The 57671-nt window shown below is 44.4% G+C and carries 56 protein-coding genes, 1 pseudogene and 1 riboswitch (1 of these 58 running past the window's edge); of the genes and pseudogenes, 33 read left to right on the plus strand and 24 right to left on the minus strand.

The features are described 5' to 3' along the window. Positions 1-191 precede the first annotated feature (191 nt). Positions 192-833, minus strand: coding sequence for a TetR/AcrR family transcriptional regulator (locus tag ACVBIL_RS13615; RefSeq protein ID WP_447167511.1), 642 nt, complete (start codon positions 831-833; stop codon positions 192-194). A 180-nt stretch (positions 834-1013) separates the two neighbouring features. On the opposite strand from ACVBIL_RS13615, the gene waaA reads away from it, so the two are divergent. Beyond that, positions 1014-2285, plus strand: coding sequence for a lipid IV(A) 3-deoxy-D-manno-octulosonic acid transferase (gene waaA / locus ACVBIL_RS13620; RefSeq protein ID WP_447167512.1), 1272 nt, complete (start codon positions 1014-1016; stop codon positions 2283-2285). A gap of 125 nt (positions 2286-2410) precedes the next feature. Here waaA and ACVBIL_RS13625 read toward each other — a convergent pair whose 3' ends face one another. Continuing rightward, positions 2411-3142 carry a 3-deoxy-D-manno-octulosonic acid kinase gene (locus ACVBIL_RS13625; protein ID WP_447167513.1) on the minus strand — a complete coding sequence of 244 codons (732 nt, stop codon included), beginning with the start codon at positions 3140-3142 and terminating at the stop codon, positions 2411-2413. Positions 3143-3227: 85 nt separating this feature from the next. Between ACVBIL_RS13625 and ACVBIL_RS13630 the strand changes: the two genes are divergently transcribed. From ACVBIL_RS13630 to ACVBIL_RS13645, 4 genes are all read left to right on the plus strand, one after another. Further along, positions 3228-4307 carry a glycosyltransferase family 9 protein gene (locus ACVBIL_RS13630; protein ID WP_447167514.1) on the plus strand — a complete coding sequence of 360 codons (1080 nt, stop codon included), beginning with the start codon at positions 3228-3230 and terminating at the stop codon, positions 4305-4307. Between the two features lie 63 nt (positions 4308-4370). Beyond that, positions 4371-5480 carry a glycosyltransferase family 9 protein gene (locus tag ACVBIL_RS13635; RefSeq protein WP_447167515.1) on the plus strand — a complete coding sequence of 370 codons (1110 nt, stop codon included), beginning with the start codon at positions 4371-4373 and terminating at the stop codon, positions 5478-5480. Next, a complete protein-coding gene (locus ACVBIL_RS13640; RefSeq protein ID WP_447167516.1) occupies positions 5481-6584 on the plus strand; it encodes a glycosyltransferase in 1104 nt (367 codons plus the stop codon). A gap of 40 nt (positions 6585-6624) precedes the next feature. Next, positions 6625-7674: a hypothetical protein gene (locus ACVBIL_RS13645; protein ID WP_447167517.1), complete on the plus strand. Its 1050-nt coding sequence runs from the start codon at positions 6625-6627 to the stop codon at positions 7672-7674. Positions 7675-7729: 55 nt separating this feature from the next. Here the strand turns inward: ACVBIL_RS13645 and ACVBIL_RS13650 are convergent, their stop codons facing one another. The 4 genes from ACVBIL_RS13650 to ACVBIL_RS13665 all read right to left on the minus strand — a co-directional run bounded on the left by ACVBIL_RS13650 (position 7730) and on the right by ACVBIL_RS13665 (position 11434). Continuing rightward, positions 7730-8695, minus strand: coding sequence for a WavE lipopolysaccharide synthesis family protein (locus ACVBIL_RS13650; protein WP_447167518.1), 966 nt, complete (start codon positions 8693-8695; stop codon positions 7730-7732). Positions 8696-8769: 74 nt separating this feature from the next. Then, entirely contained in the window at positions 8770-9483 is a 714-nt protein-coding gene (locus tag ACVBIL_RS13655; protein ID WP_447167519.1) for a glycosyltransferase family 2 protein, read from the minus strand. Beyond that, a complete protein-coding gene (locus ACVBIL_RS13660; protein WP_447167520.1) occupies positions 9483-11063 on the minus strand; it encodes a capsular biosynthesis protein in 1581 nt (526 codons plus the stop codon). The genes ACVBIL_RS13655 and ACVBIL_RS13660 overlap by 1 nt, the downstream gene beginning before the upstream one ends. Then, a complete protein-coding gene (locus ACVBIL_RS13665; RefSeq protein ID WP_447167521.1) occupies positions 11054-11434 on the minus strand; it encodes an HAD-IIIC family phosphatase in 381 nt (126 codons plus the stop codon). Before ACVBIL_RS13665 ends, ACVBIL_RS13660 begins: the two co-directional genes overlap by 10 nt. 159 nt (positions 11435-11593) lie before the next feature. Here ACVBIL_RS13665 and ACVBIL_RS13670 point away from each other — a divergent pair, with 159 nt between their 5' ends. The 7 genes and pseudogenes from ACVBIL_RS13670 to ACVBIL_RS13700 all read left to right on the plus strand — a co-directional run bounded on the left by ACVBIL_RS13670 (position 11594) and on the right by ACVBIL_RS13700 (position 16705). Then, a complete protein-coding gene (locus ACVBIL_RS13670) occupies positions 11594-11755 on the plus strand; it encodes a DUF2986 domain-containing protein (RefSeq protein ID WP_447167522.1) in 162 nt (53 codons plus the stop codon). 151 nt (positions 11756-11906) lie between these two features. Continuing rightward, positions 11907-13130, plus strand: a complete 1224-nt coding sequence (gene gltS, locus ACVBIL_RS13675; RefSeq protein WP_447167523.1) for a sodium/glutamate symporter — start codon at positions 11907-11909, stop codon at positions 13128-13130. Between the two features lie 415 nt (positions 13131-13545). Further along, a complete protein-coding gene (locus ACVBIL_RS13680) occupies positions 13546-13830 on the plus strand; it encodes a BufA1 family periplasmic bufferin-type metallophore (RefSeq protein ID WP_447167524.1) in 285 nt (94 codons plus the stop codon). Further along, positions 13830-14696: pseudogene (locus tag ACVBIL_RS13685) on the plus strand (DUF692 domain-containing protein). The gene ACVBIL_RS13680 and the pseudogene ACVBIL_RS13685 overlap by 1 nt, the downstream one beginning before the upstream one ends. Beyond that, complete coding sequence (locus tag ACVBIL_RS13690) at positions 14687-15505, plus strand: HvfC/BufC family peptide modification chaperone (protein WP_447167525.1); 819 nt, start codon at positions 14687-14689, stop codon at positions 15503-15505. Before ACVBIL_RS13685 ends, ACVBIL_RS13690 begins: the two are co-directional and overlap by 10 nt. After that, positions 15498-15977 (plus strand): RNA polymerase sigma factor, encoded by a 480-nt coding sequence (locus tag ACVBIL_RS13695; protein WP_447167526.1) that lies wholly within the window; start codon positions 15498-15500, stop codon positions 15975-15977. The genes ACVBIL_RS13690 and ACVBIL_RS13695 overlap by 8 nt, the downstream gene beginning before the upstream one ends. 2 nt (positions 15978-15979) lie before the next feature. Beyond that, positions 15980-16705 carry a hypothetical protein gene (locus ACVBIL_RS13700; RefSeq protein ID WP_447167527.1) on the plus strand — a complete coding sequence of 242 codons (726 nt, stop codon included), beginning with the start codon at positions 15980-15982 and terminating at the stop codon, positions 16703-16705. A 64-nt stretch (positions 16706-16769) separates the two neighbouring features. On the opposite strand, the gene ACVBIL_RS13705 is transcribed toward ACVBIL_RS13700, so the two are convergent. From ACVBIL_RS13705 to moeA, 3 genes are all read right to left on the minus strand, one after another. Further along, a complete protein-coding gene (locus ACVBIL_RS13705) occupies positions 16770-17609 on the minus strand; it encodes a DUF333 domain-containing protein (protein ID WP_447167528.1) in 840 nt (279 codons plus the stop codon). Between the two features lie 208 nt (positions 17610-17817). Further along, a complete protein-coding gene (gene moeB / locus ACVBIL_RS13710) occupies positions 17818-18588 on the minus strand; it encodes a molybdopterin-synthase adenylyltransferase MoeB (protein WP_447167529.1) in 771 nt (256 codons plus the stop codon). A gap of 67 nt (positions 18589-18655) precedes the next feature. Continuing rightward, on the minus strand, positions 18656-19900 hold the full coding sequence (gene moeA / locus ACVBIL_RS13715) for a molybdopterin molybdotransferase MoeA (protein ID WP_447167530.1): 1245 nt from the start codon (positions 19898-19900) through the stop codon (positions 18656-18658). Positions 19901-20250: 350 nt separating this feature from the next. Here moeA and ftnA point away from each other — a divergent pair, with 350 nt between their 5' ends. After that, entirely contained in the window at positions 20251-20778 is a 528-nt protein-coding gene (gene ftnA / locus ACVBIL_RS13720; protein WP_447167531.1) for a non-heme ferritin, read from the plus strand. Between the two features lie 167 nt (positions 20779-20945). On the opposite strand, the gene ACVBIL_RS13725 is transcribed toward ftnA, so the two are convergent. After that, the gene (locus ACVBIL_RS13725; protein WP_447167532.1) at positions 20946-24176 is read right to left on the minus strand and encodes an EAL domain-containing protein; all 3231 of its coding nucleotides are present in this window, start codon (positions 24174-24176) and stop codon (positions 20946-20948) included. A 336-nt stretch (positions 24177-24512) separates the two neighbouring features. Beyond that, entirely contained in the window at positions 24513-25151 is a 639-nt protein-coding gene (ribB, locus tag ACVBIL_RS13730; protein ID WP_447167533.1) for a 3,4-dihydroxy-2-butanone-4-phosphate synthase, read from the minus strand. Positions 25152-25314: 163 nt separating this feature from the next. Continuing rightward, positions 25315-25582, minus strand: a riboswitch (FMN riboswitch). 174 nt (positions 25583-25756) lie between these two features. Between ribB and ACVBIL_RS13735 the strand changes: the two genes are divergently transcribed. Together ACVBIL_RS13735 and ACVBIL_RS13740 are read left to right on the plus strand one after the other, a co-directional pair. After that, on the plus strand, positions 25757-27931 hold the full coding sequence (locus ACVBIL_RS13735; protein WP_447167534.1) for a S9 family peptidase: 2175 nt from the start codon (positions 25757-25759) through the stop codon (positions 27929-27931). Further along, a complete protein-coding gene (locus ACVBIL_RS13740; protein ID WP_447167535.1) occupies positions 27931-28239 on the plus strand; it encodes a GIY-YIG nuclease family protein in 309 nt (102 codons plus the stop codon). Before ACVBIL_RS13735 ends, ACVBIL_RS13740 begins: the two co-directional genes overlap by 1 nt. Before the next feature lie 72 nt (positions 28240-28311). Here ACVBIL_RS13740 and lepB read toward each other — a convergent pair whose 3' ends face one another. Both lepB and ACVBIL_RS13750 read right to left on the minus strand, forming a co-directional pair. Further along, positions 28312-28971 carry a signal peptidase I gene (lepB, locus tag ACVBIL_RS13745; RefSeq protein WP_447167536.1) on the minus strand — a complete coding sequence of 220 codons (660 nt, stop codon included), beginning with the start codon at positions 28969-28971 and terminating at the stop codon, positions 28312-28314. A 158-nt stretch (positions 28972-29129) separates the two neighbouring features. After that, complete coding sequence (locus ACVBIL_RS13750) at positions 29130-29885, minus strand: hypothetical protein (RefSeq protein WP_447167537.1); 756 nt, start codon at positions 29883-29885, stop codon at positions 29130-29132. A 323-nt stretch (positions 29886-30208) separates the two neighbouring features. Between ACVBIL_RS13750 and ACVBIL_RS13755 the strand changes: the two genes are divergently transcribed. Next, entirely contained in the window at positions 30209-30358 is a 150-nt protein-coding gene (locus ACVBIL_RS13755) for a hypothetical protein (RefSeq protein WP_447167538.1), read from the plus strand. Positions 30359-30405: 47 nt separating this feature from the next. Next, positions 30406-31209 carry a class I SAM-dependent methyltransferase gene (locus tag ACVBIL_RS13760; RefSeq protein ID WP_447167539.1) on the plus strand — a complete coding sequence of 268 codons (804 nt, stop codon included), beginning with the start codon at positions 30406-30408 and terminating at the stop codon, positions 31207-31209. Positions 31210-31316: 107 nt separating this feature from the next. On the opposite strand, the gene ACVBIL_RS13765 is transcribed toward ACVBIL_RS13760, so the two are convergent. The 7 genes from ACVBIL_RS13765 to hslR all read right to left on the minus strand — a co-directional run bounded on the left by ACVBIL_RS13765 (position 31317) and on the right by hslR (position 38379). Further along, positions 31317-33173 (minus strand): M14 family metallopeptidase, encoded by a 1857-nt coding sequence (locus tag ACVBIL_RS13765; protein WP_447167540.1) that lies wholly within the window; start codon positions 33171-33173, stop codon positions 31317-31319. 212 nt (positions 33174-33385) lie between these two features. Continuing rightward, complete coding sequence (locus ACVBIL_RS13770) at positions 33386-34108, minus strand: helix-turn-helix domain-containing protein (protein WP_447167541.1); 723 nt, start codon at positions 34106-34108, stop codon at positions 33386-33388. Positions 34109-34311: 203 nt separating this feature from the next. Further along, a complete protein-coding gene (locus tag ACVBIL_RS13775; protein WP_447167542.1) occupies positions 34312-34521 on the minus strand; it encodes a helix-turn-helix transcriptional regulator in 210 nt (69 codons plus the stop codon). Then, positions 34518-34940 carry a hypothetical protein gene (locus ACVBIL_RS13780; protein ID WP_447167543.1) on the minus strand — a complete coding sequence of 141 codons (423 nt, stop codon included), beginning with the start codon at positions 34938-34940 and terminating at the stop codon, positions 34518-34520. Before ACVBIL_RS13780 ends, ACVBIL_RS13775 begins: the two co-directional genes overlap by 4 nt. Before the next feature lie 334 nt (positions 34941-35274). Next, a complete protein-coding gene (locus ACVBIL_RS13785; protein WP_447167569.1) occupies positions 35275-36816 on the minus strand; it encodes a phosphoenolpyruvate carboxykinase in 1542 nt (513 codons plus the stop codon). Positions 36817-37080: 264 nt separating this feature from the next. Beyond that, entirely contained in the window at positions 37081-37941 is an 861-nt protein-coding gene (hslO, locus tag ACVBIL_RS13790; protein WP_447167570.1) for an Hsp33 family molecular chaperone HslO, read from the minus strand. A gap of 39 nt (positions 37942-37980) precedes the next feature. Then, complete coding sequence (gene hslR, locus ACVBIL_RS13795; RefSeq protein WP_447167544.1) at positions 37981-38379, minus strand: ribosome-associated heat shock protein Hsp15; 399 nt, start codon at positions 38377-38379, stop codon at positions 37981-37983. 273 nt (positions 38380-38652) lie between these two features. Between hslR and gspC the strand changes: the two genes are divergently transcribed. From gspC to ACVBIL_RS13855, 12 genes are all read left to right on the plus strand, one after another. Next, positions 38653-39570, plus strand: coding sequence for a type II secretion system protein GspC (gene gspC / locus ACVBIL_RS13800; RefSeq protein WP_447167545.1), 918 nt, complete (start codon positions 38653-38655; stop codon positions 39568-39570). An 80-nt stretch (positions 39571-39650) separates the two neighbouring features. Continuing rightward, on the plus strand, positions 39651-41795 hold the full coding sequence (gene gspD, locus ACVBIL_RS13805) for a type II secretion system secretin GspD (protein ID WP_447167546.1): 2145 nt from the start codon (positions 39651-39653) through the stop codon (positions 41793-41795). Beyond that, a complete protein-coding gene (gspE, locus tag ACVBIL_RS13810; RefSeq protein ID WP_447167547.1) occupies positions 41788-43359 on the plus strand; it encodes a type II secretion system ATPase GspE in 1572 nt (523 codons plus the stop codon). Before gspD ends, gspE begins: the two co-directional genes overlap by 8 nt. 3 nt (positions 43360-43362) lie before the next feature. Then, entirely contained in the window at positions 43363-44586 is a 1224-nt protein-coding gene (gene gspF / locus ACVBIL_RS13815) for a type II secretion system inner membrane protein GspF (RefSeq protein ID WP_447167548.1), read from the plus strand. A 67-nt stretch (positions 44587-44653) separates the two neighbouring features. Further along, on the plus strand, positions 44654-45088 hold the full coding sequence (gene gspG, locus ACVBIL_RS13820) for a type II secretion system major pseudopilin GspG (protein ID WP_447167549.1): 435 nt from the start codon (positions 44654-44656) through the stop codon (positions 45086-45088). Position 45089: 1 nt separating this feature from the next. Beyond that, a complete protein-coding gene (gspH, locus tag ACVBIL_RS13825) occupies positions 45090-45683 on the plus strand; it encodes a type II secretion system minor pseudopilin GspH (RefSeq protein WP_447167550.1) in 594 nt (197 codons plus the stop codon). Continuing rightward, the gene (gspI, locus tag ACVBIL_RS13830; RefSeq protein WP_447167551.1) at positions 45680-46057 is read left to right on the plus strand and encodes a type II secretion system minor pseudopilin GspI; all 378 of its coding nucleotides are present in this window, start codon (positions 45680-45682) and stop codon (positions 46055-46057) included. The genes gspH and gspI overlap by 4 nt, the downstream gene beginning before the upstream one ends. Further along, positions 46038-46757 (plus strand): type II secretion system minor pseudopilin GspJ, encoded by a 720-nt coding sequence (gene gspJ / locus ACVBIL_RS13835; protein ID WP_447167552.1) that lies wholly within the window; start codon positions 46038-46040, stop codon positions 46755-46757. The genes gspI and gspJ overlap by 20 nt, the downstream gene beginning before the upstream one ends. Before the next feature lie 2 nt (positions 46758-46759). Further along, a complete protein-coding gene (gene gspK / locus ACVBIL_RS13840) occupies positions 46760-47740 on the plus strand; it encodes a type II secretion system minor pseudopilin GspK (protein ID WP_447167553.1) in 981 nt (326 codons plus the stop codon). Between the two features lie 44 nt (positions 47741-47784). Then, positions 47785-48978 (plus strand): type II secretion system protein GspL, encoded by a 1194-nt coding sequence (gene gspL, locus ACVBIL_RS13845; protein WP_447167554.1) that lies wholly within the window; start codon positions 47785-47787, stop codon positions 48976-48978. Position 48979: 1 nt separating this feature from the next. After that, positions 48980-49456, plus strand: coding sequence for a type II secretion system protein M (locus ACVBIL_RS13850; protein WP_447167555.1), 477 nt, complete (start codon positions 48980-48982; stop codon positions 49454-49456). 9 nt (positions 49457-49465) lie between these two features. Further along, a complete protein-coding gene (locus tag ACVBIL_RS13855) occupies positions 49466-50224 on the plus strand; it encodes a type II secretion system protein N (RefSeq protein WP_447167556.1) in 759 nt (252 codons plus the stop codon). 128 nt (positions 50225-50352) lie between these two features. Here ACVBIL_RS13855 and yrfG read toward each other — a convergent pair whose 3' ends face one another. Next, the gene (yrfG, locus tag ACVBIL_RS13860) at positions 50353-51021 is read right to left on the minus strand and encodes a GMP/IMP nucleotidase (RefSeq protein ID WP_447167557.1); all 669 of its coding nucleotides are present in this window, start codon (positions 51019-51021) and stop codon (positions 50353-50355) included. 98 nt (positions 51022-51119) lie between these two features. Here yrfG and nudE point away from each other — a divergent pair, with 98 nt between their 5' ends. From nudE to ACVBIL_RS13880, 4 genes are read left to right on the plus strand one after another with little or no spacing between them, the layout of a single operon-like run. After that, on the plus strand, positions 51120-51674 hold the full coding sequence (nudE, locus tag ACVBIL_RS13865; protein ID WP_447167558.1) for an ADP compounds hydrolase NudE: 555 nt from the start codon (positions 51120-51122) through the stop codon (positions 51672-51674). A gap of 43 nt (positions 51675-51717) precedes the next feature. Further along, positions 51718-52527 carry a 3'(2'),5'-bisphosphate nucleotidase CysQ gene (gene cysQ / locus ACVBIL_RS13870; RefSeq protein ID WP_447167559.1) on the plus strand — a complete coding sequence of 270 codons (810 nt, stop codon included), beginning with the start codon at positions 51718-51720 and terminating at the stop codon, positions 52525-52527. Next, positions 52520-52987 carry a GNAT family N-acetyltransferase gene (locus ACVBIL_RS13875; protein WP_447167560.1) on the plus strand — a complete coding sequence of 156 codons (468 nt, stop codon included), beginning with the start codon at positions 52520-52522 and terminating at the stop codon, positions 52985-52987. Before cysQ ends, ACVBIL_RS13875 begins: the two co-directional genes overlap by 8 nt. Then, a complete protein-coding gene (locus ACVBIL_RS13880) occupies positions 52987-54666 on the plus strand; it encodes an MFS transporter (protein ID WP_447167561.1) in 1680 nt (559 codons plus the stop codon). The genes ACVBIL_RS13875 and ACVBIL_RS13880 overlap by 1 nt, the downstream gene beginning before the upstream one ends. A 24-nt stretch (positions 54667-54690) precedes the next feature. Here ACVBIL_RS13880 and mnmH read toward each other — a convergent pair whose 3' ends face one another. The 3 genes from mnmH to ACVBIL_RS13895 all read right to left on the minus strand — a co-directional run. Continuing rightward, positions 54691-55788 (minus strand): tRNA 2-selenouridine(34) synthase MnmH, encoded by a 1098-nt coding sequence (mnmH, locus tag ACVBIL_RS13885; protein ID WP_447167562.1) that lies wholly within the window; start codon positions 55786-55788, stop codon positions 54691-54693. Continuing rightward, positions 55788-56828, minus strand: a complete 1041-nt coding sequence (gene selD / locus ACVBIL_RS13890; RefSeq protein ID WP_447167563.1) for a selenide, water dikinase SelD — start codon at positions 56826-56828, stop codon at positions 55788-55790. The genes mnmH and selD overlap by 1 nt, the downstream gene beginning before the upstream one ends. 187 nt (positions 56829-57015) lie before the next feature. Continuing rightward, positions 57016-57671, minus strand: the 3' portion of a protein-coding gene (locus ACVBIL_RS13895; RefSeq protein ID WP_447167564.1) for an acyl-CoA desaturase. The gene runs 451 nt beyond the window's last position; the window shows 656 of its 1107 coding nt (coding positions 452-1107); its start codon lies off the right edge, out of view; the stop codon is at positions 57016-57018.

The following is a 57671-nucleotide window of genomic DNA, read 5'->3' on the forward strand; positions in this document are numbered from 1 at the left end:
GATCAGACAAACATCAGTCCCTGATACCCATTCAACCTTTTATCCAAATATCAAGCTCATGTAAGCGGAGAAGAGCCGATAAACTAATGGTTTACTCGTTGGTAATAAGTTGTTCTGAAACGTGGGGGGGGGATTGCCGTAATCGATGTTATTTTTGCGCATAGAGATCTATGCGCATGAAGCTATGTAGGCTAGATCATTTGCGAGCGGTAATGCTCTTCTAGCCTCACAAACGTGGCTTGTGAGCTCGGTGTCGCGTATGACTTAAACAGCATAATCACTCGCAGTAACCCCTCATATAGCGACTCTTTAGTGATCGAGCCGATATTGGATTGTGTCTGAGTCAGTTTGTAGCCAATCCAAAAGCTGACTATCATTTTGATGGTATCTGCTAGTGGCTTTATATCTTCTTGATTGACCGCAAGAAAGCCATCTTGGTTTAGTTTTTCTAGTACACCTGTAGAGCGTGCCAATACGTCTTGCTGCGCTTTAAGATAACGATTTTTTAAGGTTTCATCACGGCTGAGAATATCGGCAAGGTTGGCATACATAAAGCGAAACTGCCACAGGGTGTAAAACATCGCATCGAAATAACCGACTAACAGGTCGACATCGACTTCTTTGTCTACATAAGGCTGAAATCCAGACTCTAAGTGTTGCTCGTAAAGGCTGAATATTGAGCGAATGATGTCTTCTTTATTGCGAAAGTGATAATAAAGATTACCTGGACTGATATTAAGGTGGGCGGCGATATGATTGGTTGTGATTGCTCTTTCGCCATGTTCATTAAATAGCGCTAAACTGGCTTGTACGATTTTGTCACGGGTCTTCATATTCATCCTAATGAGTCATATCCAGTATAATGATTAAGTCGGCACTTATTAGGCTGTGTAAGGCCCTTTCCTTGTGCACTATCTTGGTTGAATCACACGAGTGTAATTACGTTAAGATGCGACTATCATGTTAGCATTAGCTTAATTCTTCAAGTAAAACTCACGAAAGTACCAAATTTCATGAATCGCAGCCTTTATTCGATAGTTCTGTACCTAATTAGCCCCTTATTGTTGGTTTACCTTACGGTACGCGCCTTTAAAAGTAAGGATTATCGCGGTCGTTGGAATGAGCGATTTGGCCTTAAAGCGTTAAAGCAAACTGACCTCTTGGTGCACTCAGTATCAATGGGGGAGACCTTAGCGGCGATTCCGCTTATTAAACAGATCCAGCTACAGCATCCCGAACTCAATATTACCATTACTACAACTAGTCCAACGGGCTCAGCCGAGGTGATTCGGGCCTTTGGTGATAATGTGCAGCACTGCTATTTACCATTTGATCTGGCTTGGTGTGCCAAGCATTTTGTAAAGCAAGTCGCACCTAAATACTGCATCATCATGGAAACAGAGCTATGGCCAAACTTGATCCATTATTTCAAGTTATCGGGCGCTAAAGTATTGTTGGCAAATGCGCGATTGTCGCAAAAGTCGGCCGACTCTTACCTTAAGTATCACAAGCTAACCGCGCCTATGTTAAAGCAGCTTGATGCTATTGCGGCGCAGTCACAGCAAGCGGCTGAACGCTTTATTGCCTTAGGTGTAGCAGGTGACAAAGTAACAGTGTGTGGCAGCTTGAAGTTTGATATCAGTATTGATGAGCAGCGTATCGATACTGCTAAATCACTGCGTGAGCAATGGCAGGCGACCAATAAGCCCGTGTGGGTGGCGGGCTCTGTGCATCCAGGAGAGTTTGATGCGTTAATTCAAGCCCATCAGCAATTGTTAGCTCGCTATCCTCATGCACTCATGGTGATGGTGCCTCGTCATCCTGAGCAGTTTGATGCCGCTGCGCAAGCGGTTAAGTCAGCAGGCTTGAGTCTTGCTCGGCGCAGTACTCGTGACCCCGTATTAGGTGATACGCAAGTATTGCTGGGTGACACCATGGGCGAGTTACTGACCTTTTATGGCGCCGCCGATCAAGCCTTTGTGGGTGGCTCGATTATTGTGCATGGCGGTCATAATCCGCTGGAACCGGCTGCTCTGGGCTTACCTGTGATGATGGGGCCGCATTACCGTGACTTTAATGAAATTACAGAGTTGCTTGAATCAGCGGGGGCACTTCAAATTGTAGATTCGGCAGAGATGTTAGCCGGGCGTTTAATTAATTTGTTCGATGATAAGCAAGCCTACACTCAAGCGAGTGAAGCGGCAAAAGACGTGGTGGCGCAAAATCGAGGCTCACTACAAAAGCAGATGGCATTGGTTGAGTCGTTTATTAGCCGTAGAGGCTAGCCTCTGGCCATCTTTGAGTCAGTTGTGCGATAGAGAGTAAAAAGGTCTGCAATGCAGACCTTTTTGATTTGGAGCCCTAAACCATCTTCTTTAGAGGGTGGATCATTTACTTAGTTAGCTAAATATTACTGATTGAGTTTAGCTTGATAAGCCTGATGCAGTTGCAGCCAATCTTCTTCGGTAAATGCGAGCGTTGCTAGTTTGCTTAGTTCTTTTCTAAAAGAACGTAGTAAGCGACTCATATTTGCTTGCTGCCATTGAGCATTTGGCTTTCTAAGTTCGCCGCGGTCAAAATCGATTAGGTAAAACTTGTCATCGCAAATAAGAATATTCTTTGCATTAAGATCGGCATGGTAAACACCGTGATGATGAAACTCTGCAATCGCTTCACCGAGAGTTTGCCACTGCTCAGTGGTCATAGTGGTTGTACTCAGTCTCGCGACTAAGTCTTCAGCACCTTCCACTCGCTCTATGATTAAATCTGCACGATAGAATAGACCTGAGCGCTCGACGTTTGCCGCTATTGGCTTAGGCACTGCAAAGCCTTGCTGGTACAGGGTTTCTAATAGGGCGAGTTCTGCTACCGCGCGAGTTTTTTCTAAACCGGTAAATAGATATTGGTCACGGCTGATTTTTTCTATCAAACCACCACGATAGTAGTGGCGAAGCACCCACTGATTTTGTTCGCTAGCAATGCAACTCGCGTCGACGAACCAAGTGGTATAGCGGCCTTTTGATGAGCCGGTTACTGCAGATTTTTCGCGCCAAAAATCGGCACCAAACCAAGTTGGTTCGATATCTTGTGGCGTATTGTGGCAATAAGCGATGCTGCCTTTGGCGGTTTTTTTAAACTTCATAGATAGAATTGTAAGCTAAAGCGTGGAACCTGCAGGCATTCTACATTAAGATCGGTAGATTGCGCCAAATAACCTTCGAGCACTAATGAGCTTATCTACTTCAAGTGACAATCAGAACGCTAAATCAAACAGCATAGATTTAAGCAATGCAGAGTCTTTATGCCTATTAAGGTTGTCAGCAATTGGTGATGTTTGCCATGCGGTGGCAATGGTGCAGGGTATTCAGCGTCGCTATCCACAACTAAAAATTACTTGGATCTTGGGTAAGATTGAATATCAACTGCTTAAGCATCTCGAAGGGGTGGAGTTTGTGATTTTTGATAAATCACAGGGCTGGCGCAGCTATTTTAATCTTAAGCATGCGTTAAAAGGTCGCAAGTTTGATGTGTTACTGCATATGCAGATCGCCCTGCGCGCGACGATTGCCTCATTAGCTATCTCTGCTAAAACTCGTATTGGCTTCGATCGCTTTAGAGCCAAAGAAGGCCAGTGGCTAGTGACAAACCACCATATTGAACCTCAGGCAACACCGCACGTTTTAGATGGTTTCATGGGCTTTGCCAAAGCCATAGGCGTTACCGACATCGCTCCGCGTTGGAATATCCCAGTACCAGCAGCAGATACCGGATTTGCTCAAGCGCTTATTCCTGACGGAAGTAAAGTTATGGTTATTTGCGCGGCGGCGAGTAAGGCTGAGCGTAATTGGTTACCTGAACGCTATGCTGCTGTCGCTGACTATGCCGCCGAAAAAGGTTACCGAGTCATGCTATGCGGTGGACCTACGCCACTGGAGCGTGAGCTTGCTGAAAATATACAAGCAGCGGCAAAATCGACACTAGAAAACCAAGTGGGTAAAACCTCTTTATTGCAATTATTGGCGATACTCAAGCAAGCAAGTGTAGTATTGGCGCCGGATACCGGCCCAGCGCACATGGCGGTGACCCAAGGTACACCAGTGATTGGGCTATATGCCCATTCAAATCCTGGTCGCACAGGGCCTTATACTTGTTTAGACTCGGTGGTGAGTGTTTATGACCAAGTCATCACCGAGCAGAAGCAAGGTGAGATCCCTTGGGGTACTCGAGCTAAAGGCGAGCATTTGATGGCATTGATCGAGGTTAATAGTGTTGTCACAGCATTTGAACGGATCCGTACACGTCTATAAGAGTGTTGGAACTATTGTTTTCCGTTACAATAAATAACGATTGTACGAATTTTTATTTATTGAATGATTACGCCGTTACGGCTGAATTATAAGAGAGTTGATGATATGCCATCTGCGCCAGTTTTTCTTTTTATTCCTGTATCTTCCAAAGAAGGTATTGGCGAATATATGCGATCAATGATAATTGCTAATGGTGTTAAAAAAAAATGGCCGGATGCGGTTATTCATTTTGCCTTAAGTAAACATGCCCCGTACGCGCAGGCATGCCCGTTCCGGACTTATATTTTGGAAGACTCCCCAACAAAACAAGTAAAAGCGATTAATAATATTGTTTCAGAGCTAAAACCTGACGTTGTTATTTTTGATGCTTCTGGCCGTAAGGCACAGCTTAAGCATGCGAATAAATCAGGTGCAAAAGTGATTTTCATTAGTCAGCACCAGAAAAAGCGTAGCCGCGGTCTTAAAATTGGTCGAAGCTTGGTTACTCATAGCCATTGGGTGGTACAACCTGAATTTGCTATCGCACCATTATCGGTATTTGAACGATTTAAATTATGGCTTATTAACCGGCCTCATCCGTTGGTAACGGGCCCTATTTTTACCAACCCTGATGAAAGCCAAAGAGATTTGTTGTTAGCTGAATATGATTTAGTTGGTGAACCTTTTGTATTATTTAGCGCAGGGTCTGGTGGGCATAAGTATAGCCAAGGTTACGCTGCAGATTTATTCCTAGATGTTGCTCTTTATGTGAGAGATAACCACAAGCTAAAGTCTGTAATTGTATTTGGAGATAACTATCCCAAGGAATTACCTGAGATAGAAGGTGTAGTGTGTATCCAGTCACTTGCTAATGCCGACTTTATTAATTTGGTTAGTAGTGCCAAAGCTGCGGTATTAAGTGGTGGCGGTACTTTATTGCAGGCAGTTGCAATGCATGTACCGACGCTTGGCATCGCTGTAGCAAAAGATCAACCTCCACGAGTAAAAGCCTGTTTAGATCGTGACGTTATCCTCTCATCGAATCTAGATTTCTCGGAAATGTGTAAGGGCGTTAATAAATTATTAGCTCCAGCAGAGCTTGTGCGACTAATCAATAAAACGAAAGAAATTGACAGTGTGAATGGCTTAAAAGTCAGTATTGCCGATATTTCTCGTTTGTTAGAGGAGAAATAAATGATTAATAAACGGGTTGCTATTGTTATTGACAGCCTAGCAGGTGGTGGCGCAGAAAAAGTCATGCTTACGCTAGCTAATGAGTTGATAAAGCAGGGCCATGAGCCACATCTTTTAGTGCTATTTGATCACTGTGAACACCACATTGAAAGTGGTATTCCTGTTCATTTTTGTTTTGATAAGAAAGAAGATAAGCACCTTGGTAGTTTTTGGAATACCAAGCGTGATGCTCGACGATTAGATTCTTGGATAGAGACTTTAGAGCAAAATGTTGGCAAGTTTGAATTGTTCATTTCAAATTTGGATAAGACCAATTTACTGTTATCGCAATCAAAAGTCAGTCCTTTGTATTTCGTTGTTCACTCGTCAATTGAGGAGCCTTTAAAACGAACGAAAAAGCTAGGACCTATTGCTTATTTTAAAATGTTGCGAGCTAAAATGGCGCTCAACGGTAAACATTTAATTACCGTTTCTGAGGGGATTAAGCAGGAAATTGAGCGTGTTGGACGTATAGTGCCAGCATCTATTACTACTATTTATAATCCTTTTGAAATAGAAAAGATTAAGCAACAATCGTTGGAGGAAGTGACGGGGCTGCCTTCGGGAGATTTTCTGATCCATGTTGGTAGATTTGCTAAGCCGAAGCGACATGATGTGCTTTTTAAAGCGATTAAGCAGATGGAGCATGATTTACCGATAGTTTTACTTTGCAATAATGCTAAGAAAGCTAGAAAGATTGCTAAGAAACATGGTGTGCTGGATCGGATTATTTTACCTGGGTTTCAGCAAAACCCTTATCCATGGATAAAAGCGGCAAAATTAATGGTGCTCAGCTCTGATTATGAGGGGTTGCCTACGGTATTAATAGAGTCTCTTGTATGTAACACTCCTGTGGTGAGTACTGACTGCGAGCATGGACCTAAAGAGATCTTGACTGGTGATTTAGCGCAGTTCCTAGTTCCACGAAGAGACCCACAACGTTTAGCGTTAAAAATCGATGAAGCTTTGAGTCGTTATCCTGAAATAAAGCAAATTGATTTATTAGAAAAGGTTGATGCTCATCAAGTCTGTTTGTCTTATTTAGATTTAATTCGTCAGAAGTGATGGTTGATATCTGGAAGTATCGTATTAGAAGGGTGTTTTAATGGATGTATTTGCGCCTAAGATTTTGTTTCTGCCCGTATCTTCAGCTGAAGGCTGTGGAGAGTACATGCGCTCTCTCATTATTGCTGATGCAGTTATGGAAAAGTGGCCTAACGCAATTATACAATTTGCTATTAGCCAAGAGGCTTCCTATGCGACGGAATGTCCTTATTTTACCCATATTTTAAAATATACACCTACAAAGCTAGTTAAAGAAGTTAATGCACTAATAAGTGAATTAAAGCCTAGTGTGGTTATTTTTGATGCATCAGGGCGCCAAGTTCAAATGAAGCATGCAAAGTCAATCGGTGCAAAAGTAATCTTTATTAGCCAGCATAAGCGTAAAAGAGCACGCGGAATGAAAATTAGCCGAGCAAGGGTAACTGACAGTCATTGGGTTGCACAACCTGAGTTTGTCATTGGCCCTATAAGCTGGTTAGACAAAAAGAAGCTTAAGTTCATAGGATGCTCTGAACCTATTGTTATAGGCAGTATTTTTACTGCTCCGGATCCTGTAAGAAAGGTCGCACTTTTAGAGGGCTATAACTTAGAAGAACAAGGCTATATTTTGTTTAATGCGGGCTCTGGTGGGCACCAAGCAGAGACCGGGCTGGCCGCAGATATTTTTTGGGATGAAGCTGAAAAGGTTGCGACAAATACAGGTTTGAAGTGTGTAATGGTTTTTGGGCCTAACTACCCAAAAGCATTACCTAAATCAGATGCTGTTGTTGCCATAAAGACTTTAGACAATAGAGATTTCATTTGTTTACTTGATGGGGCTAAAGTTGCGGTATTAGGTGGCGGTGATACCTTGCTTCAAGCTGTGAGTTTGAACAAACCGACTATAGCCATTGCTGTTTCAAAGGATCAGCCAAAGCGTATTCAAGCATGTGAACAGCTTGATTTTGTTTTTTCTAGTTCACTTGATGACAAAATAGCAATGTTAACAACCGGTATGCTTGAATCTCTCAAGCATACCGCCCAATGTCCATATGGTGAATCCAATGGCTTGGATATAGTGATAAAAGAATTATCACGCTTGCTTGCTTAGTTGTTTTATACGTGGTCAGCAGCACTGAGCACATTAATGTGCTCTCCAAACTCCACTACTTTTTTAGCTGATACTTAAGATAGCTGAACGGTAACTTGAACATCCTTTTCCACCCTATCGCTTTGAATACATCAAACCGTGAAACTGCAGCGCTTGGGTCGCAATATTTCTTATAGAGTAATAGCCAATCTAAATGGCATATTTCATTAGGGCGTTTACTCTTTGGGATAAAGCGCTTTATCAGTCCAAGCCCAATTTGTTCTGGTTCTAATACCACTAAATTAGAGGCAATAAAGCGCTCCCAATAACCAAGCAATTCTGGAGCGGTTTGATGGCGGTGCTCTAGATAGGGAACAGAACTATCGAGTTTCATTAACCAAGCGTTACAATAAACTTGCTCCGCATGAGGGCTTATTTTAGGGGCGCCGCGATATTGTGGTTGTCCTGCTTGCGCTGGGTCAAACTCTAAATCGGGAAAAAGAGGGATATCCCAGATTTTTAGTAAGTCTTCAGTTAAGCCGAAATGAAAGAAATCACTCGGGAGCATTACAATCTTCTGTCCATCCGCATAACGACGAAAATAACTGGTGTTAGTGACAACTCGTTGCGTAAATAATTTGCTAGCGTCACTGCGAGCAGGAAAAGTTTGTAGGGCCGCGACAAAGTCATTGCTGGTCAAAAAGTTATCAGAACGAATCTTTACCGCGTAAGCTGTTTTTACCTGTTTTAATCCTTCTGCACTTGAGACTATCTGGCGATTAAAATTGAGCTTTCCTGGTTCACCTTTGGCATTGTATGAGGTAATTGTTGCGCCAGGATCTTTATTTAACAGCAGAATGTCAGGGGTTAAACCTTGGCATTCTTGTTCTTCCCAGGTTGATAAAATAATCGTTGAGCCAGGTAGATACTTCCTTATACTCTCTATGCACTTATGAGTAATTCCTGACTCTTGGCTGCGGCCTTGGTAGGCTTGAACTGGTCCCTGAATAACAACGCTAATATCTTTAAAATCTATACTCATACTTTTTGGCTTCATGGCACTCAATCGTGGATACTCAAATCGCGAAATGAACGGTGTTTTGCGATAGCTTGTTATTATATGAAGTCCAAATACTCTTGAGGTACTCCACAAAATACCACTTCATTACGCTCAATCAAGTGATAACGAATATCTTTTCCTTCACCAATTAGATAGTTATATAGGGGAGCGATATAAAGCTCTTGCTTTTGCCATTCGTAGGCTGGTTTAGCAGCTTCTATCTGAAATACTCGCTTAAAGTCCCTAGCATGATCAAAGTGATAAAGCCCAGTGCTGCAGAGGTCTGAGATCGGATTTTTCTCTGCGGTTTCTATTACTTGGTTGCAGTTAGGAGCCTTAGGTTTCGCGTAAGACCAATTACTTCCTTCTCCTTTAAAGACTTCAAGGTAGCCGTCACTCTCGTTAGTTGCATCAGGGAAAATAAAGTTAGGTCTGAATGTATCAATGTTGAATATAGTGATGGGAAGGTCGTCATTACAATCTTTAATACCGAGATAAACAGTTTCAGCTTGGCCTCGAGTATCAGCCTCTAAGGTAACAATCTGGTAGTTTTTTATCCCTAATACTTGGCAGCGAGACTCGACAAAACCTGGTGTGTTGTAGTCACTACGAACAATAAAAAGAAACTCTGTGGTTTCAAAGTAGGCTTTAAAACTTAAAACCGCATGATCGAATAATGGGATACCGTGTGCTGGAAGCATATATTTAGGCTCTGTGTAACCAGCCTTAAAAAAACGCGAACTTAAACCCGCCATTGGGATTACAATCATTAGATAGTTCCTGTGTTTAATTTTATTTTGTCAAATAAGCGGTAGGCATTGCCGATAAAACCGAGTTGGCGTTCAGGCGTATCGCTGTGCAGAGGTAACATAGACAAAAATAGTTGGATTTGCATGGCATACAGTTCATTTTCCGTAATAGAAAACTCTTCGTGTATCAGTTTGATAAAATCAGCAATGATCTGCTCTTGTCTTGAATCTGACGCGATAGAAAAGCTTAAGTTTTGCTGTTCTAGCGTGCCCTTAAAGTAACCCGCAATAATAGAGTCATAGAGACCAATTACTGAGTGCGCTAATTTGGCAATGTCATAGACTGTGTTGCCATAAGTAGTGACTTTATCTTGCGCATCAATCCCTCTAGGATCGATAACCTTGATGTTGCACGTTCTGAAATCATACAAAATATTGCTAAAGCAAAAGTCGCCGTGAAGAATGTTCATTCTTCGCGTATCAGCGGGCAAAAAATCAAGGCTAAGTTTTGCTAGCCTAGCCAAACTAGGCTGCAATTTACCGTTAACGGTTAAAGGTAGATTAATATCCACTGCTGCATTAGCTGCGTAGTTAGATAAACGTTGCTGAGTTTTGTTAGCAAAAAGCGCATTTAGGGTGGGCTCATCTTTGTCACAATATTCTCCAGCATGCTTAAGAAACTGACAGCAGCTTTTTAAAATTTTACGCCAAGAAAAAGCGGGTAATTGACTAAAAACATATAGTTCATTTAATGCTGTAAGGTGTAAGTATTCAATACTGTAACTAAAGCTCTCTTTAGCTTCTAATGTAGAAAGAAGCTGCGGCGTATAACAACGCAGAGGGCCTGGGATAGTTTGATACCAATTAGCTTCAGCAGATAGTTTATTTTTCTTAAAACTGGTTTTTGTGACAACTTGTCCAGAAATAGACATTTCATTAAAGGCACGTTGAGTTGTCATACGAGATTTTGATTGGTAATAGGTATGGATATGTCCAAAGTCATACCAATTTTGATAAATATGCGGCGCCATCCCCTTATCTTGGATGTAAGCATTTAGGCCCTGAATAAAATCCCAATCTTGTTTGATGATATGACGTACAAGTGCTTTTGGTGTAGAAAAACTAAAAAAGCCATTTGAGATCAATTCACTACTCGGTTGTTGTTCGTGTGAGAAACTACTCAATTTTGCTGTGTTGGGGTTATATTCAGCCCAATCATAGTTGTCTTCAACTTGGCTTAATCCTAGTTGATCAACCTCTGGACCTATGTGATCGAAAAGCGTATCACCATGCAGGATAAAGAGTGATTCATTATGCTCAAATTCAAGCAGGTTTAAGGCGTAGACGATTGATTCACCAAGACTCAAGTGAGTAGGTAAATATAAGAGTTCAATACATCTTTGCGCTAATGTATCAAGATCATATTGGCTGGGTGTAAACCCTTCAGGCAAAGTCAAAATAACTCTTTCACCATGAGGGATTAATGCTAGTTGGTGATGGAACAATCGTTTATTACCTACAGGTAAAAAACTTGGAGGAATAGGGCCGAACTCCGATTGCAGTTCTGTTGCGATTAATGCCGCAGAGGTGATTAGATACATGCTTTGTCTTCAGTGATAAGTTGTTCAATTTCTTCTTGGCTTAGTTTTGCAAACTCTGATGGTCTAATCGCTCTATCGTCGATATAAAATCCTTGATGACCACACCAAGGTTTGCCAACTAAAATTTCATCGTAGGGCACATTGTGTCTATCTAGCCATGCCGTAATAATCGGCAAAGTGTGAATATTGATTTTACCTACATTACCCTCAAAAGTTCGCATATTCCGTGCTGTAGATATGACGATTTCGAAGCCTTTATCTTGATATTCCTTGAGTCTATTGATCACTTCTTGTCGAGGAGTAACTTCGGCATAATTATTAGTATCAGTCATAGTAAGCGTGCCATCTAAATCTACGATAAGTCTTTTCATGGAAGGAGCTGTAGGTCAGTAATTGGTTACTGATATTTTACACTTTCTATATTGTTAAGTCATTTTGAATGGTAGTTTATAAAATGTATTTTGTTTTCATATTGAAAGTCTGTTTTGGTTTATAATTAATCTTAAATAACTTATTGAATATAGCTTGATATGAACCGCACAAAAAAAATCACTTTAAAACACATGAGCAAGCTGAAGAAAGCCAATGCGAAATTGCAAAATAGCAGCAAGCCTAAGTATATTTCTAAGGCAGAAAGAGCAAAACTTGAAGCGTTAGAGGCCGAAAAAACCGAACAAATAGACAACGAATAGGTTCTTTAATGCGCAATGAGTCGCTTTTCATGATCCAGATGCCATAATTCCGACATGGCTAATATTATTTACCCTAATGAATATGCCAGAATAGCCGGCTAATTTTGGTTTTGTAGGTTTTTTACTACAAAACCTAACGGATAGGAGTTTCATGAATACAGTATATTCAATCGGAGAATTAGAATCGTTCTTGATCGCCATTTTGGTATTGTTTATCGGCCACTCAGTTAATCGCCACATTCGTTTTTTCAAAAAGTACAACATCCCAGAGCCTATTATTGGTGGCCTGGTTGTCGCAGCTGTTATCACAGTGCTTCATTTTCAGAATATTACGCTAGCATTTTCACTGCCGATGCAAAACACGCTGATGCTGATGTTCTTCAGCACTGTGGGTCTGGCTGCAAGTTACAGATTACTGGTGCGTGGTGGTAAAAAAGTCTTTATCTTTCTTGGCATAGCCTCTATTTACATCATCTTGCAAAATGCTGTCGGCGTGAGTTTAGCAACGGCACTAGGCTTAGAGCCATTGATGGGCTTAGTTGCTGGCTCGATCACGCTTTCTGGCGGGCATGGTACGGGAGCCGCTTGGTCGCAGACCTTTGCCGAGCAGTACAATATGAATACCTTAGAGTTCGCTATGGCAGCGGCCACGTTCGGCTTAGTGATGGGCGGTATTATTGGTGGTCCAGTTGCACAAAGGCTAATCGATAAGCATAAGCTTGAGTCTTCATACGGCATTGGTGGTAACCATCATAAAGACCATCCTGACTTGGTGACTTATGATCAGTTAGAAGTCGATAATGTCACCGCTAAGAGTGTATTAGAAACCCTATTTATTATCATGCTTTGTGTTGCAGGTGCTAAGTGGGTAGGGCACTTGGTCGCTAGTTTCGAAATTAGCTGGCTAAAAATGCCGGACTTTGTTTATGCGTTATTTCTTGGGGTGGTCATCACCAATATAACCGAGTTAACTCGCGGTTATAAGATGAATAATGAGTGCGTCGATATCTTAGGCACCGTCGCGCTATCACTGTTTCTTGCTATGGCACTGATGAGCTTAAAGCTGTGGGAAATTTTTGACTTAGCAATTCCATTATTAATTATCTTGATAGTGCAAACCGTGGTGTTAGCGCTCTTTGCATACTTTGTTACCTTCAAAGTGATGGGCTCAAACTATGATGCTGCCGTGATGGCTGGCGGACACTGTGGTTTTGGTATGGGAGCAACGCCAACGGCTGTGATGAATATGGGCGCATTGGTTTCTCGTAATGGTCCTTCACCTCAAGCCTTTATGGTAGTACCGATTGTCGGCGCTTTCTTTATCGATATCGTTAACTTGGTAGTATTGCAGGGCTATATCAAGTTCATCTTGTAGTACATTTAGTTTTACATTTAAAAATGCAGTAGTTAGCGTAATGCCGGTAAGTTAGGCCCAAACCTGATTCAAAACAAAAAACTAAGAACCCAGCACAAGCTGGGTTCTTTGCGTTAAAAGCTATAAACCACGAAACGCTCACTTCATGGTCCATTCTTATCTTTCGAAGTCATCAAATTTTCTCTGATTAACTTCCTTAAGTGATCGACGCTAACGCAGTTAGCGTGCTTTTTTATTGGCCGAAAGTGTCCATTCACACTTTAGCCCTATCCGTAAAAAATGGTGCTGCGAAAGTGGAACCTGTCAGCGTTAAATTTCCCATCGACTAGAATTAATTTTGACATTGATGCAATCAATAACTATTTCGATTCGTTATAGCTAATGAACATCTTATCAATCAAAAGGAACTATCGATATGAAATCTACCAAAACAGCCGTAGGCGTAACTGTTGCAGGTATTCTTGCAGCGAGTCTCTCTATTGGTGCTCAAGCGGTACCGGATCAGCCTAAAGAGTGGGAGAAGTGTGCCGGTATTGCCAAAGCCGGGGCAAATGATTGTGGTGCCTTAGATGGTAGCCATGGCTGCGCAGGCCAAGCTAAAGAAGATAACATGGCAACCGAGTGGGTTTATGTCCCTGCTGGGACTTGCGATAAAATCACCGGTGGTAAAGTAAAAGCGGTCAAGCCGGCCAAAAGCTAGTGATTTCATCAAGCATCACGGGCGCAGGCATTGGCCTGCGGATCCCCCATGTACAATCCCTATTGGCTGACACTAAGATAGAGCTACCTTGGCTCGAGGTGTTGGTGGATAACTGGTTGGTCGCAGGCGGTCTCAATCAATACCTGCTACATGAGGTTAGCGAACGTTTCCCGTTAGTGTTGCATAGCGTAGGCTTATCCTTAGGTGGCGCGAATCCGCTTAATTTCGACTATCTACAGCAAATCAAACATCTCAAGCAGCAAACCGGTGCGCATTGGTATTCGGAGCATGCCAGCTTTTCAGGCAATGAAGACTTTAAGGTTGCAGATCTGTTGCCACTCCCCTACACCCAAGAAGCTGTGATGCACATTAGCCAGCGGATCTAACAAACCCAAGATTTTCTGGGTGAAAGGATCTTGCTAGAAAATGTGTCTACTTACATGAGTTGTCGTCATAACGAATTAAGTGAGGGGGAGTTTATCGCTGCTATTGCAGAGGAAGCAGATTGTTATCTGTTACTCGATATTAATAATGCCTTTGTGACCAGTACTAATCTCAATCAGTCAATGCAGTCATTTATGGACGCAATGCCTGTTGAGCGAGTCAAGCAGATCCATCTTGCAGGTTTTCATGATAAGGGCGATTACCTGTTAGATGCCCATAACCATCCTGTCGCTCCGAGTGTGTGGGCGGCGTTCAGAGCATACATTCAGCAACACGGGCCTATCCCCAGCATGATTGAGTGGGATAGCGAGATCCCTAGCTTGCAACGTTTGCTGCAAGATCAGCGCATTGCGGCCGAGATATTGCGAACTGCGCCAATTGTTGGTGCAAGTGATGCTGTGGGTGACGAACGATGCGCTTAGCAGATTGGCAATCGGCTTTTATAAAGGCACTCGCGCCTCAAGGTGATGCAGCCGAACTGACTGCGTTAGTGAATCAAGATGAACAAGCAAGGCTCAGCATCTATCATAACAATGCTTTTCAAGCGTTATTGGCAGCGTTGCAGTCGGTGTTTCCCGTATGCCAAACCGTGGTGGGGGAAGCCTGTTTTACACAATTGGTTAAAAGTTACTGCCAGTGTTATCCACTTAACGATTTGAACTTAAATCACTATGGCTGTCACTTCTCAACTTGGTTAGCTAAGGAGACAGCAAACTATGAAGCTTTTATTGATCTTAGTTATTTATCTGAGTTGGCGCAGTTAGAGTGGCTATTGAATCAAAGCTACTATGCAATGGATAGAGGCGATTTTTTACGGCGTCCACATCATGATTTAACCGCTTTAGGCTCACTCAACGAGGCCCTGCAGTTACAAGTTATTTTGTTATTGAGTCCTGACGTAGCGTTACTTTCTTGTCATTATCCGGTGCAACAAGTGTGGAGTAAGTACCAAGTACCAAACGAGCGCTCAGTACCTGAATCTGTTCAGGTCGCTTCTAATGAGCAGCCTACTCCTTATCATTTGGTTATTTATCGCCAGCATTATAAAGCTCAATATCGCTGCGTAGAACAAGCCGAGATGGCGTTATTACAAGCGATTAGTTCTGAGCACACTTTAGCTGAGATAACCGATTCAGCGGTAGATCTTAGCTTGTTAGCGGCTTTGATCGAGCGGCAGTGGGTTTGCGGCTTTAAGTTGTCAGCAGTCGAAGGGAGTGGTGCTGATGGATAGGGAGCTTCTGCAAAGTCTCTATCGATATTGCTATTGTTTAACGGCAAATAGTACTTTAGCTGAAGATTTGCTGCAAACGGCCATGGAAAGTTGGTTAAAAAGTACGACCAAGCCCGAGTATTTAAGCGCTTATTTAAGAACCATTATTCGCAATCAGTTTATTGATGATTGCCGTAGGTTAAAGCGAATTGATTTTGAACCCCTAGAAGATAATGCACCGGCATTACTCGATGAATCTTGTTTAGAAGAGCTTCAAGTCCAGCATAACTTGATCGAATATTTGTTTAAACAACTTAATGCTGCAGAAAGGGAAGTGCTCTACCTATGGGCCATTGAGGGGTATAGCACTGCTGAAATAGCCAAAGATTTAGGCCAGCCTCGTGGCACCATATTATCTCGTTTACATCGGATTAAATTGAAATCAGCCGATATTGCACAGGATAATTCGCTCAAAACCATAGGGGGGCAATAAAGATGACCAACAAAACAGATGCCGCCGAGACTCGCTTTAAAGCTTTATGCAAGGAGTATATTGAAAGCCAAACGCTAAGCGAACAAGCTCTTGCTAACATAGAGTGTATGTTGACGGGTGTTGGAACCGATACCACGCGAGAGTCTTATGGCGAGCAGGAAAGGGCTACTTCAAGTGCTTGCGAAAGCAAAAACCAAAGCCAACAAGGTAAACCTTTCGTTAAAATGATACTCGCGATTGCCGCGAGCGCATTGCTGCTAGCACTGGGGTTGCAGTTGTCTCCCTATATTCATTGGCAACAAAGTGAAGGGAGCCTTGACTCACCGATTGCAGTTAACAGCATAAGCTGGAAGATTGCCGATGAAGTGGCTAAAAACCATATCAAAATGAAACCTCTTGAGGTAGAAACAGGCCAGCTACCAGAATTGAGAGGTTACTTTACTGAGCTGGATTTTATTATCGTCAACTCCAGTCGCTTTGCAGCGAGTCATCAGATGTTAGGTGGTCGCTATTGCTCTATTTTGGGGGAGGCTGCCGCTCAGCTAAGATTTACCAATAAAGGGCAAGCCTTCACCCTGTATGAGGTGCTGTATGATCCGTTGCGCCACGGTGATATTCCAAGATTAGAGGCTGGCGAACAGCCAATAGAAGTCTTGGTTAGGGGGGTCGCTGTGTCGATATGGTTGGAGAAAGGCTTATTGATGGCTACCGCTCATTCTGCCGACTAAATCAGCCATAATACATGACGGATTTAGTCGGGATCAGTATTGGTATTAAGAGAGCAATATTACCCTAGTCTATCGTTTTATGGTCTCGATGATAAAGAGCCCATTGTTCGACTTTTTCGCCACTTGGCAAAGTGCAGAACCCTGTTGCTAAATCCAGTTTCCCCTCGAGTGATAAACAGTATTCTGCCGCAGGATTAGGGGCGTCTAAGATCCCTGCTTCACTTTTAGATTGTTTTTGGTGCTTGCTGAACAATGACCATTGTTCAATTTTCTCACCGTTAGGTAGAGAACAGACCCCTGACATTGGGTCAACCTCCCCATTTAGTGATAAACAGTATTCTGTTGCAGGGTTGGGGATGTATGTCGTTTCAACAGCTTGCTCATGATTTTGACGATACAGTTGCCACTGTTCAATTTGTTTACCGCTGGGTAAGGTGCACATGCCGGTGGCTATGTTGAGCTTACCTTGTTGCGATATACAAAACTCTGATGCAGGGTTGGGGGCACTGCTAGAGTCTGCCGCTTGTTCGTTGTCGCGACGAAATAAGGTCCACTGCTCGACTTCTTCACCGTTAGCTAAGGTGCAGATGCTAGTTGCTAAATCTACTTTGCCACCTTGTGCTGTACAGTTTTCGCTAGCCGGGTTGGCTAGCTGCGGTTTAGTTTTAGTTAGGCTTTGCTTGGTTGAATCACGATAAAGGGTCCATTCTTCCACGCGCTTGCCATCGGGTAGATTACAGTAGCCAACTTGTCCGTTGTCGTTATTTTCTATGACGATATAGCCACCGAGTGAAATACAAAACATAGATGCTGGATTGGCGAGTGTAGTTGCATCTTTTTGGCTAAGTTCTGGCTCCGGTTCTTTTGGATTACAAGCGCTTAATAGCATAGCTGTTGTAATCATTAAACTCATTATTAGGGGCTTTTTCATATCTAATCATTCTCCACAGAGTTTATACGTAGAATAACTATACTCTTCATTCACTAAGCGTAAAGGAGCATTTCAATGATAAGAATAGTAAAGGTTTACTGAAATGAGAGTGAATATAAGCAGATAAATAAACAAAGAAACTGTTTAGTCTTTAAACAGCTTCTTTGACTTGTAGCAGGAACTAGCTGCAGACTCTGCAGTTACTTTGTTTCGGCAGTTTCATTTCACGAAACTCCATCGTCATGGCATCGATCATCAAAATGCGACCCGCTAATGTCTGCCCCATATTGGCGATGACCTTGATCGCTTCGACAGCTTGTAAACAGCCAATCATGCCGACTACGGGCGCTAGGATCCCTGACTCGACACAGCTGAGCTGCTGCTCACCGAATAGCTGGCTAAAGCAGTGGTAGCATGGGGTATCGGCATGGTAATCAAATACGGTAACCATGCCTTCCATGCGAATAGCGGCGGCCGAGATAAGGGGGACTTTATGGGTAAAGCAGCTTTGGTTTAGCTGTTCACGCACCGCCACATTATCGGTACAATCCATCACAATAGAATGTTGTGCAACCAAGGCGTCAATTTCATGGTCATCTAGCACTGCATTTATCGTGTCTATCTGAATATGTGGATTAAGTGCCAGTAAACTTTGCTTGGCTGAGTCCACTTTAGCTTGGCCAACATTGTTATCTTGATGCAGGACTTGTCTTTGTAGGTTCGAGATCTCAACGGTATCGAAATCCACTAAGGTCATCGAGCCTGCGCCAGCTACCGCCAAATACTGACTGGCAGCACAGCCTAAGCCGCCAGCACCTATGATAAGTACTTTTGCTTGCTTGAGCTTTTCTTGACCGTCAAAGTCCATCGACTTTATCGATATTTGGCGGCTATAACGTAAAATCTCGGCATCAGACAGTATTTCGTCTGTTGCAGGTTGTTCGGTAGACATTAATGCGATCTCTTAAGCTGAGCTTTTATTGGCTAAGTGAAATTTACTGCGTTTTAGTGTGCTAGGTTTAGCAAAGCACGCTATTAAAAGGTTCTACAGTGACTTGCGTACCGTCACTTAGGCCATCACAATCTTGCTCTAAAATAATAAAGCAGTTTGCTAGGGTCATAGATGTCAGCATGCCTGAGCCTTGGCCGCCCGTTAAAGCCACTTCGGCTTCGCCTTGTGCGTTATAGCTTAAGATTGCGCGCTGATATTCCACTCGACCGGGTGCTTTACGGATCTCGCCTGTTAACTTAGCCTGTAGAGTGACAGGCTTAACTTGAGGTAAGCCTTGCATCTTAGTCAGTAACGGCCAAACCAATTTGTAGAAGGTTACCATTGAAGACACTGGGTTACCGGGTAAACCACAGAAAACCGCATTACCTAAGTGGCCAAAAGCAAATGGTTTTCCTGGCTTAATCGCTAGCTTCCAGAAGGTGATTTGACCTTCTTCATCTAGAACTTGTTTGGTGTAGTCGGCATCACCCACTGACACGCCGCCTGAAGTCAGTACCATATCAGCGCGGTTTGATGCGCTTTTAAAGGCTTGTCGAATCGCTTCTTTGTCATCTTCAATAACGCCTAAATCGATCCACTCGATATTACCGCGGCTAAGTAGGCCTTGGATGCTATAACGGTTAGAGTCGTAGATTTGGCCTGGGCCCAATTCGCTACCAACAGGGCGAAGTTCATCACCTGTAGAGAAAAATGCGACTTTAACGATACGCTTAACGCGTAGCTGGCTTGCACCTATGGTGGCTAATACACCCATCTCTGCTGCGCCGATTAAGGTGCCTGCAGTCAGTACTTTAGTACCGCTTGTGAGTTCTTCTCCACGGTAACGTACGTTGGCTCCCTTTTCTTTAGGGGCTGCAATGGTAATTTGTTCGCCATTGGCTGTTACCTTTTCTTGCATCTGCACCGTATCGTATCCACTTGGCACTGGTGCGCCCGTCATGATTCGAATACAACCGCCTTGAATGCACTCGCCTGTAAAGGGGTGACCCGCGAAAGATTGGCCAATTAATTTAAGCGGCTTATCGGCACTTAGATCGGCAAAATTGAAGGCGTAGCCGTCCATTGCCGAGTTATCGAAAGGAGGAAGATCTATGTGTGAGGCAAGATCTTCAGCCAGCACTCGACCTAATGACTGTGGCAATGTCACGACTTCTGAGTCTGTGATGGGTTTTACTTGTTCTAGTAATTTAACGATAGCCTGATCGGGATGCATTAGGCTAGGTTGCGAACATGGATCTGCATGAGTTTGCATCTATCTATCCTTGAGACGTGAATCGGAACGTTAAGTAAAAACGAATATAGTGCATTATGCCACGGTGAATGTAGATGGCTATGATCTGCGCGGCAGTTTTTAAACACAGTCAAAATAGAATCACAATTAATAATAATAATTGTGATTTTATTGCTTTGAGTTGAAATTGAAGGCTTAGGCCTGATTTAACTCGGTTTTTTGTTAAAAACAATCGCAAGTAAGGTAGCTTAAAACCCTGTAAATGAAAACCATTATTATTTAATTAACAAACACTTAAGTAAATTTTATTGCAATTAGTTGTTAGCTTGATAACAATGAGCGCCATAAATCGAAAGCCCTAAGGAATTGATATGTTGGCCCAGAAGATGATTGACCAGTTAAATGACCAGATCAATATGGAGTTCTTCTCCTCAAACCTTTACTTGCAGATGAGTGCATGGTGTGAAGATAAAGGCTTTGAAGGAGCGGCTAAATTTATGCGTGTTCATGCAAATGAAGAGATGGGGCACATGCACCGTTTATTCACTTATGTGAGCGAAACTGGTGGTATGCCATTGCTAGGCACTATCGAAGCGCCACAGGCTGAGTTTCCGTCGCTGCTTGCTTTGTTTGAATATACTTATGAGCATGAGCAATTGATCACTAAAAAGATCAACGAACTCGCTCACGCAGCATTTACTAACCAAGATTACTCTACGTTTAACTTCCTGCAGTGGTATGTGTCAGAGCAGCATGAAGAAGAGAAATTATTTAAGTCTATCGTCGATAAGATCCGCTTAATCGGTGAAGACGGTAAGGCGCTATTCTTTGTTGATAAAGACTTGGCACAAATGGCTGTTGAAGAATCAGCAAGTGTAATGACTAGCACAGCTGTGTGAGTCATAGTTAAAAAACAAATAAAAAGAGCAGCTTAGCTGCTCTTTTTTGTATGCGTAACAATATTTCAGACTTCAGTGTTGAATCGCTTACACAAAATCGCCAACATTCCTGTATCCATCCTTCTTGACCTCGCTAGCCTGTTAGCTAAAAAAGCGCCCGGGGTGGATCACTTGCTTATACTGATTGGGGCCAGTTCGGTGTTGAGACTCAGATACTGGAAAGGCCTAGCTTGCTGTAAAAAAACAACCAAGTCGGCTTTCGTCAGCGGTTTAGACATCAAGTACCCTTGAGCGTAGTCACAGCCTAAATCGCGTAAAAAATGCCACTGCTCGACAGTTTCAATTCCTTCTGCCACCAGTGGCAATTCCAAACTTTGTGCCATCATCACTATCGCGGTAATCAACTTTGCATCAGATTGATTGCTCAACACGTTATCAATAAAGCTTTTATCTATTTTAATAACAGAAATAGGGCATTGTGTCAGATAACTAAGGGCGGAATAGCCTGTGCCAAAATCGTCGAGGTAGATATCAACACCAAGCTGCCTTATCGATTCTAAGATTTGCAAACAATGCGGTTTGTCCTCAATTAACATGCTCTCAGTGATCTCAATATGGACGTTCTTAGCTGAGATAGCATGTTCTGCTAGCGCCTGCTTGAGTAGGTCATACAAACTCAACTCTTTTGAGTTGATGCATTGGCGGGCAGAGACATTGATGGCCATATTGATGTGTAAGCCCTGAGCATGCAGCTGGGCAAGATCGGAAAGTGCTTGGTGTATGATCCATTCACCCAAAGGTTCAATCAATCCGGTTTCTTCGGCAATCGGAATAAACGTGCTGGGAGAAATAATGCCGTAATCGGGATCTTGCCAGCGGATCAAGGCTTCTACGCTGGTTGTTTTTCCGCTGCACATGTCAATAACGGGTTGGTACTCCAAGAAGAACTCGTTAAGCTTTACCGCTTTACGTAGCCTCTGCTCCAAATGCATCCGCGCTAACATTTCAACATTCATCTCAGGAGAAAAATATTGAAAATGCGCACGGCCATCACGCTTGGCTTGATACATAGCCGTTTCAGCATTACGTAGAAGCATCTCTATATCTTGGCCATCTTCTGGATAAAAGGCGACGCCGAAGCTGGATGAGATATTGGTTTCTTTGCCATCTAATATAAAGGGTTTAGATAACGCATCACTAAGCTTTTGAGCCTGTACTTCAGTGCTGCTGGTGCTGCTTGTTTGCGGCGCGATAATCACAAATTCATCACCACCGATACGGGCTATGGTGTCATCAGGTCCCAGCACAGATTCGAGACGTGTTGCTGACTGCTTGAGGATTTTATTACCGGCAGTATGCCCATGAAGCTCATTGATAAACTTGAAGCGGTCGAGACCAATAAAGAAGAGGGCGACCTGATTGTTTTCCTGCTGAGCACTATCAATCGCTTGTTGTAGGCGTAATGAGAATAGATGCCTATTTGGCAATTTAGTCAAAGAGTCGTAATTCGTTTTATACCAAAGGTCCTGCTCATATTGCTTATTGTTACTGATATCTAAAAATAGGCCAATATGTTGAATGGTTTCATTCTGGCTATTCTTTACCGCAGTGATTTTAAGGTATTCAGGGTAGATTTTGCCATCTTTGCGCTTGTTCCAGATCTCACCTTCCCAGCTATTTCTATCTGATAAAGCGTGCCACAAGCCTGAGTAAAAATGGCTATTGTGATGAGCTGAGCTTAATACGCTAGGATTTTTGCCTTTTACATCGTCAAGGGTATAGCCAGTGATCTTGGTGAATGCAGGGTTTACCAGCTCAATAAGATTATTCGCGTCGGTAACAATGATGCCTTCTGCTGAATGTCTGAATACGGCAGAGGCTTGGTGTAGTGCCCGTTTTGACTTCATTCGTTCGGAAACCATCTGGTTTACCGCGACTGAAATTTGCGCTAACTCATCATGGCCCTTTACGGTCAAATCAAGCTCTAGGCTAGGGTCTTTTGCGAGCTGCTCGACATCATTCACTATGCCGGTGACTGAGTCGATAAGGTTATTGGCGATACTTCTACTCAGTAAATACACGAGGTAGAAGAAGAGTAGACCTGCAAAAAAGCTAATATAGAGCAAAGAGAGGATCTGCTGTTTCTCTATTTCGTTTTGGCGAGCAATTTTTTCAGTGAGTTGGGTATTAATCTGGTGAAGGCTATCAATGCCTGCAGTGGTAGCAGTCCACCAATCTTCACTGCTAATCAGTGGAGCTTGGTGTTGTAGCAAGTACAAGCTGTCGTGTAAGGCAATATCTTGAGTAAGCAGCTCAAGTGTTGTAGTGGTTGGGTGTTGAGTTGACTCGGTCTGGCTAACATATTCTTGATATCGCTGTGCCGTTAGCTCCAATGATTGGATCAGCTCTTGTTGCTTTGGCGTCAGATTATTATTACTTATGATCTGCTCAAACGTGGCTTTTAGGGCAAGGTGATTTTGTTTGAAGCTGGAAAGATAAGCAGGATCTAACGTCGTGAGGTAGCCATTAAAGTTATAGTTAAGGCCATCATACCCGACAAGATCACTAATAAAGCCTGCTTGTTCTACCAAGTCTATCTGTTGTTGTAGCTGCTTGCGATAATTGGAGATGAGCTGCTGTTCTTGACTGTTGATTAGCTCATTAAACTTAATGCGGTTATCTGGCGTCATGGTCGAGAAAGCATTGGTAATGGCGTTATCGAGTTGATTTCTTACCTGGGCTATCGCTTTAAATGCTGCGGGGTCGATATATGGCGCAGAAAGGAGTTTATTGATTAGGCCGCGCTCTTGGCCTGAGAGCTCTTGGATCTTGAGCATACTAATCAAATCAGACTGCACCAGTACTTGATAAGAGTTGTCACTCTTAAAGCGTAACTGAGAGATGATGTTGATGAGCTTTTGAGTGAGTTTTGAATAGAAATCGAAGGATTCGGGAGTTTTCAATTCGCTAATGTTTTGTCGAGCTGTGCTTAATTGTTGCAGCTCTATACTGGCTTTACTGATCTGCTCTTTAAGTGCATCAAACAGCACACTATCGTTTTTGACGGTATTGATGGTTTCTGTAAGAGCCGAGTTGAAAATGAATGTTTGAAACGCCCTGTCAGTAATGAGCCATTGTTGCTGTAATTCATCCTTAAACAAGTGCCCATTGCTACTAAGATACCCAGCTGAGAGTCCCCGTTCTTTTTGTAGCTCATAGATGACATTCTCTATGCCTAAGGTCACTTTGGTGGTGAGAACATTGGCTGAAGCGTGCTGATACTGCTTGATGAGTGTTGTTGCACTCACAATCGCGAGCAATACCAAGATAAACATGGGTAAAGAGGCTGATAGAAATAGCTTCTGTTTTAAGCTCAATCGACTTAATACGGGTAGCATTCGGCGCAGATCCTCCGTAGGACAACATTCCGGCTCTGTTGGGGCGTAATGTAAAATGAAAATAAAAGCGAGCGCTAGATAATAACCAGAGAAATAAAAGGCTGCTCAGTAAATCAAGTAAAGTCTAATCTAGGTCACGAATTTAGTAGATTAGCTTAAAGGTGTCACTAATCAATGAGTTTGATTATGTATTTAATATACATAATGCTTCTTGATGACGATTAACTCTTATAAAGACAGCCACTTATTAGGTGACTGCCTGGATTAATGCGCTGGTATTAATGCGTTTGTATGCGTGCATTTATGTTAGCGTATTTGTATTAATGCGCTAGGGTATTATTGAGTATTACGGTAGGCCACAATATCTTCGATAGTCAGTACCGGCATATCGTGTTGCTGACCAAACTCAATGATTTCAGGCAGACGAGCCATAGTGCCATCGACAAGTGTGACTTCACACAGCACGCCATAAGGCTTAAGGCCTGCAAGCTTCATCAGATCAACCGTGCCTTCGGTATGACCGCGGCGCTCTAATACTCCACCTGGGCGAGCACGTAGAGGGTAAACATGACCTGGGCGTGCTAAGTCATCAGGCTTAGCGTTATCGGCAATCGCTGCTTTGATAGTGGTGACACGGTCAGCGGCTGAAACCCCCGTGGTCACGCCTTCTTTAGCCTCGATACTCACGGTAAACGCGGTGCCATATTGGCTATTGTTGTCACTCACCATTGGAGGGAGTTGTAACTGCTCGATACGTTCATCGGTTAGGCAGAGACAAACGATACCGCTGCATTCGCGAATAAGCAGTGCCATCTGTTCATTGGTAAGAGTTTCCGCCGAGTAAATAAGATCGCCTTCGTTTTCACGATCTTCATCATCAACAACTAACACACCTTTGCCTTGGCGTAGTGCGGTTAGTGCTGCATTTACACGTTCGATTGCATTGCCATAAGGGGCAAGTAAAGACTGATTCATGGATAACATCCTTAAAATACGACATTGGGTTGGCCAGAATCAGGGCGTACAGAAAATGGCACATAGCCTAAGCCAAAATATCGACATTAGTTGATGTGCATAATAAGAGCTGCGCGAAGTGCGCCACAAAGCCTGTAAGGCTTAACGGATCACTCGCTTATTCTTATATTCTCTTTCATCCGGACTCAGTGTACTGAATATCGTTAATCAGTACTCATTACCGTCGGCTCTGGAGTAGGTGCAACCTCATCGATGACAGGCGTCATAGGTAAAGTCTGTTTACCAGATCTGCTGACCCTAGTTAATCTTTGCGCTATTTTTATTGATATTAAATAGCCTAAACTAGGCGCTCGCGGGCTTTTATACTGCGATTTATACTCACAGCACAACTTACCGCCGGTGGGGAGTTTCACCCCGCCCTGAGAATTATTCTTGGCTAATGATTAATGAATTGATTAACAAATTAGCCAAGTGGCGTTATGTTGCCCCTATTTATGTAAAATGACAAGCTGGGCCGCAAAAATGGCGAGATAGCGCAAAAAACTAGCGGATTTCCAGCAAAAGACACAAATAATACCGATTGAGAATGCACAAGGATGCGTTAGATGAAATTGATTTCAGCTCTCACACTTAGCGCTATATTGCTATTTGGATGTAATAATATGACCTCAAAAAAACCTGTTGAAGCTCCTAAAGCTGACAAAGTACCCCACACAATGACGCTGCATGGCGTCACTCGCGTCGATGACTATTACTGGATGCGAGACGATGAGCGTAAAGATGCCAAGGTGATCGCGCATCTAAATGCTGAAAACAGCTATACCAAAGAGCAGTTCAAGCCCTTTGACGGACTTAAGCAGCGTTTGTTTGATGAGCTGGTGGGGCGACTCGATAAGGATGAGTCGAGTGTGCCGTACTTCTGGCATAACCATTGGTATTACCGCTATTACAAGCAAGGGTTTGAATACCCGGTTATTGCGCGTAAAACAGCGTTAGACAGCCAGCAAGAGCAAATCTTATTAGATGTGAATCTTCGCGCCGAGAGCAAAGACTTTTATGGCTTGGGCGGCGTATCGGTGAGCCCAGATGAAACCAAGCTGGTATTTGCTGAAGACCTATTAAGCCGTCGTATCTACAGCTTGTACTTTAAAGATCTCATCACTGGCGAATTGATGGCCGATAAGCTTGAGGGCACCGATGGCGCTGTGGTGTGGGCAAACGACAATCAGCACCTGTTCTATATTGCCAAAGACCCACAAACGCTACTTGGCTATCAGGTGTTCCGTCATAAACTCGGTACCAGTCAGGCTGATGATGTCTTAGTGTATGAAGAGCAGGATGATACTTTCTACATCAGCTTAGGTAAGTCTCTCGATGAGTCAGTGATTGTGTTACATGCCGAAAGTACCGTTACCAGTGAAGTGAGCATGTTAGATGCCAGTCAGCCACTCACACAATTTGCGCCAGTATTGCCGCGAGAAGAGGGTCATGAGTATTCGGTATCTAAGTTAGGCGACAGCTATTACATTCTGACGAACTGGCAGGCAAGCAACTTTCGCTTGATGAAGGTGGCGATTAGCCAGGCTGCAGATAAGAGTGCGTGGCAAGATGTGATAGCCCATGACTTAAACTCCCGCATAGAAGATGTATTGCTGCTTAGTGACTACATGGTGGTGCAAACACGCGAGCGAGGCATTAGCCATATTCGCGTGTATCCGTTTAATGACCAAGCCGAGTTTGAATTAGCCTTTAACGATCCCGCTTATGTTGTCGGCTTCGATGTTAATGCCAGTCAGCAGAGCGACAAGCTGCGAATATACTATTCAAGCCCGACCACGCCTGAATCTGTGTATGAGTATGCGTTAACTCAGCCAAATGAGCGCCAACTGCTTAAGCAAGAAAAAGTGCTGGGTGAGTTTGATGCCGATGACTATCAGGCTGAGCGGCTTTTTATCGAGGCTCGTGACGGTAAAGAGGTGCCAGTAACCTTAGTGTATCGCAAAGATAAGTTTAATAAAGATGGTACTAACCCACTGTATCAGTATGGCTACGGATCCTACGGTTATACGGTAGAGCCAGACTTTAGCTCATCAGCGCTAAGCTTGCTCGACCGTGGTGTGGTTTATGCTATCGCCCACGTACGAGGTTCAGAAATGCTTGGCAGAGCCTGGTATGACGACGGCAGAATGCTCAATAAGCAAAATAGCTTTAATGATTTTGTCGATGTGACTAAGGCACTGACCGAGCAAGGTTACGGCGCAAAAGATAAAGTGGTTGCTGCTGGTGGCAGTGCGGGTGGTCTGCTTATGGGTGGCGTGATCAATCAGGCACCGGAGCGTTACTTTGCCGTGGCGGCCCATGTGCCGTTTGTCGATGTGGTGACCACCATGCTTGATGAGTCGATTCCGCTCACCACCAATGAATATGATGAGTGGGGTAACCCGAATGAGAAAGTCTATTTTGACTATATGCTCAGCTATGCCCCTTACGACAATATTAGCGCGCAAGCCTACCCGCATCTGCTAGTGACAACAGGGTTACATGACTCACAAGTACAGTACTTTGAGCCTGCAAAGTGGGTAGCCAAGCTACGTGAGGTGAAGACAGACGCTAATATGTTGCTGTTCGATACCGATATGGAAGCAGGGCACGGTGGCAAGAGTGGCCGCTATCGCCAGTATGAGGATACGGCTAAAGAGTATGCCTTCTTTATCGGTTTGCTAGGATTAGATGGTAAGGCGACTCAACAAGGCGAAATGGCAGAGGATACTAGTCGTTAATGGCTGAAGCTATCCATATGCCAGACGGTACAGAGCCTAAAAAGGCCAAACCGCAGCTGTGGTATTTGTATATGGTGCGTTGCGCCAAGGGCCAGCTCTATACGGGCGTGACCACAGATGTGGCACGCCGCTTTAGCGAGCATCAGAGCGGCAGTGCTAAGTCGGCTAAGTTTCTTCGAGGAAAAGGGCCGCTGACTCTAGCTTACTTTGAAACTGTGGGCAGCCACTCCGATGCGCTTAAGCGAGAGATAGCGTTAAAGAAGTGGCCAAGAGCGAAGAAGCTGGCCTTGATTGACACAGTAGGTTAAGGATTTATGGCGTAACGACTTACAGAGTAACCACTCAGAAGTTACGCCATTCGCTGGCTAGGTTAGCTTTGTTTACTCGGTATAAAGGCCAGTAAAAAATCGGTCTTCACGAGGAATATAGTGGTCTTCATAATCCAGTGAAAATACCACGCTAGTCGCCTTACCTTTAAGTTCGCTTCTGGGTACAAAGCCATATACCCGTGAATCGGCGCTGTTACGGCGGTTATCGCCCATCACCATATAATGCCCTTCGGGTACCGTTACCGTTTCTAAGCTACTTAACTGGTCGCTGGCATCCTTTTCAATCCGGATGTTATGGGATAAGCCGTTGAGGTCTTCTTTGGCAATTAACTCTTGATGGTTTTCAGATACCACTGAATAAGCTAATGCTTCGTCATTAATATATAGCACTTCGTTGCGCAAACTTACCGCGTCACCGGGTAGGCCGATAACGCGTTTGATTAAGCGTTTATTGGCAGCGGTTGATTCAAACACAACGATGTCACCACGCTCTGGCTCGCCTATTGTGGCTAATGAGATTTGAGTAAAGGGCAAGCGTAAATCATAGGCCATTTTATCCACCACAATACGGTCACCTTCTTTGATGGTGGGCTGCATCGATCCTGTGGGCACTGAGTACCAGTCTGCGACAGCACTTCTAAAAACAGACATTAACACAATGAAAATCACTAACTGACGGTTATTTTTCCAAAGCTGTTTTAGTTTGTTCATCAATCAATTCCTTTGATTATGTCATTAGGTGGGCAGGGCACTGGGATCTGCTAAACAGTAAGGCTAAATCTGTCTAGCAGATCGCAGTGCCTGCGCCGGGAAGGTATTGCCTCTATCGAAGTGCTTAATACGTAGAGGTATCTTTATATGGATAGGTATTAGTGCATGCTGACAGCGCCGTTGATGTTATCAACGCTAAGATCGCCAGAGCCAGATTCGATAATGCTTAAACCTAGGGTATTGTCGACATCGATATCACCCGAACCGTCATCAATCACTACGCGGCCGTTAACGTTGTGCACGCTTAAGTCACCTGAACCATCATCGATATGGGTATCGCCGCCAATATCAGATAACGTTATAGAACCCGAGCCGTCTTCTAAGGTGAGCTTGCCAGTGGTGTTACTGATATCAACAGAGCCGGAACCATCTTGAATATCAAGGTCTTTACCGCCCTTTATCCACATATCGCCAGAGCCATCATCTACTTTGATATTTGCAGAGACATTCTTGATTTCGATATCACCCGAGCTATCATCAATGTCTAGCATCATGCTGCTAGGAACTTGAATCGTAAGGTCGATATAGGGGGAGCGCTGAAAGTTAATGCTGCTATCGAAGTTTGCAATCAGAGTGACCTTAGTGCCATTTTGTTCGAGACTGAGGTTGCTTTCTATATCGCCATAGCTGTAGATATCTGCGCTAACCATAATTTGTGTTAGGCCTTCGACCCCTTGGATGTTGAGATCGCCAGCGCCCGTTTCAGCGACCAAGGTATCAATCTGCGTGGCATCAATTTGAAGTTGTTTCTTTTGGTGGTTTAGTGGCCCTGCGCTAGCGCCGTTAACATTGATGATGCAACCAGAAAGAGAAATAGCAATAACGGTGGCAAGCAGAGTCGAGGTTGATTTCATGGGATTAACTTCCTTTTATTATTCAGATCTTAAGATCTAAGTTCAGCTTTTACTAAGCTGCTTGGTAATGTTGTCTAGCAGTGAATAAGCAGAAAACGTGCCAGTACAGTATCTAATTGTTTTGGTTATGTTATCTTTATGTTGTTGGGTTTTGGGTGGTGAATTTACTTATACACTGAGAGTAAAAAGCTAATTATTAGTGAATTTACTCAAACGCTTGGTTAACAATAGTGAAGAACCTAGAACCTAGAACCTAGAACCTAGAACCTAGAACCTAGAACTGTACCCGCTGCATTAAATATAGGGTCAATGGCAGCACTCTAATGAAGATCAGTTTGGTATTTAGGGAGCAAGTATCTGCAGCATGGATGCAGCGGTTAAGCCCTCATGGACGAGTTCACGGCGTCTTGTGGAGTCAATATCAAGATGAGCAGTTATTAATGCAAGTGGCACTCGAACCTAGGGCCTGCTAATACACGAGCCTAGAATCTAGAATATAAAATCATGTAGGGAAACAGAAATGGATTATTTATCAGTTAACCAGCAAGGTTGGGATAGGCGTGTACAGACCCACGTTACTTCAGCGTTTTATGATGTCGCAGGTTTTCTTGCGGGTAAGAGTTCACTGCAAGAGATAGAGCTGGCTAATTTAGAGGTGAAAGGTAAAAATCTACTGCATCTTCAATGTCACTTTGGCCTAGATACCTTGTCGTGGGCACGCATGGGCGCCAATGTTACCGGTGTCGATCTATCGCCCGCCGCGATTACTCAAGCGCAGTCACTCGCTGAGCAGACTAAGCTAAACGCGCAGTTTATTTGTAGTGATGTGTATAGCGTGGCTGAAAGCATAAGCCAACAGTTTGATCTGGTTTTTACATCATATGGTGCAATTGTATGGCTACCGGATCTCGATAAGTGGGCGCAAATAATAGCGAGCAAGTTGGTGGCTGGTGGCCAGTTTTATATGGTGGAGTTCCACCCAGCGCAGGCAGTGTTTGAGGGCTATAGCTATTTTCATCAAGATGCGCCCGATGTAGAAGATGAAGTGACCTATACCGAGAACGCTAATGACGATACCCATACCTTTATGAGTTGGTCGCACTCGTTGTCTGATGTGATCAACGCGCTGATCAAAGCAGGGCTAGAAATTAACTCGTTCGATGAATTCCCCTTTAGCCCCTATAACTGTTTCGAGGGCTTAACTGAAGAATTGGTCGAAGTGGAATTGCCTCAAGGTTCTGAGCAGCGACAACGTTATTTTGTCGAGCAAAAAGGTCAACGCCTGCCATTAACCTACGCGATATCTGCGACTAAAAAGCGCTAAAAACGGCGGTAAATACCTTATCGGTAAAGGTGTTAGGCACGCTTTTTGAAGTAAAAACAGCGCCAAGAGGCGCTGTTTTCATATGCTTGAATACTAGAGCGGCTGAATTACTGGCCTCTTAGCACTGGGTACTTAAGGTATTGATTATCAAAGTATGGGCTTCGCTCATAGAACCAGCGTAACCTTGCCTTGGGGTTTGCGGCAAACTCAGGGTCGTTAAGTGCCTTATCAAACTCAGCCTGCAGAGCGGGATCATCCTTTAGCATCTGCGCGGCGAGTGGTTCTACGGCATAGTTTTCAATATATTCGGTACGAGTAAATATCGGATTGAAAAATCCCCACTGGAACAGGGAGTCGGGTGATTGTGGCTCAAGTAGCAATATAGCGAGATCGCCTAAAGGCTGCTTTGTATCGATGCGAACGGTACCAGCAGGTAGCTGGGCGTCTATAGCCTGGCTAGAGACTACCGCCTTTATACGTTGGCGCCCCTCATAATCATTATTGGCAAAGCTTGGCTCGGCAAATTGATATTGTTGTAGCGTGAGTTCTGTTGGTTTGCTTAGTGTCGTCATGCGAATACCGTGAACACTTAAACGCTCGATAACCTCTTGCCACTGTGGTGGAATGTAATAGGCATCAGGGCGGTTAACCTTGATATCGGCTTTCGTGCCGCCAACGACAGGCAGGTTGGCATATAGTTTAGGCTCACCGTTCCAGCGCACGATATCGTTACCACTAATAGCGCTCTGCTCTAGCGTGTAGCCAATACCTTTAAAGTCCCAGCCCTGTGCTTGCTGCTCCTGTTGCCAAGTTAAGGTGACTCTAGGTGAGTAGCGATACCTGTCCTGCTGAATCGCCGATTTCAGCTTGGTGCTATCGTTGGCAATGGCTTTAAGGCTGGATTCGAGCAACACATAGGTGCCGAGTACCCGTTGTTTAAAGGGTTTTAAGCTGTGATTTTCTATTAAAATAGTCGGCAGATGACGCGCATCACCATAACCGTTAGAAAAGCGTGGGCTAGCGTTCCACAATGACATGCCTTTGGTGATGTCTGCATTATCTATCGCAAATACTAATGGTCCAGGCACATGTCCTTGCTCGGTCAATGATGACTCTATGGCGGGGCGGTAGCTATTTTCTAGCCAGTTGTAGATCGCTGGGCTTTGTCCTTGGGCTAAGTTGTAGCCAAAAGTCACATCGTATTGGTAGTCGATGCCGTCGGTAACGTGGACGTCGATATACAAGTCTGGCTGCCAAATATTGATCGCCCGTAGCATATGCTGCATCTCTGGGGTGTCGGCTTTGGCGTAATCTCGATTTAGATTTAAGTTTTGCGCTGTAGTGCGCCAGCCCATATTAACCGGACCTCTTTGATTCACCCGGTTGTATTCGCTTGAGCGTTCGTGACCATCGACACTGAAAATAGGCACAAAGAGTAAGTTGGCCTTATCGAGTAGCTCAGCTTTACCGTTAAACACGATATCGCGTAGCAACATCATGCCTGCATCTTTACCGTCAATTTCGCCAGAGTGGATCCCTGCCTGCACCAGTAAAGTAGGCTTGTTGTTGCTTGATAAGCTTGCTGCATCATCAGCACCCTCTTTTGAGGCGACAATCATCCAGATCTCACGCCCCTGCGGACTCTGTCCAATGCTGACTTTTTTCAGCATATCGCTTTGGCTAATGAGTTTGTCTAACCAGGCAAAGGTTTCGTCATAGCTAGGGCTGGTTTTAAGACCATTCTGTTCAAAGGGTGTCGCCCAATCGGCATCTGCCGCCACGAGTAAAGACTCGCTATCGCCATGCCAAGGCATGATGGGTGGCAATATCCCATCGTTGATATAGGTGGTGGCTAATTGAGGAGATGCAGCATGGTCGTGGCTGCTGGCTTGGTTAGCCGCAAGGCTGAAGTTACTCGTGCTGACAGCCAATAAGGCGATAGCTGATAAGGGAGTTAAGCGCATGGTAGGGTACCCAATCTTAAGATCTGTTTTTAATTATTATTAGGCGGTTATCTTTCCTCAAATGGATGACAAGTGCAACAGGGGAACTGTGTCTAAATATGCATGAGTGATAATGGTTGTAGCTGTTTAGCGCAATGAGGAGGCGTATAGATTAAATCTTGGCGGATGAAGCCCAGCTGCTGAGGCGTACAACAGCTAGGTTTAGTCTAGATTTACTGTAGCTTATATAATCTTCTTTCAAGGGCAAAGCTCACAATGCCTGAGGTAAAAAATAGTACCCCAAACAGTTGTAACCAAGCGTTAATCGGTCTTGAGATAGTTAACACCTTATCTAAAAAATACAGTCGCTTGCCGCCTTCAACATCGACACTAAAACTTTGGGTTTTATGGTCTGTAGTGAGTAAAAATAAGCTGTCGCTGCGCATCGTCATTTCAATGCTTTTATTTTCTATGATTGAACGACTATTAGCCGCACTAGAGTCAATACTGCGCCTCCAGGAGGAAAAGATATCTAATGGTTCGCTAGGTAATACCACTCCTAAAGATTGGTATTGATACTGCTTCTCTGAGAAAAGCTGTTTACTAAAACCTGCATAAAAAGTGCTAATGCCTAGAATTATCAAGGCAGATGCAATGTAGAGAAAACGTCGTAATGAGCGCAGGTTTAGATGCTCTTTCTGAGATAAAAAGGCTTCTAAATCTGGAATTTGATTGAGTTGTTGTCGGTGTTTGTCGCTATCAATCGTTTCGAGGAATTCGCTGATACTGATAGATAAGGCATTTAATAGGCTTCTAAATACCTCATTCGATGGTATGGACTTATCGTTTTCTAACTTAGAAAGGTAAGATTGTTCGATCCCAACCATTTCAGCAAGTTCAGGCTGGCTGAAACCACGTACCGTACGGCACTGCTTTATCTGTTGTCCTAATGTCATATATCAATCCTTTGTTATCCGTGCTGATAAAATCTACTGTTTAAACAGTGACTACTCTTGGGTATTCACGGATAAATATGAAGATGAATATTAAAGCATACCAAGGAATATTGACTAGTGGGAGAGGTGGGCTTGATAATGGTATCAAGCCCGAATTGATTCTTTGTAAATGAAGCTAAGGATTGTCATAAAGCAAAGTGTTTTTAGTTTATGACGACTTCAGTTTCGTCCTCAAAGATGGCTTCTATTGGCATTGCAAATAAGCGGGCGACTTTAAAGGCTAACGGTAAACTCGGGTCATATTTGCCCTTTTCTATGGCGTTAATGGTCTGACGTGAAACTTCGAGTTTTTCTGCTAAGTCCGCCTGAGTCCAGTCGCGCTCAGCTCTGAGCACTTTTAGACGGTTTTTCATCGGTAATTAATCCTTCCTTTAATTATGCCCACCATATAGGTCACTGCGATTAACGCAATCAGGTATGCGGCATTGAGTGGCGGCACAATAGCGCTATTTTCTAGTATTGAATAGCTGGAAAAGCTAATAATGGCGACGCCAACCGACAACGCTAACGCGTCGAGCTGAACCTTGCGCTCCATCTCATCGAGCTGCACTAGAAAATGTCGATAAGATACCAACATGGCAATACCGATAAGTGTGTGTATGGAAAATGCTAAGGTGATTAACAAGCCGCTGTTGAGTAATTCATGCTCACTTAACAAGGTGCTTATCATTAATGTGAGTGCCCAAAATAGCGCAAGTAGATTCACTCTATTGGCATTTTTAAGGTCGCGTTTTGGCAAACCTTTGGCGCATATCGCTTCGATGATTCTCATAATTACAGTTCCTTGTGTATTGGGTTGGTATTAACGTTATTGATGTAAAGTCTGCTTGACTTGAAAACTAGCGCTTTGATTACGAGAAGTCAAGCTGGCTTTACTTTAAGTTTGCTTGGCTTTACATGGTTTAGTCCGGAACGAACTCGGTATAATTGATGTTTTAGTTAACTTATAAGTAGTTATGTTGCAGGGGATTGGGCAAAAAAAATCCCAGCATCGGCTGGGATTTTATGGGCTAAACATTTAACGTGAGCGTAAATGGCTCATTCTTACCATCACTTTATCGCTCATTTTTCACTTACATCTAGCACAGAGTACTTGCCATTACGCTTTAAGCGTTAGGGCCGGCATTCTTGATTGAGTCTGGTACCTGATACTTCTCGAAGTTAGCCTTAAAGCTTTCAGCAAGATGTTGCGCGAACTCAGCATATTTAGCTTTGTCTTCCCATGTATTGACCGGGTTGAGTAGCTTGCTGTCTACGCCAGGAATAGCTACGGGTACATGTAGGTTTAGTTTCTCTAAGTACTCAGTTTCAACGTCTTTTAGCTCACCAGACACGATGGCATCGACAATGGCGCGAGTGGTTGGAATGTCAAAACGCTTACCGATACCGTGTGGGCCGCCAGTCCAGCCTGTGTTAACCAGATAAACTTGACTACCGAAAGACTCGATACGCTTCATCAGTAGCTCAGCGTAAACACCTGCTGGGCGCGGGAAGAATGGCGCACCAAAACAGGTTGAGAAAGTTGACTGAATAGCGGCAGTTGAGCCCATCTCAGTAGAACCTACTTTAGCGGTATAACCCGACAAGAAGTGATAAGCCGCTTGCTCCTTGGTTAGCTTAGATACTGGCGGTAGAACGCCTGATACATCACACGTTAAGAACACAACGGCATGTGGCTCTGCGCCGCAGTTATCCAGCTTGCGCTGTGCGATATGCTCCAGTGGATATGCTGCACGGGTATTTTCAGTCAATGTTGAGTTAGTGTAATCAGGTACACGATTCTCATCGGTGACTACGTTCTCAAGCACGGTACCGAAACGAATCGCATCCCAAATAACAGGCTCATTTTTCTGGCTTAGATCGATACACTTTGCGTAGCAACCGCCTTCGATGTTGAATACGCCACCGGGTGCCCAGCCGTGTTCATCATCACCGATTAAGAAGCGCTTAGGATCGGCTGAAAGGGTCGTTTTACCTGTACCCGATAGACCGAAAAACAGTGTGGTATCGCCATCGTTGCCAACGTTTGCAGAGCAATGCATCGGCAGTACGCCTTTAGCGGGCAGTAGGAAGTTCTGTACAGAGAACATCGATTTTTTCATTTCGCCTGCATACTTAAGGCCTGCTAGCAGGACCTTGCGTTCGGCAAAATTTAAAATAACGGTGGCATCAGAATGGGTACCATCGCGCTCAGGAACACACTCGAAATCAGGTGCATTCATGATCTGCCATACCGGCTTGTCAGCGGCATTAAACTCTTCAGGTACGATAAATAAGTTACGAGCAAACAGTTGGTGCCATGCATACTGAGTGGTGACTCTGACAGGTTGATAGTGCTCTTTGCTTGCGCCGACTTCTAGGTTCGAAACAAAGGTGTCTTTATCACCAAGATAATCTGCAACTCGGTTCCAAAGCGCAGTAAAAGCATCGGCTTCGAAAGGCTTGTTGACTGGGCCCCATTCGATATCTGCTTCAGAGCTTGGCTCTTTAACGATAAAGCGGTCATTAGGAGAACGGCCTGAGCGTTCGCCAGTCTTTGCAACTAAAGCACCATTTGCGGTCAATTCGCCTTCCCCACGTGCTAACGCAAGTTCGACTAATTGGCCTGTTGAAAGGTTAAGGTACTCGCGGTTTGAACCATCCGCCATAGGTAAGGTCTCCATCTGTGAGGTTATCATTGTGTGCTGATCTATTACGCCAGCTTTATTTATGGGCGATTGTAACTTATGCAGATATGAATGTGTGCTCTAGATCAAAAAAAATGACAAAAAGTGATTTTGGAGTGTTTTTTGTTGACATTTCTATAGGCTAGTTAAAATGAAATTGACGGAATTAGACTTAATTTTGAATATAAAAAAGGTGCTCCTAGAGCACCTTTAATTGGTTGTTTAAACGCGTAAGCTCAACGGTATTTATTGAGTGATATTGTTACTTGGTGCATCAGCATAGATGGCTTCAACATCAATAGAGTCGAAGATGTACTTGCTATTACAGTATTCACAGCCCATTTCAATTTGGCCCTGTTCGGCAATAATTGAATCAATCTCTGCTTTTGCTACGGTGCGAATGGCTTTTGCACTGCGCTCTTTTGAGCAGGTACATTTAAACGTTACTGCCACAGGCTCAAATAAATGCACTTCTTCTTCGTGATATAGACGGTGCAATATCTCTTCCGCTTCAAGCGTAAACATCTCTTCTTGTTTAACGGTCTCAGTTAATACTGATAGGTGCTCAAACTCTTCATTGTGGTTGCCGTCAGTTGGCAATACTTGCAAGAATATACCAGCAGCTTGTTTTGTGTCAGCAAACAGTTTGATCTTAGTCGGTAGCTGCTCAGATTGCTCGAAGTAACCTTCTAAACATTGCGCTAGGGTTTCTTTGTCTAGCGCAACAACGCCTTGGTAACGCTCGCCGTCACTCGGGGTTAGCGTGATAACCATGTAACCTTTACCAAACATCTGCTCAAGGTTCGCGTCGTCGTGTATCTCGCCGTCCCAGCGTGATACGCCGCGAAGCTGTTGTAGATTGTTGCCGTTAATTACGGCTAATGATACCGGCCCATTGCCTTGCAGCTGAATGCTGATATCTCCGCTAAATTTCAGCGTAGCAGTCAATAACGAAGTCGAAGCCATTAGTTCGCCCAAAACTTTTTGGATCGCTAATGGGTATTCGTGTGCAGCAAGTACCTCTTGGTAACTGCTTTCTAGTTGTACCAATTCACCACGTACACTCGCGTTATCAAAAAGGTAACGATATAAAGTGTCTTTGTTCATCTGTTCGTTCATTTGTTCGTTCATTTCGTTTTCCAATTTTTAGCTTTCTTTAAAGCGCATAATCTGGCGACGTTGTTTCTTATCCGGCTTCTGATCGGGAGCGGGGTTATTAAGAATATTTAAACGTCTCTGCTCAGCATAAGTTTCTCGTTTTGCTATGCTTTGCGGTGTTTCTTCATAAAGGGTTTGTGCTACTGCCCCTTGCTGACGGTGTTCTGACAACTTGACTATGACAATCTCTTTGTCGTCATAGCCTTGTCGTAATCTAATGGTGGCGCCAAGTTCCGCATATTTGCTCGATTTTGTACGTTGGCCGTTATAGTGCACTTTACCACCATTAATCATCTCTTTTGAGATGGCACGCGTTTTATAAAAGCGTGCAGCCCAGAGCCATTTATCAAGCCTTACTTTAATTGCTTGTTGCTCGTTGTCGTTCATGAGCGACTCCAGTAGTAGGTTAACCCGTTATGTTAAAGTAGGGGGAAGCTCACAAGCTCAGCAGGAATATACAAATCTTTACTTTCCGGCTGGTAAAATAGTGGCAGGCTTCACACCCTTTTAAGGCGCGTAAAGTTAGCATATTCGGTCAATTATCGCCAACATTGCTGCAGTTATGGTCTTGTTGCTAAAAGCAGTGTAGGTTAGCATGAGTCAGGATTTGCTAAATTATCATAATCAGAACAGAGGCCTGTGCAGAGGGTCCACTTAAATATGGATTTATTAGATAAGTTTTTAACTAAAGCGGCTGGAGTACCACAAAAACCAGTCAGCACGGCGGCGTTCAGCATAGGGCTATTGATTGCTCTATATTTGTTGGCACAAATTACTTGGAAATTGGTGCCTGATAACCCCGCTACTACGCGCTGGGTACCTACTCCTGTGGCAAGTAATGCTAGTGGCCAGGTTAACATTCTAGGCTTACAAAAACTCTCCCTTTTTGGTCAACCCGATGCAGCAGGTGCTCAACCTAAAGCCGCTCCGGTTGAAGAAATTATTACTGATGCGCCTAAAACGTCGCTATCTATTCAATTGACTGGTGTTGTGGCCTCGACCACCGAAAAGAAAGGCTTAGCGGTTATAGCCTCGAGTGGTAGTCAAGATACCTACGGCTTAGGTGACAAAATTAAAGGCACCTCAGCCTCACTAAAAGAGGTGTATGCCGATCGCATTATCATTACTAACAGTGGTCGCTATGAGACCTTGATGTTAGATGGTCTAGAATATAATACCAATGGCGCGGCTAATCAGCAGCTACAAAAAGCCAAGAGTGCCTCTAAAGGTACAATTATCGACAATCGTAAAAACCGTGCTGTTGCTGCGGAGTTAAGTGAATCCCGACAAGCCATTTTGGCCGATCCCGGCAAGATAACGGATTATTTGTCGATTTCCCCTGTTAAAAGCGGTGGAGAGCTTAGTGGTTATCGTCTCAACCCAGGTAAAGACAGAGAATTGTTTAAGCAAGCGGGTTTCAAAGCCAATGACTTGGCCAAATCAATTAATGGTTACGATCTGACTGATATGGGGCAGGCGCTAGAAGTGATGGCGCAGTTGCCTGAGATGACCGAGGTCGCCTTAATGGTTGAACGAGATGGTCAGTTAGTCGAAATAATGTTTAGTCTGCCAGAGTGATCTAAGCGGAAAAACAATAAAATTTTGCAGTAAGACTATTTTAGTTTGCAGCAACGAAAGGGTTTAGGGGAAGTATAATAATGAATAATAAGCAGATTAGACGCAGACTAATCGCCGGAATGGTGATGGGGGCTTCTTTACTGGCGCCTCAATTAGCTTGGTCTGAACAATATGCGGCTAACTTTAAAGGCACAGATATCCAAGAGTTTATCAATATAGTTGGTAAAAACTTGGATCGAACGATTATTGTCGACCCCACCGTTCGTGGCAAAATTAACGTTCGTAGTTACGATCTACTGACCGACGAGCAGTATTACCAATTCTTCCTCAATGTATTACAAGTCTATGGTTATGCCGTTGTCGAAATGGACAACAACATCATCAAGGTGATTAAAGATAAAGATGCTAAGACCGCAGCTATCCGCGTCGCCGATGATAATGCGCCTGGACTCGGTGACGAGATGGTTACTCGTATCGTCGCCCTTTATAACACCGAAGCTAAGCAGCTGGCCCCTTTATTGCGTCAGCTCAACGATAACGCTGGCGGCGGTAACGTCGTAAACTACGACCCTTCAAACGTATTGATGCTTTCAGGCCGTGCGGCTGTCGTGAACAAGCTGGTTGAAATTGTGCGTCGTGTCGATAAGCAAGGTGATACCGCCGTTGAGGTGGTAAAACTTGAATATGCTTCAGCGGGTGAAATCGTTCGTATCATAGATACCCTTTACCGTTCAACGGCTAATCAAGCACAGATGCCGGGTCAGGCGCCAAAAGTAGTGGCTGACGAGCGTATTAACGCTGTGGTTGTGAGTGGTGATGAAAAGAGCCGTGAGCGCGTGGTTAAGTTAATTAAACAGCTGGATGCCGAGCAAGCTAGCACGGGTAACACTAAGGTGCGTTACCTACGTTATGCCAAGGCGGAAGATTTAGTTGAAGTACTAACCGGTTTTGCTGAGCAACTTGTTGATGATAAGGGCGCACCACAAGGTGGCGGCAGCAAGCGTCGTAATGAAATTAACATCATGGCCCACAATGACACCAATGCCTTGGTGATCAGCGCCGAGCCAGATCAGATGCGCACCATTGAAAGCGTCATTAACCAACTGGATATTCGCCGTGCACAAGTACTGGTTGAAGCGATCATCGTTGAGGTTGGAGAAGGTGATGATGTTGGCTTTGGTATCCAGTGGGCCACGGAAGCTGGCGGTGGTACTCAGTTTAATAACTTAGGCCCAACTATTGGCGAAATTGGAGCCGGTATTTGGCAGGCGCAAGGTGAAGAAGGCTCAACGGTTTGTAATGACGGTACCTGTACTGAAAACCCTGATAGTCGAGGTGATATTACTTTACTTGCGCAAGCATTAGGTAAGGTAAATGGCATGGCGTGGGGCGTAGCCATGGGTGACTTTGGTGCGCTAATTCAAGCCGTATCGAGTGATACCAAATCAAACGTATTGGCAACACCATCAATTACTACGCTAGATAACCAAGAAGCCTCGTTTATCGTGGGTGATGAAGTGCCGATTCTGACAGGTAGTCAAAACTCAAGTAACGGTAACAGCAACCCATTTCAAACCGTTGAACGTAAAGAAGTGGGCGTGAAGCTAAAGGTCGTACCGCAAATCAACGAAGGTAGCTCGGTTAAGTTAACCATTGAGCAGGAAGTGTCGGGCATTAACGGTAAAACTGGCGTCGATGTCACTTTTGCGACTCGTCGTTTAACGACGACGGTAATGGCTGACTCGGGTCAAATCGTGGTACTAGGTGGTTTGATTAAGGAAGAAGTACAAGAGTCGGTACAAAAAGTCCCATTCTTAGGTGACATCCCCATTATTGGTCACCTGTTCAAGTCTTCTTCTAGCGGCAAGAAAAAAACCAACTTAATGGTATTTATTAAACCAACCATCATTCGTGACGGCATTACCATGGAAGGCATTGCTGGCCGCAAGTATAACTATTTCCGTGCACTGCAGCTTGAGCAGCAAGAGCGCGGCGTTAACCTAATGCCAAATACCGATGTGCCAATACTTGAAGAGTGGGATCAAGAGGCATATCTACCAGCAGATGTGAATGAAGTGCTTAACCGTTACAAAGAAGGTAAAGGTTTAGACACTAAGATGCGCCAGACTGATCCAGCGCTGAAGAGCATTTCAGAGAGTAAAGAGTCCGGTGCTGTAAAGACTGATGCTGAAACCGCGACAGATAAAGAATCTGCAGATGAGTGAGAATCAAATTCAAACTGATGAAGAGCTAGCAAAAGTATCTAATGAGCTTGGACTCGTCTCTGAAGCTGAGGCCGATTTGGTCTTCCATTCAAGCAGTAAAGAACGTTTGCCATTTGCCTTTGCACACCGTTTTAAAGTGGCATTAGCGGCTGATGATGACGGTGAATTGTCGCTATATCACGCCCCAAGTACTCCCTTGAGCGCTTTACTTGAGGTGCGCCGTTACTGCGGTAAAGAGTTACCACTGATTAAGCTTGAGGATGTGGCTTTTGAGTCACGCTTAACTCAGGCTTATCAGGCGAACTCATCTGAAGCGCAGCAGATGATGGAAGATATCGGTAATGAGATGGACTTGTTCACTCTTGCTGAAGAGTTACCACAAACGGAAGATCTGTTAGAAGGTGACGATGATGCGCCGATTATTAAGTTAATCAACGCACTCTTGTCTGAAGCGATCAAAGAAGAAGCCTCAGATATTCATATCGAAACCTACGAGAAGCAACTTGTTGTGCGCTTCCGAGTCGACGGTATTTTAAAAGAAGTCCTCAAGCCAAACCGTAAGTTGTCATCATTATTGGTATCACGTATTAAGGTTATGGCGCGGCTTGATATTGCCGAGAAACGCGTACCGCAAGACGGGCGTATATCATTGCGTATCGCTGGCCGTGCCGTTGATGTGCGTGTATCAACTATGCCTTCTAGCCATGGCGAGCGAGTGGTACTGCGTCTATTAGACAAAAACACGGGTAATTTAGATTTAGAGCAACTCGGTATGACCGAGTCTGTACGTCATAAGTTTGATGAACTAATCCGCCGCCCGCACGGAATTATTTTGGTGACCGGTCCGACAGGTTCGGGTAAAAGTACCACCTTGTACGCTGGTCTGACAGAGCTTAACTCAAAAGATACCAACATTCTGACGGTTGAAGATCCGATAGAATATGAACTTGAAGGTATTGGTCAGACTCAGGTGAATACTAAGGTCGATATGACTTTTGCTCGTGGGCTTAGGGCTATTTTGCGTCAAGATCCTGATGTGGTGATGATTGGTGAAATTCGAGATTTAGAAACCGCGCAGATTGCAGTGCAAGCCTCGTTAACTGGCCACATGGTGATTTCAACCTTGCACACCAATACAGCATCGGGCGCGATTACCCGTTTGCAAGACATGGGGGTCGAGCCTTTTCTTGTCTCTTCCAGTTTGCTCGGCGTACTCGCTCAACGTCTTATTCGTACCTTATGCTCAAGCTGTAAGGAAGAGCATGTACCGGATCATCGTGAAAGAGAGTTGTTAGGTATTACGGCAGACGATACGCGGGTTATTTTCCGCGCCAAAGGCTGCCAGGTTTGTGGTCATAATGGTTATCGTGGTCGTACAGGTATTCATGAGTTGTTGACTGTTGATGATACTGTGCGTGAACTGATCCATACGGGTCGAGGCGAGCTTGCTATTGAGAAACACATTCGTCAATTCGTACCGAGCATTCGTCATGACGGTATGAGCAAGGTGCTTGCGGGTAAAACCACCCTCGAAGAAGTGCTGCGTGTCACTCGAGAGGAGTAAGCCATGCCAGCATTTGAATACAAAGCATTAGATAAAACGGGTAAACAGCAAAAGGGTGTGGTCGAGGCGGATACCGCAAGACATGCTCGTACGCAGTTACGAGAGCAACGCTTGATGCCACTGGAAATCACACCAGTGGTTGAGAAAGAAAGTAAAGCAAAGTCATCTGGCTTGAGCTTTTTTAAGCGCGGCATATCAACTGCTGAACTGGCGTTAATTACTCGCCAGATCGCGACGTTGGTTGCCGCTGGCTTACCCGTTGAAGAAGCACTAAAGGCCGTAGGTCAACAATGTGAACAAGACCGCTTAGCCAGTATGATTATGGCGGTACGCTCACGGGTTGTCGAAGGTTATAGTCTGGCTGACTCGATGGCTGAGTTCCCGCATATTTTCGATGAGTTATACCGCGCTATGGTGGCGTCAGGCGAAAAGTCGGGCCACTTAGAAGTGGTACTGAATCGCCTTGCCGATTACACCGAGCGTCGCCAGCAACTCAAGAGTAAAATGACCCAAGCGATGATTTACCCCATCGTACTGACGGTTGTCGCCATTGGTGTTATTGCCATTTTGTTGGCTGCCGTTGTGCCGCAGGTTGTCGGTCAGTTCGAGCATATGGGGCAGGAGCTACCTTGGACGACAGAGTTATTAATTGCATCGTCTGACTTTATCCGCGATTACGGCCTGATTGTATTGGTTGCGATAGTGGGCCTGTTCTTTATTGCTAAACGCTTGTTGGTCGCGCCCAAAAACCGCATGAAATACGACAGCATGTTGCTGCGTTTACCTGTGATCAGCAAGGTGAGTAAGAGTCTAAATACGGCGCGTTTTGCCCGTACATTAAGTATTTTAACAGCAAGCTCAGTACCTCTGCTCGATGCGATGCGTATCGCCAGTGATGTTTTGGTCAATGTTAGAGTGAAAGCTGCCGTTGAAGATGCAACATTAAGGGTGCGTGAGGGAACAAGTTTAGGAACGGCGCTCGCCAACACTAAACTTTTTCCGCCAATGATGCTCTATATGATTACCTCTGGTGAAAAAAGTGGCCAGCTTGAGCAGATGCTTGAGCGTGCTGCCGACAACCAGGACCGAGAGTTTGAGTCTAATGTGACGATAGCTTTAGGGGTGTTCGAACCTATGTTAGTTGTTAGCATGGCTGCAGTGGTTCTGTTTATTGTTCTTGCTATTCTTCAGCCAATTTTGGCGCTGAATAATATGATTAGTGGTTAATGCTCACTAGCAGTTACAACGGGTTTTAACTGCGGAACTTGAGTTTTATAGTTTAAGGAATTTGTTAATGCAAACACGTAATAAGCAACAAGGTTTTACCCTATTAGAAGTCATGGTCGTTATTGTTATTTTGGGTATTTTGGCCTCTATGGTCGTACCTAACTTGATGGGTAACAAAGATAAGGCCGACCAACAAAAAGCGGTTTCAGACATTGTTGCATTAGAAAATGCTTTGGACATGTACAAGTTAGATAACAGTGTATACCCAACCACAGAGCAAGGTCTTGAAGCGCTAGTGCAAAAGCCTACTATCTCTCCTGAGCCACGTAACTACCGTGCTGACGGTTATGTAAAGCGTCTACCGCAAGATCCATGGCGCAGTGATTACCTGCTATTGAGCCCAGGTGAAAACGGTAAGCTAGATATCTTCAGTTCAGGCCCCGATGGCCAGCCTGGCACCGAAGATGATATCGGTAATTGGAACCTACAGAACTTCCAATAAGATGAATACGCCGCGAGTAAACTTAGCGCGACAAACGGGCTTCACCTTAATGGAGGTATTGCTCGTTGTTTTGCTTATGGGACTAGCAGCCACGGCTGTGACCTTAGGTATGGGTGGTGCGAGTAAAGAAAAAGCGCTTGAACGAACCGCGCTGCAGTTCATGATGTCAACTGAAATGGTGCTGGATGAGACGGTACTCAGTGGTCACTTCATTGGTATTGTGATTGAAGACACTAGCTATAAATATGTTTATTACGACGAAGGTCAGTGGAAACCGTTGGAGCAAGACAGATTGCTGGTTGAGCGTCAGATGGAACCTGGAGTCGAGTTAGTTCTGGTACTCGATGGCCTGCCTTTGGTGCAAGAAGATGAAGAGCAAGATTCTTGGTTTGATGAGCCGCTTATTGAGAAATCTGCTGACGACAAAAAGAAATTTCCAGAACCGCAAATATTGTTATTTCCCAGTGGTGAGATGAGTGCATTTGAGTTGTCTTTCGTTAGCGAAGACGAGATGAAACAAGATATTGAGGTGGTGGTGTTTGGCGATGTCCTTGGACGTTTGCGGATGGGCTTTGAAGATGAAGACGTCTTATGAGCCAGTCTAATAAACAACAAGGCATGACTTTGTTAGAGGTGATTGTGGCATTAGCGGTATTTTCGATTGCTGCAGTATCAATCACTAAAAGCTTAGGCGAGCAGATCGCTAATATGCCTATTTTAGAAGAGCGCACCATGGCGCAATGGGTTGCCCACAACCAGATGGTTGATGCTAGGTTAGACCCTAAGTTTCCCGAAATCGGCCGTAAAGACGGTCAGGTCGAACTTGCCAACCAAGACTGGTATTGGCGTAAAGAGGTCATTAAAACGACCGATGATAATTTTAGAATGATCCGTATAAGTATCAGCGATGATGAACGGTTTTCGCGAACCATCGCTGAAGTGAGCAGTTATGTGCTTAAAGCAGACTAAGCATCAACGCGGCTTTACGCTGCTAGAGATGCTAATCGCCATTGCGATTTTCGCCATGTTGGGGCTAGCGGCAAATACCGTACTCAGCACAGTGATGAAAAACGATACTGCGACTCGAGATTTTGCCGCCAAACTAAAGGCGATGCAGCAAGGCTTTGGCGTGATTGAGCGCGATTTAAATCAGATGGTCGCCCGTACTCCTAGATTGTTAGAGGGTGGCAGGGGCACCACGGTGTTTCAGACTGGCAGCAATATGCTCGATTCAGAATCTGAGTCACTGGTATTTTTTCGCTTAGGCTGGTTAAACCCTGATGGATTGCTACCACGTGGCAGCTTGCAGTCAGTCGCTTATGTGGTGATGGATGGAAAGTTAGAGCGTTGGTATTACCCTTATCCAGAGCCTGAAATTGGTGCAGAGCCGATTAAAACAGTGATTATGGATAAGGTGATTTCAGTTGAATACGCCTTTTTTGCCGATGATAAATGGGAACGTCAGACTGACGCGACGAAATTACCCAAAGCGATCGCAATGGAAATTGAGTTTGAAGACATTGGCAAAGTTCAACGTAAATTCTTAGTGCCGACGGGGGCGCTTGCTGGAAGTAATGACGACACTAGCAATGGCGGTAATGATCAGTCAGTACCCGATGGCAACCGTGATAATGGTAAAGAGCAAGATGGAAAACAGCCAGGTGAATAAGCATGCGCAATAAACAAGGTGGCGTGGCCCTTATCGTTGTGCTCTTGATTGTGGCCATGGTTGCGATTATTGCTACCAATATTACCTCGCGTAATCAGCTGTCGGTTAGGCGCACCTTGAATATGGCGCAGTATGATCAGGCCTTTTGGTACGCTATTTCCGCTGAAGAGATAGCCAAAAAAGTACTGAAACAAGATTTAGATGATGCTGACACCGTACATTTGCAACAGTACTGGGCACAGGCTGATGTCATCTTCCCTGCCGAAAAAGGTGAAATAGCGGGTAAAATTAGCGATATGCGAGCTTGTTTTAACGTTAATTCGTTATCTGCTCCCAGTGAGAAAGTAGAAAATGGTCAGCCTAAAATGCCACTACCCGCAGTGCAATTTAAAGGGTTATTGGTCGCGCTTGGAATGGATGATTTCGCTGCTGAGCGCTTAGCCCAGACCGCTAAAGATTATATCGATGAAGATCAGACTGCAGGCCCTTATGGCGCGGAAGATGCCGACTATGAGTCGCGAAATGTGCCTTATCGCGCAGCAAATACCTTGATGAGTCATAAGAGTGAGCTACGGGCTGTGATGGGATTTACCCAAGATATTTACTTAAAGCTGGCGCCTTATGTGTGCGCTATTCCGGGTAATAGCACGCAAGTGTTAAACGTTAACACAGTGCCAGTAGAGCAAGCTGCGTTAATCGCTGGCATGTTAGATAACAAGATTTCTGTTGGTGAGGCTGAAAGCATCATCAATCAGCGACCACTAGATGGCTACGATAAGATTGATGAGTTTTGGGAAAATTCATCAATCGCGTCTTTAGCGGGGGACGCTAAACTCAAGTCGAGTTTTGGTGTAACGAGTAAGTACTTTTTACTCGAAGCTGGCGCTAAAGTGGATACCGCCGTGTTTAAGTTAGAAAGTGTGTTGTACGGTGACAGTAAGAAATTAGAAGTGTTATCTCGCCAATTTGGTGGGCAAAAATAACAACAGTCCTTTAATGAGTTGAAGAGACTTGTGGAGATAAATCAGTGAGTGAAAGACTATTTATCCGTTTAGGGCAAACCGCCGAGCAGCCATGCTCTTGGTTAGTTTGGTCTGAGCAGGAGCAAGAAATTATAGGTTCTGGTGAGCTGAGTGATGCCAGTGCACTGTCAACGCTTACTGAAAGAGCGGGTCATCGAGCTGTTGAGGTATTAGTGCCAGCCTCAAGCATTACATTGACTCAAGTTGAGTTACCAGAAAAAAGCCAGCGCCAAGCGGTAAAGGCACTGCCTTTTATGCTGGAAGAGAATCTTGCGCAAAATGTCGATGAGCTGCATTTTGTTACCGGTCCGCGAGATGGCGATGCCCTGAGTATTGCCGTTGTCGCGCACGAACAGATGCAAGCCTGGATTGAGTGGCTTAGCGATGCGGGGCTGAAAGCCAAATGCATCGTACCCGACTGTTTAGCGCTGCCACTGGCGGAGTGCGACTGGGCTGCAATGACTTTCGGTAAAGAGATTTTACTGCGAACAGGCGAGGGCAGTGGCGTAAGTTTGAGCCAAAGCTGGCTTGACGTTGCGCTACCTGAGCTACTTCCGGCAACATCAAGCACGCAAACGACAGTTGCGGGTTATACCGAACTGCAATTAGCGGGCACACAAGTCAAAGTTCAACCGTTAGATCTGCCAATGCTCGTGTTAGCGAAAGGCTTGTTACATGCACCGATGAATCTACTTTCTGGTGTTTACAAGCCCAAGAAAGAATACGGTAAGCATCTAACATTATGGCGTAATGCTGGAATTGCATTCGCGGTGATTGTGGTTTTGGCGCTAGTGAATAAGGGGCTCAACATTCATCAGATGAATAGCGATGCCGATGCACTGCAGGCTCAAAGTGAGCAAATTTATAAGCAAGTGATACCAGGTAGTTCGCGGGTGGTAAACCTGCGTTCACAGATGGGAAGTTACGTGCGTACCCTTCAAGGTGGTGGCAGTGGTAGTGAGTTCTTTGTGATGCTTAGTGGTATGCGAGATGCCTTTGACCAAGTGCCTGAACTTAAACCAACGACATTGCGTTTTGATAGTAATCGTAACGAAATTCGTATGCAGGTCACAGCCAAGAATTATGAGCAGATTGAAAAGTTTAAAGAGATCATTGCGCGTTCCTACAAGCTAGATGGTGGTGCTATGAATAGCGGTGAGTCTCAAGTCACCAGCACCTTGACCATAAGGAGCAAATAAGATGGAAAACGTTAAAACCTGGTGGAATGGTCTAGTACTGCGAGAGCAGCAGATGGTTGCGGCTTGTGGTGTAGTGTTGGTCATAGGCGTCTTGTATTGGGGTGTTTGGACTCCAATCGCTAACGCAGAAGATGAAGCTGTACGTAGATTAGAGGGCCAGCAGAGCACGCTAAACTACGTTAAACAAACCGCTAATCGGATAGCAGGGCTTAAGCAAAGTGATGGTAGTAATGCATTTAGAGGCAGTTTAAGTGCGGCAGTTAACCAAACGGCGGGTGCGTTTGGTCTCACCATTACTCGTATGCAGCCTCAAGGCAATAAAATTCAAGTGTGGATGGATGAGGTTCCGTTCGACACCTTACTGAATTATTTAAATGAATTGGTGCAGAAAAAGGGCTTATCGTTAGAGAGTTTAGACTTAGCCGAGTCTGACATCCCAGGTTACGTTAATGTCCGTCGTATTCAGCTGTCGAAGTAAGGTGTTGTAGTGAAATTAGCAAAAAAGATTGCGCTGGGCTTTTTAGTCTACTTAGTATTTTTAGTGGTGCTATTTCCGGCCAGCGTTGCTGTAAAGCTGGCGCCTCTGCCAAAGAATGTGATTATTGGTGGTGTATCTGGCACGATTTGGGCTGGCAGCATCGACATGCTGAGTGTACAACAACGCCAACTGGAAATGATCAAATGGGATTTGAATGTTTGGTCCTTGCTAACGGGTACCGTCAAAGCTGATGTGGTGATTGGTAGCAGAGCCAGTGCCGTTAATGGTAAAGGTACTGTCGCTTATTCGTTTAGCGGGTTAGACATCAGTGCCTTACGATTCGAAGCGCCAAGTGGCTTCTTGTTAGGGCGCACTAACTTACCCTTTAGAACCAAAGTTAATGGCGACTTGAGTGTATTGGTCGATAATTTCGAGCAGGGCTTACCATGGTGTGAACAACTATCGGGTAAGTTATTTTTGAATCAAGTTAATGTAACTAACCAGTTCGGTAAGTACCCGTTAGGCGATATCGCGCTAGGTTTGGCATGTCTCGACGGTAAAGTTGAGCTGACGACAGATGAAAAGCTTAATGGCCTCGGTTTGGATGGCACAATTGTATTAGCCGACAAGAAGATGGTGCAAGTGAACGCTAAGATCCGTGAAGTGAACACTCAGCCTGATGACTTAAAGAAAGCGTTATCTTTCTTAGGTAAAAAGGACAGCCAAGGTTACTACCCGATCACGTATCAGGGGCGACTACCTATCTAGCGCTTATCCTGATAGGTTTTAGAGTGATTTGTATTAATGAAAAGGCGCCAACGTGGCGCCTTTGTTGTTTTTCATTTTTGTATTTGATATTTGATATTTGTTAATTGGTTCTTTATTGCGGCCAATTGTTATGCCTGCTTAATCAGCTCATCTAGCAGATAGTGGTAATCTTCAATTGCAGGGAAATCATCAAACACCTTATTAGGTTTTTGGCTATCAGGGTTAGCAATGCCTAACTGATAACCCACGCCCGCTAATTTGGCCGCTTGCAATATGGCTTCGTTATCATCAATAAACAGGCAACGGCTTGGCTGCAAATTAAACTGCTTAAATAGATGTTGCCAAAATAACGGATGTTCTTTCGGGTAACCGGTTTCGTGGCTTGAAATCATACTGTCGAGCCCTAAACCTAACTCGGTATGTTCTAATTTCAAACCTAGGTTTTTTGGGTGGGCGTTAGTCACCAAAATACGCTGTTTTCCGGCATGTTTAAGCGCATCCAAAAACGGCATGCTGTCTTGGCGTAACTGGATCCGCTCAACCAAAGTGCGGTGTAACGCCATAATGTCGAGCCCCATCTGTTGTTGCCAGTAATCGAGGCAATACCAATTTAATGTACCTTCTACATCTCTATAGCATCGTTCGACCCAGTCGCCAGCCTCTATGATGGAGATATTTCGCTGCTCGCTAAGTACCTTAGGGATCAGCTGCACCCAAAAGTGATTGTCGAAATGCAGGTCCAGTAAAGTCCCGTCCATATCGAGTAAAACTGTGTCAATTTCGTTCCATGGAAACATAGTTACGCGATCCTAGAAAATTCATGTTGTAGATTGGTTCAACAATAGTAAGATTATACTGAATTAAATGACAAGTCGGCAGCGGCACTGGGATGTGTATGACGAAAAAGAATGAGAAACCGGAAATTTTGCACGCTGAAGTCGTTGCAAGGAGTCGACTGTTCCAGATTGAACAAGTGCACTTACGCTTTTCTAATCAAGTTGAGCGTCAATATGAGCGTATGAAAGGTAATAATCGTGGTGCAGTCATGGTTGTACCTGTGCTCAATGGTACTGAATTATTACTGGGTCGGGAATATGCTGCTGGCACCCATAGTTATGAGCTTGGATTTCCTAAGGGCTTGATCGATCCTGGTGAAGAGGCCCGTGAAGCCGCGAATCGCGAGCTTCAAGAAGAGATAGGCTATGGGGCGAGAAAGCTCACCCATTTAATGGAATTAAGCCTCGCACCAGGTTACTTTGCTAGCAAGATGCAGATATTCTTAGCAGAGGACCTTTACGAGAGTGTCCTAGAAGGTGATGAGCCGGAACCTATCGACATGGTCCCTTGGCCGTTAGCGCAATGGCAAGATCTGCTAAACGAAGAAGACTTTTCAGAGTCGCGCAGCGTAAGTGCTTTATTTTTAGCGCAAAAACATCTACAACTAAGATAGTGAAAACGACGCAAGTCATGGGTATTAGGCTGTTGGAGTAGTTATGAAGCCAGAGAATTATGTAGATCAAGTCATTGAAATCGCAACATTAGCAGGCAATAAAATTCGTGATATTTATCAGAAAGGTGATTACGAGCGCGAGATAAAATCTGATAATACGCCTGTGACCTCTGCAGATCTCGCCGCCCATGAAATCATTACCAATGCGCTTAAAGCGCTGACACCAGACATTCCCGTGTTATCAGAAGAAGATGCGGAGATCCCGTTTGCTGAGCGTTGTGATTGGCCGCGGTATTGGTTGGTCGACCCACTCGATGGTACCGGTGAGTTTATTGCTGGCAGCGGTGATTTCTCCGTGATTATCGCGTTAGTTGAGCACAATCGTCCTATTCTCGGGGTCGTTTATGTGCCGATGACAGAGGTCTGTTACTACGGTATTGCGGGCTTAGGCTCCTACAAACGCAAAGATGGCGCTGAAGTACGTATAACCAGTAAGCAATTGACTAAAGATTCTGAAGCATTGCGTTTAGCGGTCAGTCGTCGCCAAGATCCCAAGTCGGTAATTAAGCTATTTAATCAAGATAAGCACTGTGAGCTGGTAGTATTAGGTGGCGCGGCGCTTAAGAGTTGCTTAGTGGCTGAAGGCCGAGCAGATTGCTATGTGCGTATTGGTCCAACGGGTGAATGGGATACTGGTGCCGCGCAGATTATTGTTGAAGAGGCGGGTGGTCAGATCATGGATCTTAATCTACAGCCGCTGACTTACAATGAGCGAGAAAGCTTAGAAAACCCTAATTTTATCGTGGTTGGTGCGCCAGCACTTGAGTGGGATCAGATCCTTATCAATGAATGATACAAGGCTAATTTCAATCGCGTGTAAGCAAGATCTTGCCGCGATTGATGCACTTGAGCAGCAATGCTTTGCTGGGCATTGTTATCCGGACTTTTTCTTCAGACAAGCGTTGGACTGCTGGGCAAATGGCTTTTTAGTAGCAAAAGATACTAATGGAAAAATGCTTGCTTACTTGTTGGCGTCAACGAGTGGTAAGCCTGATACCAACTGGATCTTATCGGTTGCAGTCGCGGAAGATGCCAGAGGCCAAGGCGTTGGTACTCAGCTCATCTCACACCTGTTAGCGACGCTGCCAAATGAGGTTAATCAAATCAATTTAACCGTAGCACCTGATAACCCGGCTAAAGATCTGTATTCACGTATAGGCTTTCGTGAACAAGATTTTGAAGCCGATTATTTTGGTGAAGCTGAGCCTAGGTTGCTCATGACCTATCATAAACCGGTTCACACCTCAGGCTGATGCTATTTAGCCGACGTTTTTTACCTTACTTCGTGACTCAATGCCTAGGGGCATTGAATGACAATGTATTTAAAAATGTGCTGCTGCTCTTGGTCACTTATTCACAACTTGATGAGTTACCGATAGATGTAAATCTATTTGTGAATATGGCCGCAGGCTTATTTATCCTACCTTTTTTACTGTTTTCAGCCCATGCAGGGCAGATTGCCGACTATGTTGATAAGGCTGTATTAATCCGCAGGCTTAAGTTTCTCGAACTCATTATCATGTCTGTGGCAATATTTGCCATCCTGAGCCATAGCTATCTCGTCATGTTGCTATTGCTGTTTTTGACTGGTGTGCAGTCGGCCTACTTTGGTCCAGTGAAATACTCATTGCTCCCAAGAGTGTTAGATAGCAGCGAGTTGGTGTCTGGTAATGCTTGGGTTGAGATGGGGACCTTTCTTGCTATTTTAATCGGCACCATTTCGGCGGGGCTGATTGTAGCGAGTCATAATGCGACTTATTGGGCCGCCGCCAGTGTGTTTATCTTAGCGTTAATTGGCATGGTAACAAGTTGGTTTATCCCAAGTATTGAGCCTCATTCTACTGCTAAGCCTAAGTTTTCTATTGTGTCAGCGACAATGCAGAATATTAAGAAAGCGCGCCAATCAGAGGGGATCTGGATGGCGATTTTGGCGATTAGCTGGTTCTGGTTTGTCGGCGCGACTTATTTAACCCAGTTTCCAAACTTTGCCCGTATTACTTTAAATGCAGATCCAACAGTGGTGTCGTTATTGTTACTGCTTTTTTCGGTCGGTATTGGGGTGGGCTCTTTTGTATGCGAGCGCTTATCTTGTCGACAAGTCGAGCTAGGAATAACGCCACTAGGCCTGGTTATACTGGCTAGTTTCGGTATCGATCTGTATTTCTCTCTGCCTGAACAGGCTGTACTTAGCCAGTTATATAACTTGTATAGTTTTACTGATGAGAGCGCTCATTACCGCTTAATGCTTGATCTATTTATGATTGGCGTGGGAGGTGGACTGTTTATCGTGCCGCTATACAGCTATATTCAGGCGCGAGCGAAAGAGGGTGAATGCGCGCAAGCAATTGCCTGTAATAATATTATCAATGCCCTATTTATGGTGAGCTCTGCGCTATTTGCCATGCTGGCATTGAATGTATTGCAGTGGCCCATAGAGCGATTGTTTCTAGTATTGGCTAGCGCAAATCTGCTTGTGTTTGGCTATTTACTCTGGCGCTGGCCCGAACTGTTATTAAGCCTTATTAGCTACTATATTCGCAGAGTCAGGCTTACGGCAGAGCTGGTTGATACAGATGGACTGCACAGGTCTCCTCGGCTGTTAGTTGTCGTTGAACAAAGGTCTTGGCGTCACTTAGCGGTCGTTTTCGGCAGTTTTAGTCATCCCATGATGTTTGCGCCAACTGTTTATCAAAAAGCGACTAATCATGGCCTTGTTAGTTGGGCGTTATCTAGACTAACTTGGTATGCAGAACGTCATAACGATATTGATAGCGTCATTTGCGTGGATGAGCGCTCAGTCAAAGCATTTAAAGCGCGTGCAGAGTTTGCTGATTTTAAGGTCGTGCTAGTTAAATTTGATGCTATTAAAGGCAGGGGGCTGAAGTTCGAAATAATCCCATTAGCTGCCGTTGATGTGGAGCTAATGGGATGAAGTTAAAGGTTATACTGATTGATATTAGTGGTTATCTAGCCATTGATGCATTGCTTGATGATCACCTTTGAAGATGATGCGTTCGGCCTTTTTATCAATTTGATATTGATACATTGGGTCGTAGTATTTTACCAATAATAATTCAATCCACTCTAAGTGGGCACTAGTATCGTTTTGACTCATCTGGATATTTAGCGCGTTAGTGATGATTGCTTGAAACTCATCGTGCTGCTTGTTACCTAGGCGTTTTTTGATACCAGTGATGCTCAGTGCTAAGTATTGGGCAAATGCTTCAAGGCCCGCTTCTTCACCTAGTCTTTGAATATAGCCAGAGTGCATCTTGTGCACGTATTCATTAAGCAGGCGTGCCAGTCTTGCATCTAAAGCCTCTTCAAGTACCAATACGCTAGCTGATTGCATCCCAGCATAAAATGCCTGGGGCAAGGCAGAGCGACCAATCAGATAACTCTCATCTTCAAGTAGTAAGTGCTTGGCATCACTGTCTTGGTGCTTTAATAGCGCGATAGCGAGTGCGTTCTCGAAGTTAATCTGGCTGGGTTGTGGTTCATGGTAGCGGCCAAAGCTAGAGCCTCTATGGTGCGCAAGCCCTTCTAGATCAACAGCTTCTTTACGGTCGAGTAAAAAATCTGTTTTACCACTGCCGGTAATGCCACTTAAGATCAGCATGGGCTTGATGCTAGCCGCTTCATCGATTGTTTCAATTAGAAACTGGCGCATGGCTTTGTAGCCGCCTTCGATAAACGGAATATCAAGGCCTGCTTCTTTTAACCATTGCTGTGTCAGTTGCGAGCGAAGGCCGCCACGAAAACAATACAAGTAGCCATCAGGATTATCGCTGAAGAATTTTAGCCAAGCATCGACTCTTTGCTGCTTTATGTCACCGTGGACCAGTGAATGACCGAGTTTGATTGCCGCTTCTTGACCGCGTTCTTTGTAGCAAGTGCCTACTAACTTACGCTCCTCATCCTCCATCAGAGGATGGTTAACGCTGGCAGGAAAGGCGCCTTTTTCAAACTCTACCGGTGCGCGCGCATCCATTATTGGATGATCGTTAACGAGTATTCGACGATATTCGCTGGCACGCACTTTATTGAGTGACATTAAATAAGCTCCACTGTGCTAGTCGCACTTTTCTCAACGAGCTGGCCGATGCAGATAGGTTCGATACCATTGTCAGAGAGCAATTTTTGCAAGACTGCCTCGCCTTCGCTAGCAACCGCAATGAGTAATCCGCCACTGGTCTGTGGGTCGCAAATAATCGCTTTTTGCTCGTCAGTTAGCACGGGTAAGTGCTCACTATAACTATCAAAATTTCTGTGTGTGCCACCAGGAATACATCCCAACTCTAAGTAGTGACGAGCATTAGGGAGTAGAGGTAACAAGCCAATATCAATTTTTGCATTTAAGTCTGCACCATGGCACATCTCAAGCAAATGACCCGCAAGCCCAAAGCCAGTAACGTCAGTTAATGCGTTGACTTGTGTGATTTTAGCAATCTGAGGGCCAAGAATATTGAGCTGACACATGGCTTCTGCAGCCGTGTTTAAGTCTGCATCGGCTAGTTTTTTCTGCTTCTGCGCTGTGGTTAAAATACCAATGCCTAAAGGCTTGGTTAAATAAAGCATATCACCCGCTTTCGCAGTATCGTTTTGCTTAAGCTCTTCTAGTGGGATTTGGCCGGTGACGGCTAAACCAAAAATAGGCTCTGGCGAGTCGATACTGTGGCCGCCAGCGAGCATGATACCTGCGTCTGCACAGGCTTGTCGGCCGCCGTCAACAACTCGTTGTGCCACTTCTGCGGGCAGTTTATTCACAGGCCAGCCTAGAATCGCAATGGCCATCATAGGTGTACCACCCATGGCATAGATATCGCTAATGGCATTGGTCGCTGCAATTCGCCCAAAGGTAAATGGGTCGTCTACAATCGGCATAAAGAAGTCTGTGGTACTAATAATACCAGTGGTTTCGTTAAGCTTATAAACGGCTGCGTCATCACGGGTCTGGTTACCCACCAGTAGATTCGGGTCATCAAATACAGGTAGCTGAGTGGCGAGTATGGTGCCAAGTACTTTGGGTGAGATTTTACAGCCGCAACCGGCGCCGTGACTATACTCGGTGAGTTTAATTTCTGAATCTGACATGAGCTTAAAACGCCCTGAAAATGGTAAGTAGCCGATCATAATAGACCCATAATGGGGGGACTTCAATCGGCCTCTAGTACAAGTTGCGACTTGAATCTTGTCCTTAAGGGGGTTATTGACTGCGTCTGGTTAATCCTAGCCAATATAAATAAGAAAGACCGCGATAATTGCGGTCTTCGTTATTTTATCAACTAAAGCTAGCAGTCAAGTTATGCCAGCTTTTTTGCTGCTGTTTAAAGCGTTGTTTTAACTCTTTTACTTGCTTAAGCAAATGCTTGTCGGCCAGCTGTTTACGCTTAGCTTCAATTAAGACCTTTTTAGCATCGTAATACTCAACAAGGTGAGTTTTCAGCATTTCGTATTCGGCTTGCAACTTGTCGATGATTTCTTCGCTATTAGGCAAATGAGCGACTTTATTTTGAGTACGCTTTAATTGCATTTGCAGGCGAGCGTGTTCAATTCGCTCTTGTGGCACCACGCGGCGACTATCTGCGAGCCCCATCCAAGCCAAGCCGTTAATCAGCCACTTAGTTGGATCGTATTGCCACCAATGAATGCCATTACGGTAGTCGTTTTCAAAAATATGATGATAGTTATGGTAACCCTCGCCATATGTCAGCAGGGCTATAAAGGCGTTATCACGGGCGGTGTTTTTATCAGTGTAAGGTTGCGAGCCCCAGATATGTGCCAACGAGTTAATGAAGAAGGTGCAGTGGTGCACAACCACTAAGCGTAGCAGTCCGGCTAACAGTAACATGCCAAGAATATCGCCGTTGAGCCAACCCAACAGAATAGGTAAGCCAAAGTTCATTATAAGCAGCAATGGTAGGTAAAATTTATGCT

Source organism: Shewanella sp. 125m-7, assembly GCF_052977045.1.

Coding starts and splice junctions, on each gene's coding strand:
- ACVBIL_RS13735 (WP_447167534.1), top strand. CDS start 25,757: ATGAAATTGATTTCAGCTCTCACACTTAGCGCTATATTGCTATTTGGA.
- hslO (WP_447167570.1), bottom strand. CDS start 37,941: ATGAACAAAGACACTTTATATCGTTACCTTTTTGATAACGCGAGTGTA.
- gspF (WP_447167548.1), top strand. CDS start 43,363: ATGCCAGCATTTGAATACAAAGCATTAGATAAAACGGGTAAACAGCAA.
- ACVBIL_RS13765 (WP_447167540.1), bottom strand. CDS start 33,173: ATGCGCTTAACTCCCTTATCAGCTATCGCCTTATTGGCTGTCAGCACG.
- gspI (WP_447167551.1), top strand. CDS start 45,680: ATGAGCCAGTCTAATAAACAACAAGGCATGACTTTGTTAGAGGTGATT.
- mnmH (WP_447167562.1), bottom strand. CDS start 55,788: ATGTCACTCAATAAAGTGCGTGCCAGCGAATATCGTCGAATACTCGTT.
- ACVBIL_RS13670 (WP_447167522.1), top strand. CDS start 11,594: ATGAACCGCACAAAAAAAATCACTTTAAAACACATGAGCAAGCTGAAG.
- cysQ (WP_447167559.1), top strand. CDS start 51,718: ATGAAGCCAGAGAATTATGTAGATCAAGTCATTGAAATCGCAACATTA.
- gltS (WP_447167523.1), top strand. CDS start 11,907: ATGAATACAGTATATTCAATCGGAGAATTAGAATCGTTCTTGATCGCC.
- nudE (WP_447167558.1), top strand. CDS start 51,120: ATGACGAAAAAGAATGAGAAACCGGAAATTTTGCACGCTGAAGTCGTT.
- ACVBIL_RS13750 (WP_447167537.1), bottom strand. CDS start 29,885: ATGAAATCAACCTCGACTCTGCTTGCCACCGTTATTGCTATTTCTCTT.
- lepB (WP_447167536.1), bottom strand. CDS start 28,971: ATGAACAAACTAAAACAGCTTTGGAAAAATAACCGTCAGTTAGTGATT.
- gspG (WP_447167549.1), top strand. CDS start 44,654: ATGCAAACACGTAATAAGCAACAAGGTTTTACCCTATTAGAAGTCATG.
- ACVBIL_RS13645 (WP_447167517.1), top strand. CDS start 6,625: ATGGATGTATTTGCGCCTAAGATTTTGTTTCTGCCCGTATCTTCAGCT.
- ACVBIL_RS13615 (WP_447167511.1), bottom strand. CDS start 833: ATGAAGACCCGTGACAAAATCGTACAAGCCAGTTTAGCGCTATTTAAT.
- ACVBIL_RS13875 (WP_447167560.1), top strand. CDS start 52,520: ATGAATGATACAAGGCTAATTTCAATCGCGTGTAAGCAAGATCTTGCC.
- ACVBIL_RS13690 (WP_447167525.1), top strand. CDS start 14,687: ATGCGCTTAGCAGATTGGCAATCGGCTTTTATAAAGGCACTCGCGCCT.
- ACVBIL_RS13760 (WP_447167539.1), top strand. CDS start 30,406: ATGGATTATTTATCAGTTAACCAGCAAGGTTGGGATAGGCGTGTACAG.
- ACVBIL_RS13650 (WP_447167518.1), bottom strand. CDS start 8,695: ATGAGTATAGATTTTAAAGATATTAGCGTTGTTATTCAGGGACCAGTT.
- ACVBIL_RS13880 (WP_447167561.1), top strand. CDS start 52,987: ATGCTATTTAGCCGACGTTTTTTACCTTACTTCGTGACTCAATGCCTA.
- ACVBIL_RS13770 (WP_447167541.1), bottom strand. CDS start 34,108: ATGACATTAGGACAACAGATAAAGCAGTGCCGTACGGTACGTGGTTTC.
- ribB (WP_447167533.1), bottom strand. CDS start 25,151: ATGAATCAGTCTTTACTTGCCCCTTATGGCAATGCAATCGAACGTGTA.
- ACVBIL_RS13630 (WP_447167514.1), top strand. CDS start 3,228: ATGAGCTTATCTACTTCAAGTGACAATCAGAACGCTAAATCAAACAGC.
- ACVBIL_RS13625 (WP_447167513.1), bottom strand. CDS start 3,142: ATGAAGTTTAAAAAAACCGCCAAAGGCAGCATCGCTTATTGCCACAAT.
- ACVBIL_RS13785 (WP_447167569.1), bottom strand. CDS start 36,816: ATGGCGGATGGTTCAAACCGCGAGTACCTTAACCTTTCAACAGGCCAA.
- ACVBIL_RS13775 (WP_447167542.1), bottom strand. CDS start 34,521: ATGAAAAACCGTCTAAAAGTGCTCAGAGCTGAGCGCGACTGGACTCAG.
- ACVBIL_RS13635 (WP_447167515.1), top strand. CDS start 4,371: ATGATTACGCCGTTACGGCTGAATTATAAGAGAGTTGATGATATGCCA.
- gspJ (WP_447167552.1), top strand. CDS start 46,038: ATGTGCTTAAAGCAGACTAAGCATCAACGCGGCTTTACGCTGCTAGAG.
- ACVBIL_RS13695 (WP_447167526.1), top strand. CDS start 15,498: ATGGATAGGGAGCTTCTGCAAAGTCTCTATCGATATTGCTATTGTTTA.
- ftnA (WP_447167531.1), top strand. CDS start 20,251: ATGTTGGCCCAGAAGATGATTGACCAGTTAAATGACCAGATCAATATG.
- ACVBIL_RS13640 (WP_447167516.1), top strand. CDS start 5,481: ATGATTAATAAACGGGTTGCTATTGTTATTGACAGCCTAGCAGGTGGT.
- moeB (WP_447167529.1), bottom strand. CDS start 18,588: ATGTCTACCGAACAACCTGCAACAGACGAAATACTGTCTGATGCCGAG.
- hslR (WP_447167544.1), bottom strand. CDS start 38,379: ATGAACGACAACGAGCAACAAGCAATTAAAGTAAGGCTTGATAAATGG.
- ACVBIL_RS13655 (WP_447167519.1), bottom strand. CDS start 9,483: ATGATTGTAATCCCAATGGCGGGTTTAAGTTCGCGTTTTTTTAAGGCT.
- ACVBIL_RS13680 (WP_447167524.1), top strand. CDS start 13,546: ATGAAATCTACCAAAACAGCCGTAGGCGTAACTGTTGCAGGTATTCTT.
- selD (WP_447167563.1), bottom strand. CDS start 56,828: ATGTCAGATTCAGAAATTAAACTCACCGAGTATAGTCACGGCGCCGGT.
- gspE (WP_447167547.1), top strand. CDS start 41,788: ATGAGTGAGAATCAAATTCAAACTGATGAAGAGCTAGCAAAAGTATCT.
- ACVBIL_RS13780 (WP_447167543.1), bottom strand. CDS start 34,940: ATGAGAATCATCGAAGCGATATGCGCCAAAGGTTTGCCAAAACGCGAC.
- ACVBIL_RS13665 (WP_447167521.1), bottom strand. CDS start 11,434: ATGAAAAGACTTATCGTAGATTTAGATGGCACGCTTACTATGACTGAT.
- ACVBIL_RS13705 (WP_447167528.1), bottom strand. CDS start 17,609: ATGATTACAACAGCTATGCTATTAAGCGCTTGTAATCCAAAAGAACCG.
- gspC (WP_447167545.1), top strand. CDS start 38,653: ATGGATTTATTAGATAAGTTTTTAACTAAAGCGGCTGGAGTACCACAA.
- waaA (WP_447167512.1), top strand. CDS start 1,014: ATGAATCGCAGCCTTTATTCGATAGTTCTGTACCTAATTAGCCCCTTA.
- ACVBIL_RS13850 (WP_447167555.1), top strand. CDS start 48,980: ATGGAAAACGTTAAAACCTGGTGGAATGGTCTAGTACTGCGAGAGCAG.
- ACVBIL_RS13725 (WP_447167532.1), bottom strand. CDS start 24,176: ATGCTACCCGTATTAAGTCGATTGAGCTTAAAACAGAAGCTATTTCTA.
- yrfG (WP_447167557.1), bottom strand. CDS start 51,021: ATGTTTCCATGGAACGAAATTGACACAGTTTTACTCGATATGGACGGG.
- gspK (WP_447167553.1), top strand. CDS start 46,760: ATGCGCAATAAACAAGGTGGCGTGGCCCTTATCGTTGTGCTCTTGATT.
- ACVBIL_RS13740 (WP_447167535.1), top strand. CDS start 27,931: ATGGCTGAAGCTATCCATATGCCAGACGGTACAGAGCCTAAAAAGGCC.
- ACVBIL_RS13755 (WP_447167538.1), top strand. CDS start 30,209: ATGAAGATCAGTTTGGTATTTAGGGAGCAAGTATCTGCAGCATGGATG.
- gspH (WP_447167550.1), top strand. CDS start 45,090: ATGAATACGCCGCGAGTAAACTTAGCGCGACAAACGGGCTTCACCTTA.
- ACVBIL_RS13660 (WP_447167520.1), bottom strand. CDS start 11,063: ATGTATCTAATCACCTCTGCGGCATTAATCGCAACAGAACTGCAATCG.
- moeA (WP_447167530.1), bottom strand. CDS start 19,900: ATGCAAACTCATGCAGATCCATGTTCGCAACCTAGCCTAATGCATCCC.
- ACVBIL_RS13700 (WP_447167527.1), top strand. CDS start 15,980: ATGACCAACAAAACAGATGCCGCCGAGACTCGCTTTAAAGCTTTATGC.
- gspD (WP_447167546.1), top strand. CDS start 39,651: ATGAATAATAAGCAGATTAGACGCAGACTAATCGCCGGAATGGTGATG.